The sequence below is a fragment of the Aquimarina mytili genome (genome assembly GCF_016735115.1).
GTDB classification, from domain to species: domain Bacteria; phylum Bacteroidota; class Bacteroidia; order Flavobacteriales; family Flavobacteriaceae; genus Aquimarina; species Aquimarina mytili.
Map to the genome: position 1 here is coordinate 57,672 of NZ_JAERQJ010000009.1, position 54,121 is coordinate 111,792.

41 protein-coding genes (1 of these 41 running past the window's edge) are annotated in these 54,121 nt (G+C 33.2%); 25 read left to right on the forward strand and 16 right to left on the reverse strand.

Annotated features, from left to right (window positions below; all coding sequences use genetic code 11):
* The 3 genes from JJQ60_RS18525 to JJQ60_RS18535 all read left to right on the forward strand — a co-directional run.
* A protein-coding gene (locus JJQ60_RS18525) for a PhoX family protein (RefSeq protein ID WP_201923735.1) crosses the window boundary here: on the forward strand, window positions 1-941 show its 3' portion. It extends 523 nt beyond the left edge of the window; the window shows 941 of its 1,464 coding nt (coding positions 524-1,464); its start codon lies off the left edge, out of view; the stop codon is at window positions 939-941.
* 7 nt (window positions 942-948) lie between these two features.
* Window positions 949-2,751 carry a cytochrome-c peroxidase gene (locus JJQ60_RS18530; RefSeq protein WP_201923737.1) on the forward strand — a complete coding sequence of 601 codons (1,803 nt, stop codon included), beginning with the start codon at window positions 949-951 and terminating at the stop codon, window positions 2,749-2,751.
* A 243-nt stretch (window positions 2,752-2,994) separates the two neighbouring features.
* Complete coding sequence (locus JJQ60_RS18535) at window positions 2,995-4,203, forward strand: sensor histidine kinase (protein ID WP_201923739.1); 1,209 nt, start codon at window positions 2,995-2,997, stop codon at window positions 4,201-4,203.
* Between the two features lie 2 nt (window positions 4,204-4,205).
* Here JJQ60_RS18535 and JJQ60_RS18540 read toward each other — a convergent pair whose 3' ends face one another.
* Window positions 4,206-5,768, reverse strand: a complete 1,563-nt coding sequence (locus JJQ60_RS18540) for an NAD(P)/FAD-dependent oxidoreductase (RefSeq protein WP_201923742.1) — start codon at window positions 5,766-5,768, stop codon at window positions 4,206-4,208.
* A 151-nt stretch (window positions 5,769-5,919) separates the two neighbouring features.
* Between JJQ60_RS18540 and JJQ60_RS18545 the strand changes: the two genes are divergently transcribed.
* The 6 genes from JJQ60_RS18545 to JJQ60_RS18570 all read left to right on the forward strand — a co-directional run bounded on the left by JJQ60_RS18545 (window position 5,920) and on the right by JJQ60_RS18570 (window position 11,989).
* Window positions 5,920-6,453, forward strand: coding sequence for a porin family protein (locus JJQ60_RS18545; protein WP_201923744.1), 534 nt, complete (start codon window positions 5,920-5,922; stop codon window positions 6,451-6,453).
* Between the two features lie 170 nt (window positions 6,454-6,623).
* Window positions 6,624-7,598: a YitT family protein gene (locus JJQ60_RS18550; RefSeq protein ID WP_201923746.1), complete on the forward strand. Its 975-nt coding sequence runs from the start codon at window positions 6,624-6,626 to the stop codon at window positions 7,596-7,598.
* A gap of 98 nt (window positions 7,599-7,696) precedes the next feature.
* A complete protein-coding gene (locus JJQ60_RS18555; protein ID WP_201923748.1) occupies window positions 7,697-9,625 on the forward strand; it encodes a vWA domain-containing protein in 1,929 nt (642 codons plus the stop codon).
* Entirely contained in the window at window positions 9,622-10,875 is a 1,254-nt protein-coding gene (locus tag JJQ60_RS18560) for a dihydroorotase (RefSeq protein WP_201923749.1), read from the forward strand. Before JJQ60_RS18555 ends, JJQ60_RS18560 begins: the two co-directional genes overlap by 4 nt.
* A 94-nt stretch (window positions 10,876-10,969) precedes the next feature.
* A complete protein-coding gene (locus JJQ60_RS18565) occupies window positions 10,970-11,299 on the forward strand; it encodes a DUF4870 domain-containing protein (RefSeq protein ID WP_201923751.1) in 330 nt (109 codons plus the stop codon).
* Window positions 11,300-11,329: 30 nt separating this feature from the next.
* The gene (locus JJQ60_RS18570; protein ID WP_201923754.1) at window positions 11,330-11,989 is read left to right on the forward strand and encodes an alpha/beta hydrolase; all 660 of its coding nucleotides are present in this window, start codon (window positions 11,330-11,332) and stop codon (window positions 11,987-11,989) included.
* Window positions 11,990-11,995: 6 nt separating this feature from the next.
* Here JJQ60_RS18570 and JJQ60_RS18575 read toward each other — a convergent pair whose 3' ends face one another.
* Together JJQ60_RS18575 and JJQ60_RS18580 are read right to left on the reverse strand one after the other, a co-directional pair.
* Window positions 11,996-12,745, reverse strand: coding sequence for a LytR/AlgR family response regulator transcription factor (locus JJQ60_RS18575; protein ID WP_201923758.1), 750 nt, complete (start codon window positions 12,743-12,745; stop codon window positions 11,996-11,998).
* Complete coding sequence (locus JJQ60_RS18580; protein WP_201923760.1) at window positions 12,742-13,797, reverse strand: sensor histidine kinase; 1,056 nt, start codon at window positions 13,795-13,797, stop codon at window positions 12,742-12,744. The genes JJQ60_RS18575 and JJQ60_RS18580 overlap by 4 nt, the downstream gene beginning before the upstream one ends.
* Window positions 13,798-14,045: 248 nt before the next feature.
* Between JJQ60_RS18580 and JJQ60_RS18585 the strand changes: the two genes are divergently transcribed.
* Both JJQ60_RS18585 and JJQ60_RS18590 read left to right on the forward strand, forming a co-directional pair.
* Window positions 14,046-14,624: a hypothetical protein gene (locus tag JJQ60_RS18585; protein ID WP_201923762.1), complete on the forward strand. Its 579-nt coding sequence runs from the start codon at window positions 14,046-14,048 to the stop codon at window positions 14,622-14,624.
* A 234-nt stretch (window positions 14,625-14,858) separates the two neighbouring features.
* On the forward strand, window positions 14,859-15,704 hold the full coding sequence (locus tag JJQ60_RS18590; protein WP_201923764.1) for a M57 family metalloprotease: 846 nt from the start codon (window positions 14,859-14,861) through the stop codon (window positions 15,702-15,704).
* 113 nt (window positions 15,705-15,817) lie between these two features.
* On the opposite strand, the gene JJQ60_RS18595 is transcribed toward JJQ60_RS18590, so the two are convergent.
* The 8 genes from JJQ60_RS18595 to JJQ60_RS18630 form a co-directional block, all read right to left on the reverse strand.
* Window positions 15,818-16,588, reverse strand: coding sequence for a hypothetical protein (locus tag JJQ60_RS18595; protein WP_201923766.1), 771 nt, complete (start codon window positions 16,586-16,588; stop codon window positions 15,818-15,820).
* 548 nt (window positions 16,589-17,136) lie between these two features.
* Window positions 17,137-17,727: a YdeI/OmpD-associated family protein gene (locus JJQ60_RS18600; RefSeq protein ID WP_201923768.1), complete on the reverse strand. Its 591-nt coding sequence runs from the start codon at window positions 17,725-17,727 to the stop codon at window positions 17,137-17,139.
* Window positions 17,728-17,729: 2 nt separating this feature from the next.
* Window positions 17,730-18,245 (reverse strand): GNAT family N-acetyltransferase, encoded by a 516-nt coding sequence (locus JJQ60_RS18605; protein ID WP_201923769.1) that lies wholly within the window; start codon window positions 18,243-18,245, stop codon window positions 17,730-17,732.
* A 51-nt stretch (window positions 18,246-18,296) separates the two neighbouring features.
* A complete protein-coding gene (locus tag JJQ60_RS18610; RefSeq protein ID WP_201923771.1) occupies window positions 18,297-19,079 on the reverse strand; it encodes a hypothetical protein in 783 nt (260 codons plus the stop codon).
* A gap of 50 nt (window positions 19,080-19,129) precedes the next feature.
* On the reverse strand, window positions 19,130-21,529 hold the full coding sequence (locus JJQ60_RS18615; protein WP_201923773.1) for a glycoside hydrolase family 31 protein: 2,400 nt from the start codon (window positions 21,527-21,529) through the stop codon (window positions 19,130-19,132).
* Window positions 21,530-21,765: 236 nt separating this feature from the next.
* Window positions 21,766-22,293 (reverse strand): hypothetical protein, encoded by a 528-nt coding sequence (locus tag JJQ60_RS18620; RefSeq protein WP_201923775.1) that lies wholly within the window; start codon window positions 22,291-22,293, stop codon window positions 21,766-21,768.
* Between the two features lie 15 nt (window positions 22,294-22,308).
* Window positions 22,309-22,818, reverse strand: a complete 510-nt coding sequence (locus JJQ60_RS18625) for a hypothetical protein (protein WP_201923777.1) — start codon at window positions 22,816-22,818, stop codon at window positions 22,309-22,311.
* 3 nt (window positions 22,819-22,821) lie between these two features.
* The gene (locus JJQ60_RS18630; RefSeq protein WP_201923780.1) at window positions 22,822-23,583 is read right to left on the reverse strand and encodes an MBL fold metallo-hydrolase; all 762 of its coding nucleotides are present in this window, start codon (window positions 23,581-23,583) and stop codon (window positions 22,822-22,824) included.
* 165 nt (window positions 23,584-23,748) lie between these two features.
* Here JJQ60_RS18630 and JJQ60_RS18635 point away from each other — a divergent pair, with 165 nt between their 5' ends.
* Window positions 23,749-25,200 carry a TonB-dependent receptor gene (locus tag JJQ60_RS18635; protein ID WP_201923782.1) on the forward strand — a complete coding sequence of 484 codons (1,452 nt, stop codon included), beginning with the start codon at window positions 23,749-23,751 and terminating at the stop codon, window positions 25,198-25,200.
* 107 nt (window positions 25,201-25,307) lie between these two features.
* On the opposite strand, the gene bcp is transcribed toward JJQ60_RS18635, so the two are convergent.
* Window positions 25,308-25,757, reverse strand: a complete 450-nt coding sequence (gene bcp, locus JJQ60_RS18640) for a thioredoxin-dependent thiol peroxidase (protein ID WP_201923783.1) — start codon at window positions 25,755-25,757, stop codon at window positions 25,308-25,310.
* A gap of 139 nt (window positions 25,758-25,896) precedes the next feature.
* On the opposite strand from bcp, the gene JJQ60_RS18645 reads away from it, so the two are divergent.
* Window positions 25,897-26,565 carry an endonuclease III domain-containing protein gene (locus tag JJQ60_RS18645; protein ID WP_201923785.1) on the forward strand — a complete coding sequence of 223 codons (669 nt, stop codon included), beginning with the start codon at window positions 25,897-25,899 and terminating at the stop codon, window positions 26,563-26,565.
* A 238-nt stretch (window positions 26,566-26,803) separates the two neighbouring features.
* On the opposite strand, the gene JJQ60_RS18650 is transcribed toward JJQ60_RS18645, so the two are convergent.
* Window positions 26,804-27,388 (reverse strand): RNA polymerase sigma factor, encoded by a 585-nt coding sequence (locus JJQ60_RS18650; RefSeq protein WP_201923787.1) that lies wholly within the window; start codon window positions 27,386-27,388, stop codon window positions 26,804-26,806.
* A 237-nt stretch (window positions 27,389-27,625) separates the two neighbouring features.
* Here JJQ60_RS18650 and uvrA point away from each other — a divergent pair, with 237 nt between their 5' ends.
* The 5 genes from uvrA to JJQ60_RS18675 all read left to right on the forward strand — a co-directional run bounded on the left by uvrA (window position 27,626) and on the right by JJQ60_RS18675 (window position 33,736).
* A complete protein-coding gene (gene uvrA, locus JJQ60_RS18655) occupies window positions 27,626-30,406 on the forward strand; it encodes an excinuclease ABC subunit UvrA (RefSeq protein WP_201923789.1) in 2,781 nt (926 codons plus the stop codon).
* Between the two features lie 116 nt (window positions 30,407-30,522).
* Complete coding sequence (locus tag JJQ60_RS18660; RefSeq protein ID WP_201923791.1) at window positions 30,523-31,167, forward strand: peroxiredoxin-like family protein; 645 nt, start codon at window positions 30,523-30,525, stop codon at window positions 31,165-31,167.
* Window positions 31,168-31,283: 116 nt separating this feature from the next.
* Window positions 31,284-31,955: a hypothetical protein gene (locus JJQ60_RS18665; RefSeq protein ID WP_201923793.1), complete on the forward strand. Its 672-nt coding sequence runs from the start codon at window positions 31,284-31,286 to the stop codon at window positions 31,953-31,955.
* Window positions 31,956-32,305: 350 nt separating this feature from the next.
* Window positions 32,306-33,400: an amidohydrolase family protein gene (locus tag JJQ60_RS18670; protein WP_201923796.1), complete on the forward strand. Its 1,095-nt coding sequence runs from the start codon at window positions 32,306-32,308 to the stop codon at window positions 33,398-33,400.
* Between the two features lie 162 nt (window positions 33,401-33,562).
* Window positions 33,563-33,736: a hypothetical protein gene (locus JJQ60_RS18675; RefSeq protein ID WP_201923798.1), complete on the forward strand. Its 174-nt coding sequence runs from the start codon at window positions 33,563-33,565 to the stop codon at window positions 33,734-33,736.
* Between the two features lie 76 nt (window positions 33,737-33,812).
* On the opposite strand, the gene JJQ60_RS18680 is transcribed toward JJQ60_RS18675, so the two are convergent.
* From JJQ60_RS18680 to JJQ60_RS18690, 3 genes are read right to left on the reverse strand one after another with little or no spacing between them, the layout of a single operon-like run.
* On the reverse strand, window positions 33,813-36,944 hold the full coding sequence (locus JJQ60_RS18680) for a CHAT domain-containing protein (RefSeq protein ID WP_201923800.1): 3,132 nt from the start codon (window positions 36,942-36,944) through the stop codon (window positions 33,813-33,815).
* Between the two features lie 48 nt (window positions 36,945-36,992).
* Window positions 36,993-37,733: a tetratricopeptide repeat protein gene (locus JJQ60_RS22320; RefSeq protein WP_201923802.1), complete on the reverse strand. Its 741-nt coding sequence runs from the start codon at window positions 37,731-37,733 to the stop codon at window positions 36,993-36,995.
* Window positions 37,730-38,344 (reverse strand): hypothetical protein, encoded by a 615-nt coding sequence (locus JJQ60_RS18690; protein ID WP_201923804.1) that lies wholly within the window; start codon window positions 38,342-38,344, stop codon window positions 37,730-37,732. The genes JJQ60_RS22320 and JJQ60_RS18690 overlap by 4 nt, the downstream gene beginning before the upstream one ends.
* A 231-nt stretch (window positions 38,345-38,575) precedes the next feature.
* Between JJQ60_RS18690 and JJQ60_RS18695 the strand changes: the two genes are divergently transcribed.
* The 7 genes from JJQ60_RS18695 (at window position 38,576) to JJQ60_RS18725 (ending at window position 53,130) form a co-directional block, all read left to right on the forward strand.
* Window positions 38,576-39,253, forward strand: a complete 678-nt coding sequence (locus tag JJQ60_RS18695; protein WP_201923806.1) for a helix-turn-helix domain-containing protein — start codon at window positions 38,576-38,578, stop codon at window positions 39,251-39,253.
* A 119-nt stretch (window positions 39,254-39,372) separates the two neighbouring features.
* Complete coding sequence (locus JJQ60_RS18700) at window positions 39,373-41,103, forward strand: hypothetical protein (protein WP_201923809.1); 1,731 nt, start codon at window positions 39,373-39,375, stop codon at window positions 41,101-41,103.
* Between the two features lie 125 nt (window positions 41,104-41,228).
* Window positions 41,229-41,762, forward strand: a complete 534-nt coding sequence (locus tag JJQ60_RS18705) for an OmpH family outer membrane protein (RefSeq protein ID WP_201923810.1) — start codon at window positions 41,229-41,231, stop codon at window positions 41,760-41,762.
* A gap of 58 nt (window positions 41,763-41,820) precedes the next feature.
* Window positions 41,821-42,450: a hypothetical protein gene (locus JJQ60_RS18710; RefSeq protein ID WP_201923812.1), complete on the forward strand. Its 630-nt coding sequence runs from the start codon at window positions 41,821-41,823 to the stop codon at window positions 42,448-42,450.
* A gap of 160 nt (window positions 42,451-42,610) precedes the next feature.
* Window positions 42,611-48,073, forward strand: a complete 5,463-nt coding sequence (locus JJQ60_RS18715; protein WP_201923814.1) for a hypothetical protein — start codon at window positions 42,611-42,613, stop codon at window positions 48,071-48,073.
* 26 nt (window positions 48,074-48,099) lie between these two features.
* Window positions 48,100-52,614: an RHS repeat domain-containing protein gene (locus JJQ60_RS18720; protein WP_201923815.1), complete on the forward strand. Its 4,515-nt coding sequence runs from the start codon at window positions 48,100-48,102 to the stop codon at window positions 52,612-52,614.
* A gap of 12 nt (window positions 52,615-52,626) precedes the next feature.
* A complete protein-coding gene (locus JJQ60_RS18725; RefSeq protein WP_201923816.1) occupies window positions 52,627-53,130 on the forward strand; it encodes a hypothetical protein in 504 nt (167 codons plus the stop codon).
* Window positions 53,131-54,121: the final 991 nt, after the last annotated feature.

The window sequence follows — 54,121 nt, forward strand, 5'->3', positions numbered from 1 at the left end:
TTCCTAGAATGTTACCCGCCATGGGTCAATGGTCTACAGAAAATGCTGTCGCACTGGGTATACGAGCATATTCAGGAAAAACTGTTGTCTTTATTGGAGATGATAATAGTAACAATGAAATCCCATCTGGACAACTAGGTATGTATGTTGGACGACATGGTGATTTAGAAGGAGGTAAACTATATGGGCTAAAAGTTACTTCACCAGGAGTTACTTATGAAATGGATATGGAAGAAGGAGTCGCATATGATATGGAGTTTGTTGAATTAAAAGAAAGAGAGATTGATTTATTAGATGCCGAAGCTAAAGAAAAACGCATAATGGGGTTCTCTAGATTAGAAGATATCGATTGGAGAAGAGGTGCCCGAAAAAACAATCAGGAAGTTTATTTTGCCGTAACAGGAAGAGATAAACCAGGATTAATCGGAAAAGGTACGCGCTCCGGAAGAATCTATAAAGTAATTCTTAACCCAAAAAACCCTCAAGAACCTGGTAAAATAATTTGTATTCTTGATGGTGATAAAGAAGGTGGTATTGCTGAAGCTTTTCATAGCCCAGACAACATTTTGGTAACCGAAAACTACGCATATATTCAAGAAGACCCTAACGGGATTCAGGACTTTAAACCAGCTGCGGCTCACTACTCTAGATTATATCAATACAACTTAAATACCGGAGAATTAAAAACGGTATTAGAATGTGATCAGCTCAAGGCCGAAGCCCAAGGATACGGTCCCGCAAATAGAATCTGGGAGATCACTGGTATGATTGATATTTCAGAAACTATCGGAGTAGATGAAACTTTTCTTATGATAACTCAAAATCATGGTTGGGAACGAGCGGATGGTACACCATTTACAGATCCAACAGCTAATCCTGATATTGCCAACAGTCGCAAAGAAGGAAGTATGTTGTATGTAATAAAAGGATTAGAAAGGTAAAGCATATATGATCATTTCAATTTCAATCAATACTAAAGAGGTTTATTTCGCGATAAGCCTCTTCATTATATTAAGTTTAATTGCTTCTTGTTCTTCGGATAAAGTAGAAAAAAGTAAAAGAGTTCCATCGAATGCACTAATGAAAGAGCAATTTATCAAGGATATTTCTATGTCTATTGCGTCTTTAGATAGTGCAACGGCTAATATGGATAAAGTTTGTGAGTATTATGTAACATCTCGTAAATATTTCAAAAAAACCGAACCTATTTTATCTTTTCTCGACACCGAAAATTATGGGTTTCTAAATCAACCTAATATTACCAAAATTGAAGAAGAAGATTTTACAGACATTAAAATCAAAAAACCTAGTGGATATCAAGTTTTAGAAGAAGAAATTTTCGCAGAAGAATTAGATTCTTTGAACGTAATAAAACATTTGAATTTGGTGTCTAACCGATTAAAACTAATCAAAGAGAATATTAGTTTTAGTCACCTAAAGTCTTATCATTTCTTATGGTTGTTTAGAAAATCATTTATAAGAATTGCTCTCACAGGAATTACAGGCTTTGATTCTCCTGTTCTGGAAAATTCATTAGAAGAATCTAAAATAGTATACCAAAGTCTAAAAACTTATCTGTCAATTTTCGAAAATAAATTTGAAAACAAAGCACTTTATGAAGATTTGAAAATAGAAATAGATCAATCCATCGAAGACTTAAATGGAGATTTTAATTCTTTTGACCGATATCATTTTATTAAAAACCACACACACAAACAACTAGATTTGTGGAACCAGATTGTTGCCGATTGGAATGTACGTTTTCCGTTCGAGCTGGCTATAAAAAATGATGCAACCTCTCTATTTGAATCCAATACATTTAATTTAACGTATTTTTCAGACAGAAATTCTGGAAAAACTACTCCAGAGAGAATAGAATTAGGGAAAAAACTATTTAATGATGCCCGACTTTCTTCGAGCAAAAAAATAAGTTGTGCTACATGTCATCATTCAAACAAAGCATTTACAGATGGATTGAAAGTAAGCAAGGGAGTAACTCGTAATGCACCCACACTACTCTATGCCGCGCTTCAAAAAGGATTCTTTTATGACAAAAGAGCAGGAAGCCTTGAAGGCCAAATCATTGCTGTAGTAAAAAATAAAAATGAATTTCATTCGGATTTAGAAACTTTAGAAAAAGCTGTACGCAATGATAGCACGTATATACATGACTTTTCTATATCTTATCCCAATAAAGGAATAACAAATGTAGAAATTAGGAATGCCATAGCTAGTTATATTAGAAGCTTAACACCTTTTAACTCAAAGTTTGATCGAAACATTAATAATAAAGAAAGATCACTTACACAAAATGAAATTAATGGCTTCAATTTATTTAATGGTAAAGCCAAATGTGCAACTTGCCATTTTGCTCCTGTATTTAATGGCACTGTACCTCCTGATTATAAAGAATCGGAGATTGAATTAATTGGAGTGCCAGAAGAAAATGATACTATACATGCCAAAATAAGTAGTGATTTAGGAAGATACTACGTGTATAAAACTCCAGAAAGAAAACACTTTTTTAAAACGTCTACGGTACGAAATGCAAATATAACAAGTCCATACATGCATAACGGAGTTTTCAATACCCTGAAAGAGGTTATGAATTTCTATAATCGCGGCGGTGGAGCAGGAATTGGTATTCATCAAAAATTACAAACCTTACCACCTGTTAAACTAAATTTGACCGATCAAGAAATTAACGACATTATTGATTTTATAAAATCTCTTGAAGACAAAGATCTATAATAGATAAGTAATAGTTAAATATAAATGAATAGCCAAAAAAACACCAATACACAGTATTGTATAAGATCATGTCGTTCTTACTTAAAACATATAGCGGCTACTTTTATAATGGTTTTATTTTAAACATATTACGGTTATTCCATAATTCACTATATTAAAGATAATTAGCAATCTGTATTTGATAATTTTTTGTTAATTTTATTAAGAATTGATATAATCCACAAATCAATTCTTTGCAATAGAATGATAACAGCTGCTATACCAACAAACGAAAGATTTAGATTACAAGCCTTAAAATCATTGAATATTTTGGACACAGAATATGAAAAAGAATTTGATGATATTACGAGTTTGGCAACGTTTATATGCGGTACTGAAATCGCTTTAATATCACTTATTGATAAAGATAGGCAATGGTTTAAGTCCAAACAGGGGTTAAAGGTTTCAGAAACTCATAGAGATTTTTCTTTTTGTGCTCATGCGATCCTCGATCCAGAAAACCCTTTAATAGTAAATGATGCCAGAAAAGATGAACGTTTTCGCGATAATCCTTTCACTCAAAAAGATAAGATTGGGATTTTTTATGCAGGTATACCGTTGGTCGATAAAAATGGATTTGCCTTAGGAACCCTATGTGTTATAGATAGTAAGCCCAAAGAACTTTCTGAACGACAACTTGAATCGCTAAAATCCTTGGCCAATCAAGTCACTATTCTTTTTGAACTCAATAAGAAAAATAATGATCTTGAAAAATTTCAACGTAAACTAAAGAGAAGAAATGAATCTTTGAAAGATTTTGCCAGAGTAATATCACATGATCTGAAAATGCCATTAGCAAATATTATTTCTACAACGGATTTATTAAAAATAATCCTTAACGGAAAACTAGATAAAGAAAGTATGGAGTATTTTGATTATATCAAAACTTCTTCATTTTCTATGAGTAATTATATTAGTGATGTTCTGGGCCATTATGAAAGTGAAAGTTTAATTAATAATAAACCGGAAACGTTTTATTTAAATGATTTCTTAAAAGAAATTGTTGCATTATTAAGTATAAAACCTGATTTTACTATACATTATCCAGAAAACAACCCTATATTAGAGTGTAATCGATTAGCTTTAAAACAAATTTTTTTCAATCTAATCGGGAACAGCATCAAGTATAATGACAAAGATCAAATAGTCATTTGTATTGAGGCAAACGAAGATGAAAAGTTCTATTATTTCAAAATTACTGATAATGGAATGGGCATTCCAAAGGATGAAATCGATACCATTTTTGACCTATTTACAACAGCAAACATGGTAGATAGAAACGGTAATAAGGGTAATGGAATTGGATTATCAACCGTAAAAAAACTGGTTGAAAAGCTTAATGGAACTATTAACGTAACCTCTCAAGAAAAGGTACAGACTACATTTGATTTTTGTATTCAGAAGCCAATTTAGTTTTATTTGGTCTTCATTGTTTTTATGCACGCTTCTGCACATTTTTCACCATCAATTGCAGCCGAAATTATTCCTCCAGCATATCCAGCTCCTTCTCCGCAGGGATACAATCCTTTAATTTGAATATGTTCTAATGTTTTCCAATCTCGGGGTATTCGAACTGGCGACGATGTTCGAGATTCTGGTGCATGTACAACTGCTTCATTTGTTAGATAGCCTTTCATGCTCTTATTAAACTCCTTAAAGCCATACTTCAATGTTTTATGAATAAACTCTGGAAATACACTTTTCATATCTGCAGAAGTCAAACCCGGTTTATAGGATGTTAGCGGAAGATTTGTGGATACTTTTTCATCTACCAGATCAACCAATCGTTGTGCTGGAACCTTTTGAGTTTCTCCTCCTATATGCCATGCTTGTTGTTCTATACTTTTTTGAAAATGCATTCCCGATAGCGGACCATACTTTTCAAAAGGTTTAAAATCTTCTAATCGCAGTTCTACAACAATTCCACTATTAGAAGTAGGTTGATCTCTTTTAGAAGGTGACCATCCATTAGTAACTACCTCGCCAGGACTTGTTGCACAAGGTGCAATTACGCCTCCCGGGCACATGCAAAAAGAATATATCCCTCGACCATCTACTTGTTTTACAATACTATATGGTGATGGTGGCAAATATGGGCTCCTGATATCGCATTTATATTGAATCTGGTCTATCAATTGCTGAGAATGCTCTACACGCACTCCCAAAGCAAAAGGTTTTGCTTCAATTTCAATTTTCTTTTGATAAAGGAGTTCAAAAATATCTCTGGCAGAATGGCCTGTAGCCAATATTACTTTATTAGTTGCTATCGTACTCTTATTATGCAATGTTACTCCATTGATCTCAGAATTCTTGATGATCAAATCAATAACACGAGTCTCAAAATGAATTTCTCCACCTGTTTCTATAATTTTTTCGCGAATAGCGGCTATAATTCCTGGCAATTTGTTGGTTCCTATGTGCGGATGCGCTTCTACCAAGATCTGATCTGTAGCCCCAAAACCTACTAAAAGCTCTAAAATACGCTGTACATCTCCCCTCTTCTTTGATCGCGTATATAACTTGCCATCGCTATACGTTCCTGCTCCACCTTCTCCAAAACAATAATTAGAATCTTCATTGACGATATGATCTCTATTAATTGCTTTAAGATCCCGTCGCCGGTTTCTAACATCTTTTCCACGTTCTAAAACGATTGGTTTATATCCAAGTTCTATACAACGCAGCGCGGCAAACAATCCTGCCGGACCTGCTCCAATTATTACAACTTCTGAAGCACTTGAAACATTTGGGTAATCTGGTAGTTTTATAGGTTGATCTGTGAAATCTTCCTGTACAAATACTTTTATCTTTAAGTTTATCTTAATAGCTCGTTGTCTGGCATCTATAGAACGTTTAAGAATCTGTATATGTCTAATTTCATCTATTGGGATACCATTTTTTTTTGCTACACCTATTTTCAATTTTTCTTGATGGGCAGCAACTTCTGGAGGAACTTGTATTGTAAATTCGTATTGCAATTTTGCGTAAGATTTCTAATTATAAGGCGAAGATACGATAATCTTTATTTCAAAAGTGTGTGTTAAAATAACAGAATATAAATAAAGTTTAACCGTTTATTAAGGTAATAGTTTTATATATTTGAATTAAACAAACCTTAAATTTAGAATTATGAAAAAGCTTTTTTTATTGGCTATTGCGGTAATCAGTTTTTCGTTATCTTCTCAGGCACAAAATGTTAAGTTTGGTTTCAAGGGAGGACTTAACCTGGCCGACGTTGATTTTGAAGTTGCTGGAGTTGATCCTGATTCAAGAACGGGATATCATATAGGTGCGGTTCTTCAACTTGGACTTGCCGATACGTTTGCTATACAGCCAGAATTATTATACTCTACGCAGGGTACAGATATTTTTGACGTTGATTACTTAAACATTCCAGTATTGGCTAAGCTCAAATTTGCTAAGATTTTTAGTGTTGAAGCTGGACCACAATTTGGTTTTGTAGTAAATGATGGTGTTAAAAATGCTTTTTTCTCAACTTTAGAGTCAGAAAGCTTTGATATTAGTGGGGCTGTTGGTGCAGGTGTCGAATTTGGGCCAGTATTTGGTCAAATACGCTATAATTTTGGATTAACAGATGTTGTAGATGGTTTTGACGGAAAAAATAAGGCATTCCAAATATCTGTAGGATACTACATATTCTAAAAAGATATATATTTCTTAATAAAAAAAGCGGAAGGTATACCTTCCGCTTTTTTTATAGCCCAAAGGTTTGTTAAAGTTAGTTTTTAGAACAAAAACCTTATGTAGCTTTATCCGTACCAGTATTTCACACATTTATAAATCAATGTACTAGTTGTTATCCCCTATTATCAATGAAACCCACTCGGAAACGTAGAATTATCAATTTTTTAACAACGCTTAATTTAAAAAGTTATAAGAGAAATAATACCCTTACATCATATGATGTATATAAACAAACAACTCAGCTAAGAGTATCAATTTTTTCTCTTATTAAAGATAGTCTTCTTATAGCACTTGGAGTAGTCTCAGCTGCCTTTGGACTTGAAAGTTTTTTATTACCAAATATGTTTATAGATGGTGGAGTTACCGGAATTTCTCTGTTGATTTCAGAAATAACCTCACTCCCACTTTATATTCTTATTTTGCTAATTAATATACCATTTATACTTCTTGGACTTAAAGTGATTGGACAAAGGTTCGCAATTCGGGCTACTATTGCCATTCTTGCACTTGCAATTACCCTTTTTGTTTTTGATTTTCCAGAAGTAACCCAGGATAAACTATTAGTATCTGTTTTTGGAGGTTTTTTTCTTGGGGCAGGTATTGGGCTTTCTGTTCGTGGTGGGGGTGTCCTTGACGGGACTGAAGTCCTTGCTATTTTTATGAGCAGAAAATTAGGAACCACTGTTGGTGATGCTATAACGATTATTAACATTGTTATTTTTTTGGCAGCCGCGTATCTATTGTCGGTTGAAACTGCCTTATATTCTATGTTAACCTATTTATCGGCATCAAAAACCCTTGATTTTGTAATCGAAGGTATAGAAGAATATACAGGAGTAACGATCATTTCTGAACGAAATGATGAAATTATAGAAATGATAACCCATAAAATGAGACGAGGGATAACTATTTACCAAGGTAAACAAGGATATGGAAACCATGGAAAGAGTATGAATCAAATTGATATTATATACACAGTAATAACTCGACTTGAAATTAGTAAACTTAATACCGAAATTGAAAAAATTGACCCTGACGCTTTTGTAATCATGCACAGTATTAATGATACCCGTGGGGGTATGATCAAAAAACGCCCCATATAGTGATAAAAGAAATTGTAGTTTTACACATAAGATTTTTGATTTGAGAATTTGTATTTCGTAATTCATATACCTTATATTTACACAAACATTAAATAGGAATGCAGTTTAAACATCCCGAATTTCTCTACGCACTTTTTGCTCTAATCATTCCTATTCTGGTTCATTTGTTTCAACTACGAAAGTTTCAAAAAGTAGCTTTCACCAATGTTCAATTTTTAAAAGCGGTTACGATACAAACTCGTAAAAGTTCAAAACTCAAGAAATGGCTTACTCTTCTTGCTCGTTTATTGGCATTAGCGGCTATAATCATAGCATTTTCTCAACCCTTTTTAGCTTCAGATGAAATTGTAGGTAAGAAGAGTGAAATTGTTATATATCTTGATAATTCGTTTAGTATGCAAGCCAAAGGTTCTAAAGGACCTCTTTTGAAACGTGCAGTTCAGGAAATTCTTAGTGACATACCCGAAGAAGAAACCATATCACTTTTTACGAATACTGAAACATTTACTAAAATTACCAAAAAGGATATTCAAAATGAGTTGCTACAGTTAGACTATAGTTCTAACCAACTACCTTATAATGCGGCATACTTAAAAGCCAAACAATTGCTTAGCAAATCTCCAGAAACTATTAAGCGTATTATTATGGTTTCTGATTTTCAACAAAAAGAGGATGTATTTGTATTACCAACAGACACAGATACAAAAACCAACCTAGTACAATTACAACCAGTTACTAGGCAAAATATAGCTCTGGATAGCTTGTATTTGCTACGAAACCCCAATAATGACTTAATGCTTCAAGTTATTTTGAGTAATTCTGAAGCTAATCTTGAAAATGTATCTGTGGCATTGTATAATGATGATCAATTAATTGGAAAGACTTCAGTTTCGATTCCTAAGAACAGTAAAACTAATACAGAGTTTCGCCTAGCTGAAAACACAAAAATTAATGGGCGAATTATTATTGAAGATCCGGCAATTACTTTTGATAATTCAAGATACTTTACTATTAATACTCCTGAAAAAATAAAAGTTGTTGCTATAAATGAAGCTAGTGATAATTTTATTAAAAACATCTATACATCAGATGAGTTTTTATTAATTAGTAATTCTATAGAAACACTTAATTATAATGATATTAGTGATGCCAATTTGGTTGTGATTAATGAAGTTAAACAAATACCAATATCATTGATTAATGCTTTAAAACCTTTTATTAATCAGGGTGGAAATGTCTGTTTTATTCCTGCTATACAAGGAGATTTAGTTTCGTACCAACAATTTATCAATAGTTTTTCTAGAACTACCTTACTTGCAGAAAACACTCAGGAAAAAAAGATTACAAGTATAAATTTTTCTCATCCGTTATTTAAAGGGGTGTTTGATAAAAGGGTAGTAAATTTTCAATATCCGAAAGTAAATAGCTACTATCAAGCCAATGCGACAAATGTGATATTGTCTTTTGAAGATAACAGTCCATTTTTATATAAAACTAATGGTATCTATGTATTTACTGCGCCAATCAACAATGAGAATTCTAACTTTAAGAACTCTCCACTAATTGTCCCTACCCTATACAATATTGGAAAACAAAGTTTACAACACACCGATATATCATATACTATAGGCCAAACAAATTCATATGATATACCGATATCATTAGGTCAAGATGGTATTTTATCATTGGTCTCAGATGAGGAAAGCATTATTCCGTTACAACAAAATTATCCCAATAAAGTGCGCATAACTACTGGAGAGGTTCCTACCAAAGCCGGTATATATAAACTACAAGATAAAAAAGGTGCTATAATACAACATATAAGTTATAATTATAATAGTTCTGAAAGTAGTTTACTGTATTATGATCTTACTACAAATGCAGGTTATCAGGTCAACGAATCAATCACAGCACTTTTTGATCAAATAAAAGAAGAGACTAGTGTTAATGAACTTTGGAAATGGTTTGTTATTTTTGCCCTGATATTCCTATTAATCGAAATACTACTATTAAAATATCTGAAATGAACTTCTTACTAAAGGCTGCTACAGTAATAGATCCAAAATCACCTTTTCATAAAAAAACAGTTGATATACAGATCGAAAATGGCATTGTTACAGATATAAATACTTCTATTAAAGCTAAAGATAATAGCAAAGAAATACAATTAGAAAACCTCCATGTCTCTAGAGGATGGTTTGACAGCAGTGTAAGTTTTGGAGAACCTGGATACGAAGAAAGAGAGACCATTGAACATGGCCTTGAGGTAGCCTCCAAAAGTGGTTTTACGGGCATAGCACTAAACCCAAATACCCTTCCTATTACAGACACTAGTGCATCTGTGGGGTTCTTAAAAGGGAAAGCTCAACATAGTGCCGTAAAACTATATCCTATAGGAGCATTAACCGTGAAATCTGAGGGAGTAGATATGGCAGAGCTGTATGATATGAAACAAGCTGGTGCCATTGCTTTTGGGGATTATAAGAAATCAATACAAAACCCTAACTTGTTAAAAATTGCTCTTCTCTACGCTCAAAACTTTAATGGATTAGTCTTATCGTTTCCACAAGAAAATCATATTGCTGGTAAAGGAATGGTAAATGAAGAACAACAAAGTACACTATTAGGTTTAAAAGGAATACCAGCTCTTGCAGAAGAACTACAAGTTGCAAGAGATCTTTTTCTATTAGAGTACACGGGTGGTAAACTACATATTCCAACGATTTCTACAGCAAAATCAGTAGCATTGATAAAAGAAGCCAAAAACAAGGGTTTACAAATAAGCTGTAGTACAAGTATTCACAATCTACTACTTACTGATGCAGAATTGGTAAGATTTGATTCAAATTATAAAGTACTGCCTCCATTAAGAACTAAGACAGATGTTGATGCATTGCAACAAGGAGTAAAAGATGGCATTATTGATATGGTGACCAGCGACCACCAACCTATGGATATTGAACATAAAAATGTAGAGTTTGATAATGCAAAATATGGCACTATTGGTTTAGAAAGTGCATTTGGTACACTTAATACTATCTTTGGAGTTGAAAAAACAGTGTCAATGCTTACCAAAGGACGATCAGTTTTTGAGATCGAAAATGACACTATAGATATAAACAGTACAGCAGATTTATCATTGTTTAATCCAGAAGGAAATTCAACTTTTACTATAGATAATATACTTTCATCATCAAAAAATAGCGCTTTTCTTCAAAAATCAGTGAAAGGTAATGTGTTTGGTATCGTGTCAGATGGGAAAATAATACTCAAGTAAATTTATATACAGGGGCTAAACATGTTTATGCCTTTTTTAATAACAATAACAGAACACTTCGACAAGTCAGTGTTAATAAAATAATACATCAATCATGCAATCAGATTATGCAAAACAAGGAAAAACAGCGGCCATTGTTGCTTACATTACAATTATAGGTACCATTGTTGCTTTTTTTATGAATCAAGATAATAAGAACATGTTCGCCAGTTTTCATATTAGGCAAGCATTAGGAGTAAATATCTCGTTTTACATTTTGGGTGCTTTAGTTAGTATTTTTGATTCATGGGCTATTTCCTCAGCGTTTTACATATTTATTATTGTACTGTGGGTATTTGGTCTAATTACGGCAATACGAGAAGAACAAAAAACAGTTCCCATCCTTGGACCTTTATTTCAAAATTGGTTTAGTTTTATCAAGTAATTCCACCAAAATCATATATTTTTAAAAAGAATGCAAGCAAAATCACTGTCTTTACATCACATTATTAAAGAGCCCTCTATAAAAAAAGAAAATACTCCTGTTCTATTCATGTTTCATGGTTACGGGAGTGACGAAAATGATCTTTTTTCATTTGCCACAGAACTACAAGAAGAGCTATTTATAATTTCTGTTAGAGCTCCTTATCCTATGCAGCCTTATGGCAATGCGTGGTATGCAATTTATTTTGATGCGGCACAAGGAAAATTTAGCGATGATCAACAAGCGATAAAATCTAGGGATAAAATTGCTTATTTTATAGATGAGGCTGTAAAAGCATATGATCTGGATCCCAATAATGTAACATTACTTGGATTTAGTCAAGGAACAATCTTAAGTTATGCCGTAGCACTATCGTATCCGGAAAAAGTAAAGAATGTAATTGCATTAAGTGGATATCTCAATGAAGATATTCTTAAAAATGGATATGATGCTAATGATTTTTCAAAATTGAATATCTATTGCTCACATGGAAGTGTTGATCAGGTAATCCCCATAGATTGGGCACGAAAAGCTCCTGAGCGCCTTGCTGAAATAGGGATTGACACTAGTTTAAATGAATTTCCTGTAGGTCATGGTGTGGCTCCTCAGAACTTTTATCAATTTAAAGATTGGTTGAATAGTTTAATCTAATGTAACTTATTTAATTAACCTTTTGTTTAGTAAATCCCTTGCAATTTCTTTGTAAGACCTTCCAATTGGAAACACCCCACTGTCATTGGTTACACTATTATTATCAAAACGCTTTACCTGTGCAATGTTAATAATATACGAACGATGAATGCGGATAAAATCCTTGGGTGGTAACTTCATCTCAAATTCTGAAACAGACATAAGACTTATATGAGTTTCTTTTGTTGTAACAATTTTTATGTGGTTTTTAATGGCTTCAATTTGCAAAATGGTAGAGAAATCGATTTTTACAAAAGCCCTTTCCGATTTTACGAAAATATGATCTAATACTTCTGGGGTTTCTATAGCTATTTCAGTTTCATTCTTTTTAGTATTAATTTGTTCATCACCTTTATGAATTAACCGTTTTATACGTCCAATTGTTTGAAGAAACCTATTGAGACCAATAGGTTTTAGTAAATAATCAACCACTTCTAACTGAAACCCTTCGATCGCATATTCGCGATGAGCCGTGGTAAGCACAGTTAAGGGTTGTTTTTTTAGCATCTTCAACATAGAGAGCCCTGTCATTTTAGGCATTTGAATATCCAAAAATAGCACATCTACTTCTAAATCATCTATCATTAAAAATGCTTCAACGGCACTATGAAAAATACCGACGATCTTAAAATCAGGTACGTTTTCTAAGTGCTTGGCTATAACTTTCGTAGCCATTTCTTCATCATCAATAATTATACAGTTGATTTTTTGAGTCATACACTTTCAGATAATGTGATTTTCAAATTCACTTCAAACATTTCTCCTCTTTCAATATGTAATTCATGCCTTTCGGGATAAATCAATTTTAATCTCTTAGTAATGTTTTTCAAGCCAATACCCGACTTCAAATTACTATCAATTGACAATTCATTATATGTATTTCTAATCGTAAAATTTAAAGTATCCTCTACTATTTCTATTTTTAAATCTATTATAGATTTCCCTTCTTCTTTTGCGGGGCCATGTTTGAAGGCATTTTCAACAAAAGGTAATAAAATTAAGGGAGAAATATAGACATCAAAAGGGATCACAGACTTTTGATATGTAAAATCTAATTTTCGATCATATCGCAGTCGTTCCAACTCAATAAAATTTTCTAAATTATCAATCTCAGAAGCTATTAAAATCAGTTCAACATCGCTATCATAAAGTAAATATCCCAATATTTCAGAAAGCTTGATAATGGATTCTCCCGCACTTTTATTATTTGACAATACCATCCCATATATATTATTAAGGGTATTAAACAAAAAATGGGGCTGAACTTGGTTTTTTAAGAAGCGTAACTCAGCCTCTATTTTTTCTTGTAATAGGGTTTGATTACGCTGGCGCTCTTGTAAAAAGTTCTGAAAAAACTTTATCCCCAGCACTAAAGAAGTAATATATATTAGTTCTATACCCTTATAAATAAAACTGGCATGATCAGTATAATATCCAGTTTTGCTCAAAATAGTGGGATAAATGATCTCAAAATATAACAATAATAACATCCAACCAAAGATACCAGCCGTTATCGTTGTGGTTATTATAAACTTAAGATACAACTTTTTATACAAGTATTTTGGCATTAAAAAATATGCAATAAAATAAGCACAACCCATTTTAATCGGAAGCACTAATAATTCATGACAAATGCATTGCCAAATTGTTCTATCATAAACTGTAAAATAATTGGTCAGTATATATAAAACACTCCAAAAACTCCAGTATAGGAGATGTCTACCTATACGTTCTCGTGTCCAGGTATTATAAGTTTTCAACCAATTCATACTACTATATTACGACTAATTATGATCTATGACGTTAAAGAGTTCAATTTTCATGACTAAGGTTTAAAAAAAAAGGACGAACGACCCCTTAGCATATAAACATGTATTAAAACCGGAATCTAAGCAGTTTATCCTCAATTACATATCTTTAGAGTTGTCCGAATTCAGATTTATATCACTCGTCCTATTTCTCAAAATGGCATCACCTCTTACCCTACATTTGATGAAAACAATAAAATTTATTCATCATGAAAACGCATTTAACCTTAGTTTTAGTAGTTTTTTTATATACTGTAAGTTTTGCTAACGATAGCTTTAAAAACATAGTATTAGTTTCTTCAGAAAATAAGAATATAACACTTGATTATTTTGGTTTTGAAAGTATAGAAACCTCGCTAATCATCAAAGATCGATCAAACATAGTTTTGTTTAATGAAACTGCAAAAAAACCTGATCTTTTACAACAAAAATTTTCTTTAAATGAATTAAATGGAGATATGTTTATAATACGTATTGAAAATAAATACAAGAGTATAGAGGCAACATATAAATATGATGGAGAAACAGCAATGGCCCAGGGACATCCAAATGAAATTTTTAAGCCTATTTTCATTAAAAAAGAAAAAGAGGTCTTACTATATGTACTAAATTCATTACAAAGAAAGGTGGTTATTGATATTGTTGATGAGTATGGAAATACTTTGGTTTCAAAAATTGTATCATCCAAATCCGTGATCAAAAAATTATTCGATTTTTCATCCTTTACCTCAAAAGCGAAAATACGAGTAAGTAATGGCGAGTATTTTGTTCAAGAATTTAATTTTTAGTGTAGTTTAACTCTGTTTTTAAGAATGAATTTGCCTTTAAACTTCATCTATCATTCTTATATCAGATTAAGAAATAATATTAGAATTTAGAACTAAGCTTATTTATTAATAATTATGATATAGACAACACAAACAAAACTCTTAAAATACTCATAATTAATAACTTGAAATTGAATTTATCTGATTTTTAAATTATATTTAAGAAGTAAAACTTCAACTTAAATATACTATAACATGAAAAAATTCAATGCATTAATTGCACTCATGCTATTATTGAGTGTTTTTTTTGTTGCATGTGAGCAACAAGACACCGAATCAACAATAAATCAAGATGTACCAGATGAGGTACTCAATGCGCTAAAAGCTTCAGGATTTAATGTTACAGATCAACCCCCAATTGAATTTAAAAATGGCTACCTTGTAGAGGGTGACATTTATCTTCCACTTGCAGACATTATGAGTCCGAGTAAAAAAGGTGATGGTATTACCATTTCTCAGAAACAATACAGCACCAATAACCTTGTTGCTACTAATGGAAGTAGGAATATCACTGTATTTGCCAGAGAAGGTGGGCGAGCCGGATTCGATGCTGTTACTTCTACCGCAATAGACATGGCTATTGATCGCTATAACGCTGAGGAACTAGAGATTACTTTTGAAAGAGTAAACAGTGTAAGAAATGCCGATATTGAAATTACAAGATTAAACTTTTTCTTTGAACTTTTTGGCATTTTAGGTTCTGCGGGATTCCCTACGGATGCAGGTGATCCATTTGATGACATTTCGTTAAGTGGAGTGTTAAATGCAAATTTTGGTATCTCTACTGAAGGTATTGCAACAATTGTAGCTCATGAGTTAGGTCATTGTATTGGTTTTAGACATACAGATTTCTTTGACAGAAGTATTTCTTGTGGTGGAGATCCAGTTAACGAAGGTGAAGGTGATGTTGGTGCTAATCTTATACCCGGTACTCCTGAAGGAGCTACTCTTGAAGCTGCATCTTGGATGTTATCTTGTACAGATTTAGGTGATCGACCTTTTAATGAAGATGACATTACTGCACTTAACTTCCTGTATTAATATTAGATATGGAAAATAAGGCAAGGTTTCTTGGATAGAGATCAAGTAAAAAAGAAAAAGCCTTATAAGTTCTTAAAGAACTTATAAGGCTTTTTTATTCTTAATATACATCCTTATCCCGCAGGACTAAATCTTCTTTTAATTTTCTGATCTAGTACTTTGTGTATTAGCTTTTTGATATCGTCATTAGTTTTTCGTCTTACTACAGCTATTAAGTTGATAAAATTTATAGGTATAATCGTAAGTACTCCTCTATTGCATTCTTCATCCTTTATTCTGTCAACAAAATACTTAACATAAGCATTGTTTTTATTCGAATGAGAAAATTTCTTTTTTGTTTCCTCAATTTCAGGTAATGAGAAAGAAATTTCTATAACATCTTTTTTCACCTCGTTTAAATGAAAAAGGTCTATAATTTTGTTTTTTGCATTTATCACGCTATCACTACTTCTACGGGTGGGTTTTGGATATACATATCGCCAATATTTACACGCCGCGACATATACTATTGGATTCATGGTTACGCTTACCATGTACACTTTTTTAGATAAGTTTTTCAACTTAGTTTTAATCATGGTATTCATAATGATACTTTTTGGAAAATATGAACCGCGCTCCTCTCCTATTACTCCGATACCCGGTCTAACGTATAAATTTTTTGGAATGTTTGGGTCCTGACAATACATAAAATAAGCGAGACCTATATCTTTACCATTTTTTTTCATGATATAAACGTCCATCTTTTCCAGTTTAGAAAACATTTTTCTAAAATCTGTAAGAGATACTTCGTCGCTAATTGCATTTTTAAATAGGGTAAAAAGCCTATTTTCAAAAGAAGAATTCTCTTCAATCTTCACAACTTTGTGATGTTCAAGCTTTGTCATTATTTTGGGTTTATTGGGGTGATGTAGACATTCTAAAATATTAGTTAGAAATCGTACAAATATTTTTTACAAATTTAATTGTTTTGTAAGCTTAAAAATGTAGTTTTACGCAATTAAATGACATGTTAACGCCTTGTTAATTTTTAAAATGTAATTCCTTAATAAACAATAGCTTAAACACATAAATAGTATCCAGAATACGGTTTTAACTTACTAATTTTGATGGTATTACATGTTATCTCAAAGTATCATCTTTCATACCTAAAAAATTGAGAATACGTAATTTAATTTGTTAATTATTTACTAAAAATAAAATCTACTGCAGTTCTTTTGAGGATATATTATTGCAAAATTTTTAGAGTTAAAATATTACTTAAAATCAATTAAAAAACAGTAATATACAAGTAAAAATAAGTGCGTAAGTTAGTAGTAAATACCTATGGTATTGTAGCCAATTTTAAATGTGCTCAGCATATTAATTAACTTTTGAAATTTATGGTAAATAGATTTCAAGGGTTTGTTAAATATTAAGAATTATACTATTTTTTTTATCGATACTTATCATTTAATCCTATGCCATTTAAAATCATCGGCATAATTTTTTCAACTCTGGACAAACGGGTAGCTTCACGTTTTGCAGTAGCAATATATTCAATAAATTCTTTTTGTTTAAAGGGTGTAAACTGCTCAAAAGATTGTTTTAATGTATTATTTTCTGTTAAAGCGCTGCTTAATTCCGAAGGTATTTCAAGTGCTTTTGATTTCTCTGGTTTAATCTCTTTGCCTTCTTTTTGATTTTGAATTGCCTCTTCTACATAGCGAAGTACTAAATTTTGATCTATTTCATCTTTCAAAGTAAATCGCCACTGCCTTAAGCCTTTGGTTTTACCTTCTTGTGCATTTATTAATTTCTTGTGATGGTCTTTCAAAAAAACACCTTGATAAAACCAAATCCCTACATAAGATTTAAATGCTCCGATGCCGACTACATTTTTACCATCTACTGTATACACGGGAACACCCCATTTTATAGTTTCTTGCATATCAGTAGATAGCATAATTGACCTTATGACCTCTAATTGCTTTCTCCAATTTCCTTTTTTTGCAATAAATTCATCTACAGATTTATTTTTTTCCATCTCTACTCATTTTTACTTATTTTTTCTTTCCAATCCTTTCTACTTAGCTGATATACCAAACAATCGCTACTATTAAAACTTCTCTTTTCTATAAATGTAAATCCAAAATTCTCATAAAACCTAATTGCATCATGATTAGATTCGAGAGGGTCAATCAAAATAGATACAACTTCAGGGTTTTTGAAGCAGCGATCTACTGCCATTTCCATCATTTTTGAACCATAGCCTTTTCCTAAATCTTCTTTTTCTCCAATCCAAATATCAATTGCACGTAAATTTCTAGGTATGTTTCCCCAATAATGCGACTCTTCTTCTGCAGGATCTATTATTTGTATACAACCAATAGGTCTTCCGTCGAGTTCTGCTATAAGCTGTTCTCTCCATTCAGGAAATTTCAAAAGTTCATTTTCCCAATCCCAATCTTCATCCGGATCCGAATCAATAACATGTTGTTGTTTATCCCAATACTCCAAAAGATCTAAATCATTAATTGTTGCTATGCGTAGCGTGATATCCATTTCATATTAAGCTTCTTTATAAATATATAAATCAGATTAAAGCCATGCATTTTAATTTATATTTATTTTTTTAATCCCTAACAGGTATAATATAACACCAGGACCAGATTTTATCTTTCCTGTTTTCCATTCAAAATTTTCTTTTTGATCTACTTGTTCAATAAGTTCGTTCATTTCTTTTACAGAATATGTTCTTAATGACGATACAATTCCGTCCCAAAGCACAAAGATGGGTACAATGGGTATAAAGTACGTAAAGAGGATACGACCAATGGTAAATGGTTTGATAAAAGGTGTTATAAAAAGTACACTTATAGGAGAAAATATCATAGCCAGAATACTGGGTATACTCCGCTCTTGCGCTTCAAATATTGCTATCGAAGTATTAGAATCGACTGCATTTTGCAATATTTTTTTGGCATCTTCTGGTTTAAAATGATGCAAAGACAAAAATTGCGTTCTTACTCCTTTTAATTCTTCTGGGACATTTCTTGCATCTACGGGTGTTTCTCGATATTCAAAATTTTTGGCTTGTTCTTTTGTATGTTCAAAAGCCTGTATGTTAGGATAATAATCTGTGAGCATTATTTTTAAATCTGGAATATCCTTCTTTAATTCAGTATTTAACCAGATTAATCCACCACCTCCACCAGACCCAAGGTCAATTATTTGATTTGTATTGCTTTTCTGAAGGACATCTTTGATAAGCGGTACAACAGGTTTATACATTTTAGTCTTATTCGACAAAAACTGTAAAAAATCTGTTCCATAATTCCGTAAAAAAGATGGAAACCACTTTTGATCTTCAAATTCGAATACATGGATTCTTTTCATTTTGCATACTTTGCAGTCTACACTATAAATTTAATCCATTTTATTCAAAACTATAACTCAAATACTATCTTCTTCGCGTTGTTAGAGTTCCATTCGAAAGTAATTTCTAAAGTTTTCTTACTTTCATTCCAATCAAAAGACGAAGACTTCTCTCCTATTGCAACAGATTTTGGTGTCGTTTCTACATTATGAACTACCAAAGTAATATTTCTGTTGTTTGAAGTATACTCCTTACCTTTATCCGCAGATAGCTCAATAGAAAGCTTCTCTGGCGTAGTTTTACTCTTAAATTTTAATATTTCGTATTTCCCTTTTTCAAACGCATTAGGTGTTTTACCATCATCTTCATATAACTTTCCTGATCCAGATTCAACAATAGGATCATGGTAATAATGTAACGTCAAATCTTTGGTAGAATACGCATCTGTAGTTTGAACTGGTTCTACCATTGGGATAAAAGATCCTCCTTTTACAAATACCGGAATATAATCCTCAACAACTTCTACTGTTTTATATACGCCGCCTTCATACTTCTTATCTGTAAAGAAATCATACCAATTTGCACCTTTGGGAAAAGGTATATCCATTGAGGCTATTCCTGATTTTACTACAGGTGAAACCAAAAAATTGTCTCCCCATAAATATGCGAAACTAACCTCGTATAATTCTTTATTATTTTTCTCCTCAAAAAACAACGGACGCATTAAAGGTAATCCAGTCTGATTATTATCAAAAGCTATGGTATAGTTATAAGGTAGTAAGCTATATCTAAGCTCTATACTCTTCTTTGCTAATGCTTTGGTCTTTTTATCATGAAAAACAGGCTCTGGTGCGATATGTTCTTGTGCATGTGGCCTAAATATTGGTTGAAACACACCATATTGTAACCAACGTGTGTACAATTCGGGATCAAAAGTTTCTCCGCCAGCAAATCCACCTAAATCAGAGTGCATATACCCCATTCCTTGCATTCCCATTTGTAATGCAATTTCGGTTTGTGGTTGCAATCCTCCCCAACTTCTGCTCACATCACCCGACCAAGGGATCATACCGAATCGTTGAGATCCAGAATATCCTGCTCTCATAAGGATAAATGGTCTTTGATCAGGAAAATCTTTTTGATATCCTTCTTGTACTAACCGTGCCCAATCATGTCCATAAATGTTATGTACTTCATCAGCACTACCGGTGGCATGTTGCAGATCTGAAGGGTGTACTTCGGGTTCTCCAAGATCTCCCCACCATCCTGCAACTCCATAGTCTTTGGTGTATTGTTTATAAATATTCCAAAACCAATCTTTTCCTTTTGGATCATAAATATCTATGATTCCTGTATTTCCAAAATAAAAATCATAGGTAAATGGATTTCCTATAGAATCTTTGCCCAAAACGCCTTTCTTCACAGCATCATCCCACGTTTTTGAGGTTGTAAGTACAAATGGTTCAGTAATCAGTACAGTTTTTACTCCTTTAGCAGTAAAATCATTGATCATTTTCTTGGGTGTTGGAAAAGAATCATTTAAAAACTCAAGGTTACCCATATGACCCTTAATATCTTTGCCAAACCAATATATATCTAAAATAACGGCATCAAGAGGTATGCTATCCTGTATAAATTTGTCTACTGTTGCTCTGGTTTCTTTTTCAGAATGATATCCAAAACGACTGGCAAAATTACCAAAAGCCCAACGTGGTGGTAATGGTTGTTTTCCAGTAAGGTCTGTATATTCATTCATTACATCTTTCCAATCATTTCCAGCAATTACCTGATATGTTTTTCTACCATTAATTGTTTCGTACGCTAATGAGTTATCTTTCTTACTATCGATATCCAAAAATCCAATAGGAGTATTATCAAAATGTACGGCATATATTTTAGAAGAGAGTACCAAAGGCATGGTAAAGTTCATCAATTCAGAGTGGGTTTCATACCCATAATGTGCTCTATTATATAACTGCAGTCTTTTTCCTCTTCTATTCATTCCTACTACTCTAGCTCCTGCTCCATAGATTACTTCATCGCTATCCAGATTAAAGTCTAAAATTTCTGTAGAATCTGTTTTTTGATATCCATTTTTCTCTGAAATTAACTCTTTTCCTTTATAAGAATATGAAATTTTGAACGGTTCCCTGTTGATAGAAACATCAATTCCGTTAGTGTTTATCGTCAACGTGCTGTCATTCTCTAATACAATCATTTTAATTGTATTAGGCTTTTTAACTACGGCATGGGATTCTGAGTTAAATGTTTCTCCTTCGGGAATAAAACTAGTTTCAATGATTTTATCAGAATACGGCTTAATAATATATTTACCATCATCTTTATAAACTTCAACATATGAATCATAGGCCTTATAGCCTTGATATGGACCTTCATAGTTCTTTTTACAAGAAATACTTGTAATTGCAATTGTTATACATAATAAAAAGGGAATAAATCTGATATTCATCTTATGATAAGTTTAGCTTTTGATCGTAAAGAAATCAAATATAACTGAATCCACATAGAATCAAAGTATAGGACCACACAGGCCATTAAAATTATTGAATTTTCAATAAAATCCATTCTATGTCGCAAGAATCACAAAATATCACTATAACGTTATAGTTTGGATATAGGGTACATCTATAGCGCATCTACAAAATGATAAAACACCTAACCCTATCTTAATCACTTTAGTGATTCTTATGATTTATAGAGTTGAAGAATTGCTTTTTTAGCTGTTGAAGAAACCGATTTTCTAGAATCCATACTTATCTTATCTAAATGAGGTTTAATCCACTTCTTTAAATCAGGATCTTTTTTGCTCCAAGAAGCTAATGTCTTTATTGTAGTATTCAAAACGATCCAATCATTATGATTAATAAGGTTTTTCTTCAGAATTGTTTTGGCTTTTCCAATTTGATCTGTAGACATTTGTGCGGTAAGCTCTAAAAACAATTGTGCAATTGTCCATTGCGTAGATGCCTGATCAATTTTTGAAATTTCCTCAAGAAACTTATCAATATAAGGTGTTAACCAAGATTTATCTTCTTTACAAATACGTTTAAAAGCATTTGATGTTCTTAGTCGCACAACTTCATCATTACTGAAGTAGCATTGATACAATTCTTCTAATTTACTCTTATCTTCAAGAATAATATCAACCACTTCAATAGTTTTTCCTAAAGAATTAGGATGTCCCCCAGTTAACATAGTTTCGAAGCTTTCCATAGAAATTTAATTTTCCTAATTCCTGGGATATAAGAATGATTTTTCAACTTCAAAATCTACCACTCCATCTTTCCGTACTTCATAGGTAATAAAAAGTTCTCCCCAATAGACCCCATCAGTAAAATCAGCAATAATCCATTTGTGATTTAGTAGTCTTACTTTATTAATGGCCATATTACCTTCCATCCCAACATAAGGTATTATTGGGTTATCTGCTCCTGGTTTATTCTCTCCTATGATTTTATCACTAATTGTTAAAGCCAATTTGTTTGGATCATATCCCATTTCTTCAAAATAACTTACAGCATCTTCATTACTTTCTAATGTAAAATACGTTAGATCCATATTAGATTCGATAAGAGAATCTATTACATCTTTTTTAGAAGATTCTTGTTCTTTTAGTCTTTTGTTTAAGTTTTCAATTTTAGCATCGTAAGATTCTTGGGCTTTTTTAGCATTCATAAACTGGAAAAGCACAAATAATGCTGTAAAGATAAATAGGTATAAAAAAATCTTACTCTTCATATTTTATATAGTTATTTTTAAATTATCGTATGCTATAAAGACATTAGCAGGTAATTCTTTCTCTACTTCAGCATGAAATCCAAGCATATGACTTATATGCGTCAAAAAGGCTCTTTCTGGCTGTATTTCTTTAATAAATTCTAAGGCTTCTTCTAAATTAAAATGTGAATGATGTGGTTCTATTCTTAATGCATTAACCACCAAAACTTTTACGCCCTTCAATTTTGACTTTTCCTGTTCTTCTATAGTTTTAACATCGGTCAAATACGCAAAATCTTTAAATTTAAATCCAAATACTTGTAACCTATTATGCATCGTGTTTATTGGCATCACATCAAGATTACCTAGGGTAAAGGATTGATTTTTCAATTCATTTTCTATTACGCTAGGGGCTCCAGGATATTTATTTTCAGAAGCAAAAATATAGTCAAACCTTGTTTTTAGAGCCTTTAATACCCTTTCATGTGCATAGATTGGAATATCTCCTTGTCTAAAAAAGAAAGGTCGGATATCATCTAATCCCATAGTATGATCTGCATGTTCATGGGTAAATACGATACCATCGATTCTAGACACATTATTGGATAGCATTTGTTGCCTAAAATCCGGTCCACAATCCACAACATAAGTATACTCATCCCATGATACAAGAACCGATACCCGTAATCGTTTATCTCTAGGGTCATTACTCAAACATACAGGGTGATCACTACCAATAATAGGAATCCCTTGCGATGTACCAGTACCGAGAAATATTACTTCCATAATTGTCAGACTACAGCAAATGTAATTATATTTTTTTGGCAAAAAATATATGAATATGCTAATTATTACAATTGATAGGTATAAAATGCAGAAATTTACGTTCTGATTTTTTTAATAATTATCGTATTAGTACCTTTACAATAAACAAAAAAAGCCCTTTTTACTATGCCTATCACGATAATGGGAGATAAAGAATTTGAATCTGTCCCTTCGATTAAGAGTAAAGCATTACGCATAAATTTGAATCAAAATATCTATGGTACTTTTGCAGAGATTGGTGCTGGCCAGGAAACCGTTCGTAATTTTTTTAGAGCGGGTGGTGCTTCTGGTACTATCGCAAAAGCGATGAGTGCATATGATAAGGATTTTAGTGATGCTATCTACGGAATAGAAAATGATAAACGCTATGTCACTGAAGCTAGGTTAAAAAAAATGCTAAAGCATGAAGTTGGCCTTGTCGAACAAAGAATTTCTAGAGAAAAACATCCTAACAAACTATTTTTTAGTTATGCCAATACTGTAGCAACAATTGATTTTGCTAAAAAATATAAAGGACATGGTTGGGTAGGTATTCGATATCAAACAACGCCTAACGAAGATTATAATGAAATCACATTACATATCCGTTTTCATGAAAATGATGCTAGATTACAACAAATGACCCTTGGGGTTTTAGGTGTAAATCTTATATATGGAGCATACTACAAGTATGACAATCCTAAAAAATTACTACGATATCTATATGACCACCTGGATAAAGATCAGATAGAAATTGATACCATTAATTTTTCTGGACCAAGATTTACCAAAGTTGATAATCGCTTGATGAGTTTACAACTTGTTAAAAACGGAATGACCGAAGCTGTAATGTTTGGTCCTGATGGTAATAATATATTGCCAGCTGCAATTTTGTATAAGAAAAATATATTGGCACTAAGGGGTAGTTTTAGACCTGTAACCAAGGTTAATATAGATATCTATAAGAAGTCACTTAATATATTTCTAAACGAAAACAAGGTCAATAAGGATAAGACTGTGGTAATATTTGAGATTACCTTATCCAATTTAAGAGCCGAAGGTGAAATCGATGAAGCCGACTTTATGGCAAGAGCGAGATTATTATGCTCTCTGGGTCATACGGTAATGATTTCAAACTTTAAAGAGTATTATCGCGTAGTAGAATACTTCTCTAATTATACCAAAGAACGCATGGCATTGGCCATGGGAGTAAATAACTTGGTTGATATTTTTGATGAAAAATACTATCGACATTTAAGCGGAGGAATTCTTGAAGCCTTTGGAAAACTATTCTTTAAAGATCTCAAAGTATATCTTTATCCACTGCATAATCATAAGACCGGGGAGGTTACAAACAGTGATAACCTTAAGGTACATCCACGTATGAAAGAATTATATAAGTTCTTTAAATACAATGGTAAATTAGTAGATATTACGGACTACGATTCTACGATAATGAATATTTTCTCTAGAAAAATACTTCAGAAAATTCAGGATGGAGAATCTGGATGGGAAGAACAACTACCCGATCTTATCCCTGAAATGATAAAGGAAAATAACTTTTTCGGGTATAAAACTCCAGAAGAGGCAGTTAAATAAACACTATAAATTAACGTGAATGTAGTTAAAGGATATCGTATCATAAAAGTGATTATCCTTTAACTACACTCAAGTTGATAATATTTACGGTACCTTTAAGATAAAGATTATAAGATCTGTGCACTATGATCTTTAGTTTTTACCTTTAAAATTATTTCAGAAATAATGCCTTTTTCATCAATTACAAATGTAGTACGATGAATGCCATCATACTCTCTACCCATAAATTTTTTAGGCCCCCAAACACCAAAAGCTTCTATCACTTTTTTGTCCTCATCTGCCAAAAGTGGGTATGGCAATTCGAACTTGTTTTTAAAATTTTGCTGGCGTTTTGCACTATCAGCGCTTACTCCCAAAATTTCATATCCCTGAGCCTGAAAAGTATGATAGTTATCTTTTAAATTACAAGCCTCTGCAGTACAGCCAGGTGTGCTAGCCTTAGGATAGAAAAAAACCACAAGTTTCTTTCCTTTATATTGATCAAGCGTAATTGTATTTCCATCTTGATCCAATGCTGAGAAATTAGGAGCTTTATCCCCTGCTTTTAATGTTGTCATTTTTTATTTTGTTTAATCTTTGGTGTTAAAATTAAAACAAAAACTACAATCTAATTACTTTTTATCAAAATTTTAATGTTTGTTCTTATATATATAGAATTCAATATTTTATACTTTAGCACAAAACAAGCACACAGGCATGACCAAACAGGAAAAGATAGAGTTTACTATAAAAACACTTCAAGAACTATATCCAAAGATACCCATACCATTAGACCACAAAGACCCATACACATTACTTATAGCGGTATTAATGAGTGCTCAGAGCACCGATGTAAGGGTGAATCAAATTACCCCTCTTTTATTTGAAAGAGCAGATAATCCGTATGCCATGATTAGATTATCTGTAGAAGAAATCAGAGAAATCATAAAACCAGTTGGATTAAGTCCAATGAAATCGAAGGGAATACATGGGTTATCAAAAATTTTAATAGAAAAACATAATGGTGAGGTTCCCCAGAGTTTTGAGGCTTTAGAGGAACTACCTGCTGTCGGACACAAAACCGCAAGTGTAGTTATGTCGCAAGCCTTTGGAGTTCCTGCTTTTCCTGTAGATACACATATCCATCGTTTAATGTATCGTTGGGGGTTTAGTAATGGAAAAAATGTAACACAAACAGAAAAAGATGCGAAGCGTTTGTTTCCTAAAGAGTTATGGAATGATCTTCATCTTCAAATCATATGGTACGGAAGAGAGTATTCTCCGGCTCGCGGATGGAATTTGGATAAAGATATTATCACGAAAACGATAGGTAGAAAAACGGTTTTAGAAGAGTACAATAAAACAAAAAAGCCTATTAAAAAATAGGCTTTAGTTTAGTTTTTAGTTTAAAATCGTTTCAAATTTTAAATCGTTATACTCAATAACGTTTAAAGATTTTGAATAATTCAGAAGAAAATCTATTGTTTTTCTTCTAGGTACTAAATTTTGTGTTTCTTCTTTTTCAGAAGGCTTAAAGTAAAATTTTGCCATATTATATAATCTTAAATTAGGGTTATTTAAAATAATAACGGCAAAAATTAAACTTTATTACATAAAACAGTTATTAATTTGTTAAAACTATATTATTTTTTTCTATAACCTTTCTCAAGTTGATTAAAGCATATCTCATTCTTCCTAATGCAGTATTAATACTAACACCAGTTTTATCGGATATTTCTTTGAAACTCATATCCTTATACATACGCATTACCAGTACTTCTTTTTGATCGTCTGGTAATTCTTGTATTAAAGCACGTAAATCTTCTTCTACTTGATCTTTAATGATTCTTCTTTCGGCATTAAGGTTTCCATCGCTGATAACAGAAAAAATACTAAATTCTCCATTATCCTCAAATTTCGGCATACGATTACCTTTTCTAAAGTGATCTATAACCAAATTATGAGCTATACGCATTACCCAAGGAAGAAATTTTCCTTCTTCATTATACTTACCATTTTTAAGCGTACGAATTACTTTAATAAAAGTATCTTGAAAAATATCCTCAGATATATCTCTATCAAATACTTTTGAATAGATAAAACTATAAATACGTTGCTTATGTCTTTCGATTAAAATAGATAAGGCACCTTCGTTACCTTTGATGTAGTCATTAACCAGAACTGCGTCTGTTAGGGTGTAATCCTTCATACGTTTACTTATTTTAGTACCAACAAGCTTGGGGCTCGGGCTATGTTAAACTTAAAAAGTAAAAGTATTCCGTATAGGCAGTTTCTTTAAATTTGGTTTATTAATGGGGCTAAGATAATAACAATCATTTAAAAACAAAGAATTTTCTGTTAATTTTTTTAACTAAACTTTCATTATCAATAGGTTATAATACTTATTTGGTAATCATTATCTTTGCGCTCTTACCGCATATTTACTATGATTCAAGACATTACTAGCATAGATCCTAAGCATAATATAATTATTAAAGGTGCTAAACTTCACAACCTGAAAGATTTAGATGCCATTATACCACGTAACAAACTGGTAGTCATTACCGGACTATCGGGATCCGGAAAATCAAGTTTGGCTTTTGATACCTTGTACGCAGAAGGTCAACGTAGGTATGTTGAGAGTCTATCATCATATGCAAGACAATTTTTGGGACGTTTAAACAAACCGAAGGTAGATTACATAAAAGGTATAGCCCCTGCGATAGCTATAGAACAAAAAGTAAACTCTACTAACCCAAGATCGACGGTAGGCACTACTACAGAAATATATGATTATCTAAAACTACTTTTTGCAAGGATTGGAAAAACATACTCCCCTATTTCTGGTAATCAGGTCAAAAAAGACAGAGTTACCGATGTAATAGAATATGTAAAATCCTTTGATGAAGGAGAAAAACTATTACTTCTTGCTCCTATTCTTATAGAAGAAGGCCGAACTATAGAAGGGAAACTAAAAGTATTACAACAACAGGGATTTGCCAGGGTAAAGGTTAACGATACCATCAATAGAATAGAAGAGGCTGCCGTGAATGAAAAAGATACTATTCATCTAGTGGTTGATCGAATTGTAAAAAAAGACGATGAAGATTTTTATAATCGCTTGGGAGATGCTGTAGATTCTGCTTTTTTTGAGGGTAAAGGTACTTGCATCATAGAAAAACTAAGTGATCAAAGTCAGCGGCAGTTTAGCAACAAATTCGAATTGGATGGATTAACTTTTCTCGAACCCAATGTACACCTATTCAGTTTCAATAACCCATATGGAGCATGTCCAGAATGCGAAGGTTATGGAGATGTTATCGGTATAGATGAAGATCTTGTGATCCCAAATACTGCTTTAAGTGTATTTGAAGGAGCCGTTTTTCCTTGGAAAGGCGATAGCATGAGCTGGTACAAAGATCAATTAATAAACAGTGCATACAAATTCGATTTTCCTATCCATAAACCTTATTTCGAACTATCACAAGAGCAAAAAGAATTGCTTTGGTCGGGTAATGATTTTTTTGAAGGAATAAATGACTTCTTTAAAGAATTAGAAGCCAAAGCCTATAAAATACAAAATCGTGTAATGCTTTCGCGCTATCGCGGAAAAACAAAATGCAATACCTGCAAAGGAAAACGATTACGACAAGAAGCAAATTATGTGAAAGTTGGTGACGCTACCCTTACAGATCTTGTTGAGATGCCTTTAAATGAACTTGCTGATTTTTTTAAAGGACTTACGCTCAATAAATATGATTCTAAAATAGCAAAACGACTTCTCAAAGAAATTAATAGCCGACTAGAGTTTCTACAAAATGTTGGATTAGAATATCTTACACTTAATAGAAGATCAAACACGCTTTCAGGTGGAGAATCACAACGTATCAACCTTGCTACATCATTAGGAAGTAGCCTAGTAGGCTCTATGTATATACTAGACGAGCCAAGTATAGGCCTACATCCCAAAGACACCGAAAAGTTAATCAAAGTACTAGAATCACTAAGAGATCTGGGCAATACTGTAATCGTAGTAGAACATGACGAAGATATCATGAAAGCTGCCGATGAAATTATAGATATTGGACCCGAAGCCGGAACCTATGGAGGTCATGTAGTAGCTACCGGTGATTTTAACGAGATCCTAAGAGCAGAATCACTAACGGCAAAATACCTTAATGGGCAACTTGAGATTGAAGTTCCGGAAAATAGAAGAACGTCAAAATATTATTTAGAAATTATTGGCGCCCGAGAAAATAACCTCAATAATATTGATGTAAAAGTTCCTTTAGGTGTGTTTACTGCTATTACCGGTGTTTCTGGTAGCGGTAAAAGTACGTTAGTTAAGAAAATTATCTACCCTTCTGTACTAAAGCAATTAGGAGGATATGGTGAAAAAGCTGGACAATTTACCGAGCTTAAAGGAAACTATAGCAATATCAAAAATGTAGAATTTATAGATCAAAACCCTATCGGAAGATCATCTCGCTCAAACCCTGTAACGTATATAAAGGCCTATGATGATATTCGTTCACTATTTGCCAACCAGAAATTATCGGGTATACGAAACTATAAATCCAAGCACTTCTCATTTAATGTAGATGGTGGCCGATGTGAAACTTGTAAAGGCGAAGGCGAAGTAACTATCGAAATGCAATTCATGGCGGATGTGCATCTTGAGTGCGAAACTTGTGGTGGAAAACGTTTCAAAAAAGATGTGCTTGAAGTTACTTTTCATGATAAGAACATCCATGACATACTCACCATGACAATCGATAATGCTATCGATTTTTTCACAGAACATAATCAAACCAAAATTCAAAGGAAATTACAACCCTTGCAAGATGTTGGATTGGGATATGTACAATTGGGTCAGAGTTCCTCTACTCTATCTGGTGGTGAAGCTCAACGAATTAAGCTTGCTTCTTTCTTAGTCAAGGGAAATACAAAAGATAAGGCCCTCTTTATTTTTGATGAACCAACCACAGGGTTACATTTTCATGATATCAAAAAATTACTGAAATCATTTAATGAGTTAATAAACAAAGGACATTCAATACTCGTTATCGAACATAATCTTGACTTGGTCAAATGCGCAGATTATATTATCGATCTGGGTCTCGAAGGTGGTAAAAATGGAGGAAACATCATTGCCTATGGCACCCCAGAAGAAGTTATCCAAAATAAAGATTCTTATACCGGGCAATATTTGAAAGAAAAACTTTAAAAACTGCATAGATAGTACTTAGACGAGTTTAAATATTAACACTATTCTAATATTTCAGGATGTAATGTACTACTAATCGTTTCGGCTAAGAACATATAATTTTTAAAACCAAAAAAATGTCTCTTACCACTGATTTAAAAGCCAGAGCTGCACAATCTGCCACAAAATACCCAGAAGCAACTCACAAAATAATGAATGACGGAATACAAGCCGTTCGCAATGCAAAACTTGTTGCTAATGCTCTAAAAACTGGAGATTATATTCCAGAGATAACACTTCCAAATGCGGCAAATAAAAACATATCGGTTCAAGAATTATTGCTGGATAAAAAAGTTGTCCTTTCCTTTTACCGAGGTGGCTGGTGCCCCTATTGCAATTTAGAATTAAAGGCATTGCAAGAGGCACTACCACAGTTCGAAAAACTTGGAGCTACTCTCGTGGCTATAAGTCCCGAAACTCCAGATAACTCTTTAACAACTTCAGAAAAAAATAACCTTAGTTTTGAAGTACTTTCTGATATCGATAATACTATAGCCAAAACATTTAACCTTGCTTTTACTCTGCCCGATGATTTAATTCATATATATCATGGATTTGGAATAGATCTAGAAATAAGCAACGGAAATATAAATCAACAACTTCCTATAGCCGCTACCTATATTATTGATCAAAATGGTAGAATCATTTATGATTTTATCGTAGAAGATTATAAAGAAAGAGCGGATCCTCAGGAAATTATTAACTTTTTGAAAAGCAATTAATTAACCTGAATTTTTCATTACTTAAAAATTTTTGGCACGCCATTTGAAACTGTACTAATCAAATAGCGGAAGCCGAAAAGCTAATGAGTAGGCATAAACCCGAAAACATTTAAGTTATGAAAAAAATGGTACTTTTTATTGCAGCTTTGTTACTCGTAGGAACAACTGCACAGGCAGCCGATCACAAACACTCGGATCACCATGATAGGGTTGCAAAACGCTATCACCACAAACAGCCAATTACCTTTGTAGAGGGTGGTGTAAAATTCTTTGTCTATCCAAATGGGGAAATAGATTTTAAAATTCTTAAAAGAGGAGTTAGATCCAGACATGCCAATTGGAACAACAATCGATACAATACCCCAGGATCGTATGGATATTATAACAGACCATACTATAATAATAGAGGTATTAAATATGATTACTATGGTAGACTCAAGAAGGTAGGACCGAATTATATTAGTTATACCAGATATGATAAAGTGCGAAGAATTGGTGGTGTTTATATGAGATACAATCGAAGAGGTTTACTGTCTCGGGTAGGAGGATTACAGATTTACTATAACAGATATGGCGTTATTAAATATGTAGATGGAAATGTTCATTATGATGGATGTGGATATTGTGGAGTAACCGGTTGTTCTGTAACCCATGATCCTTATTATAATCAAAACTGGAAATCAAAATATAAAAGGCAGGATCATGATGATGATGACCACTATTACAAAAACAGAAAAAGAAAGAAAAAATATTATGATGACGACAATGATGATGACGATGATGATTAAAATATAGATTTAGTTGTTGGTTAGTTGTTTAAGATCCCGTTACCTAAAGTATTTGGTAACGGGATTTTCTATGTTGGGCGTTCGGGCGGGCTATTCATTACAATTCCTCGCATTCTCTCTTCTAGCATCCTTCGACTCCGCTCTGGATACTAGAAGAGAGAATGCTGCGGGATTTACATTGCTATCCCTAACGCAATTTTTATTCGATAATCGAGATTTGAATACTCCTAGAAGCTTATAGCCGTTTTTATTTAAGGGATATAAGATTTTAAAGTCTTGTTAAGCTTTCTTCAAAAAGACAACCTTTATTCTATATTTATTACTTCACAATCAAAATCAAGCATACCAATATGAAATTCTACAGCAGTATTGTTCTACTTTTTGTTTTATCAATCACATCAATAATAGCTCAAAAAATGGAGTTTGAAGATTATGACCCTCCCTCTACTCTAGTAGTTCCTGAAACAGAAGTCAAAAAAGCTAAATTTCCATTTATCGATGTACATAATCACCAATTTAGAATGCCAACTCAAAATCTGCAAGACCTTGTTAACGAGATGGATAAACTTAATATGGCAGTAATGGTAAATCTATCCGGGAGAGGGCGCGGATCTGATGAACATCTTACCAAATCTCTGCAGAATGTAAAAACCAATTATCCGAATCGTTTTATTGTCTTTACAAACATTCGCCTTACTGGTATTGACGAACCCGGCTGGACAGAAAGAACCATTGCACAGATAGAAAAAGATGTAGCATTAGGCGCCAATGGACTCAAAATTTATAAAAGTCAAGGCATGGATAATAAAGACAGTAAGGGTAATCGCATCAAAATAGATGATCCACGTATTGGTCCGGTTTGGGAAAAATGTGGTGAGTTAGGTATCCCGGTACTTATTCATGCCGCAGATCCTAAATCGTTCTGGGATCCTCATGATAATCAAAATGAACGTTGGTTAGAGCTTAAACTAAAATCTCGTAGAAAAAGAGAGGCCAAGGTAACGGGATCCTGGGAAACCATAATACAAGAGCAGCACAATATCTTCAGAAAACATAAAAATACTACGTTTATAAATGCACATCTGGGTTGGTATGGCAATAATCTGGCAAAACTTGCTGAGTTAATGGATCAAATACCCAATATGTATACCGAGATTGGTGCTGTGATTGCAGAGCTGGGTCGACAACCCCGAAATGCCAAAGTCTTTTTAACCAAATATCAAGATCGCGTAATGTTTGGTAAAGACTCTTGGAATCCTCAAGAATATTACACCTATTTTAGAGTTTTAGAATCCAGCGATGAGTATTTTCCATATTATAAGCGCTATCATGCCTTTTGGAAAATGTATGGACTAGACCTTGATGATGAAGTTTTGAAAAAGTTATACTATAAAAATGCTTTAAAAGTAATTCCGAATATAGATAAGAGTTTATTTCCAAAATAGGATATTCTACATAAAACCTTAAAACCAATGACTTACATTTATATTTTCATTTGAAAAATGTATATTTATCATAACTTGTAACCTAAGTGATCAAAGATTACAGACACAATTCCTGAGTGTCTTTAATGTTCAGGTATATTCTTAAAATCTAAAATTCAAAACATGAAAAATCAGAAAAAAGATCTGAAATTAGTTTTATCTAAACAAACGATTTCTAAGCTTAATTCAATGTCCTTAATAAAAGGAGGAGGAGGAAATACCGCTAGTCAAAATTGTGGTACTAGTGTACAAGGAAAAGGTTGTCAAGCGGACAACACTAATTATTGTGATCATTAAAATCAAGAAAGATCTTGATTTGATTCAAAAATTAAATAAAAACCGATTTTCAAGTAAAAATCATAAAAAGCCAGGATTATAAATTCTGGCTTTTTTTTCTATAATAAATAAAAACCAAAGTAAGAAGGATTAAAACACCGCCCAGAATACCCCAAAACATATTGATAGACAAAGGTTGATTTATATCTATAGGATCTGCATTACCTAGAAGATAAAAACTACCCCAATAAAAAGGAGCTAACTGATCAAAATCAGTGGTCTTTAAAAAGTCCAATTTAGCTTTTTGTAATGCTTTGGCTTTGTTCATCCCTTCTGCTAAATTAGTATAGAAGTTTTCAATAAGTATTGGAGCACTTTTATCAGATACCTCCCAACTACTTAACAGCAAACTCTTAGTGCCTGCATATTGAAAAGCGTTACCCATACTCATAATCCCCTCTCCCTGGGCAATTGCACCCGTTCCAGTATTACAAGCACTTAACACCGCCAACTCGGCAGGGATATTTAATGCAAAAAGTTCGTGACTATATAATAAATTATCTTCTATGGTGTCTTTACTCTTTGTAAAATACAACTTAGAATTTTGTGGATTTTTATGATCTACATCTCCATGTAATGCCAAATGAAGAATACTATATTGATTTGCATTTTGCTTAAAATTAGATTCTATAGCTTCTGTTCCATAATAGTATTGCCCGTTGATAATATTAGAAATAGCTTTAATTTCTTTTCGGGTTCCAGGAAGATCATCTCCAGCATCTCTAAGCGTTGCCAAACTCATAGTTTTTGAATTGGCGAGTTGAGTGCTATCAGAAAATGAGAAAGCAAGACATTCATTACGAACTTCTAATGATTTTGATATTTTTTGTTCTGGGCCAAACAATAGATTTGCAGAATTGGCATATGAAATCGCATAATCGCGTAACAGATATGGCATATTTCTTTCCTCTTTTTCATTACTTTGAGTAAGTAATAATTCAAAATTAAGATGCCATAAAGAACCATCAGGAATGATGATCAGCTCCTCTCCTATTAATTTATCTTTTATAGGAGCAATAAGTTCATTGTATAAGGTATATGAAAACTGCTTATAACCACCAATATCTTTCAAAATTATTGATTCATGAAGATCACTTACTTTTTTAAATAAGTTGGAAGTAGTAAGTTCTTTAACAGCAATGCCATTTCTGGATATAGTAAAAGCATAAGTAGTACTATTGTTGGTAAAGAACTCAAGTAGTGTAGTATTATCGTCTAACTTTTCTTGAATATCAGCAATTGAAACTACATCTGTTTTGTATTTGAGCTTATGATATTTTGGATACTGCTTCTCTAGGATTTTTGTTAATGAGTCTTGTTTTCTATTGACGTCGAATAACTTGTTTTCGTACTTGGCAATCTTTACAGTATCAATCAGGCTATTTAATTGTTCTTCATTAATCCGGGAGATATATGAAGCCCGATTTGTTTTTAACATTTTTTCTGTTTCTAACAATTCACTGGGTAGACCTGCATAGGTTTTGGCATAAGACTCGTTTAAAAGCTCTTTCAACACATTGGCTTTACTTTTCTCTATATTATAAAAAACTTTGAATAACGAAGACTGGTCTTTTGTGTACTCGTACTTTAATAAATGGACTCCTATTGTGCTTGCATACATCTCTTTGGCCTTTCTCGAAAAAGTTACCTTGTCTTGATAATTTTGAAAGGATTGGCGAATAACATTGACTATAACATCTGCTTTTTGGTATAGAATAATACTTTGCTCCAGGTTCTTTTGATTTTTATCTTGTTTAAATTGTGATTGCAAAGTCTTGGCTTTTCCTTGAAGAGTTTCTAACAGTAATGGTAAATCGTAAAATCGATTAGAATCAAAATTAATTTGAGTAATTACTGTATCATTATTCTTTGCATTTGCCAGTATAGCTTTGTTAAAATAGGAAATTGCTTTTGCATACTCCTTTTGTTTGTCATAAGTTATCGCCATACCATTATAAAAACCTGATGTAAGAAGATGATATTCTCCATATACATTTTGCAAAACCCTTAATCCCCTATTGTAATACGATAATGCATTACTATTCATATTTTGTTTAAAATATAATTTTGCTATTCTTATATAAAAATCTGAGGTTTTCGGGCTATTCTCTCCAAAAATGCTCGTTACAATACCTAAAGCCTTTTCATGATACGTAAGTGCAGTTTTGAACTCATTTTTAAGAATATAAATATCCGCGATATTATGATATATATCGGCTACCCCGTAATTATTTTCACCAAATGCGGTTTTAAAAATTTGTAATGCTTTACGATAATAATATAGTGCCTTGTCATGATCATCTTTAAATTCAAAAATAAGACCTAGATTATTGTAAATTCGTCCACAAGTAGGATGGTCTTCTCCATATATTCTAAGTTTTAAATCTAAACTTTTTTTATAATATAGTAATGACTTATCATATTCTTCATTCGCAAAGAAAGAGCCTCCCATATTTATGTATAGGACACTTAACACATATTCATTTTTTTCCTTAATACAAATAGGTAATGCTTTTTGATAATAATTTAATGCAATATCATCTTGATTGAGCCCACGAAAAATTGTGCCGATATTGATATAACCATAAGCAACTCGAATATGATTCTTACCTAATTTTTTAATCGAAAACTCTATATACTTTTTAAAATATTCTAATGCTTTACTATGCTCGCCAAGGTCTTCATAAGCACTTCCAATATTATTATACACCACTTCAATTTGGGCATCTTTGGGTAATATTTTTTGTCGAATAACTAATGATCTTTTAAAGTATTTTAATGCATCATTATATTTTGAATTATTTTGATAATAGCTACCAAAGTTATCGTAAGCATTTGCCTCTTGTATATGATCTTTAGAGAGGTATTTTGAACATATTTCAATAGCTTTTTTCGAGGATTGTATTGATTCGTCCAGAGCTAAACCACGCCATTGATTTTCAGAAATCTTGTTATAACAACTCGCTACTTTTTCCCAAGTTTGAGCTTTCTGATAAAGAAGTAACGCTTTTTTAAAAAGTGCTATAGATTCTTCATGTTTTCTCACTGTTAAAAGTGAATCTGCCTTTTTATAATATTGTAATGCTAAAGTATCTTTGGATGCTTGCGAAAAAACTGAAACTACCAAAAATGACAGGATTACCGATAGCAATGTTATTTTTTTGGTCATAGTGGTTTTAATAAAAGTGATAGCAGTAATAACTAAATATATAACAAGCTACTCTCTAAGCTTTATTTCTTCGTTTTTATCACTGGGTAACAACAAGAACTTTTTGGCTGCTTTTTTATCACCAAGATCTAAATAGATCAACCCTTGATACCATAATGCTGATTTGGCTTTTTTGCCAGAAGGATATTCAGAAAGTGTTTCTAAGGTTTGTAAAGCTGTAGTAACGTTTCCAGCTTTATATTGAGATAACCCTTTTATTAACATCGCATCTTCATAATATAACGTATTTGATATGAATCCCTCTAAGATAGAGATTGCCTTATCATATTTTTGCGCTTCATAGGCATCAAAAGCAGTTACAATTACTTGTTGTAATGAGTCTCGATTTGTAGTTCTCATCATGCGATAATCGAGTCCTATTTTTTTATCCCAGGATTCTTGAATAATATTGGCCAAATCCTGCTGATTCATATTTTTATTGTATTGCCAGCCATAAAAAATCAACACCAAACTAGCGGCTATTCCCCCTATCCATTTCCATGGTAATCCAATTACTCTAGAATTGTTTTTAGCATCAATAAGTTTTTGCCAATCCTTTATACGATCTTTATCTGTACTTGAAGCATACTTTTGCGCTACCAAATCGACACTTTCTTTATAGGCATCCAGTTTCCTGGCAAATTCTGGTTCGACATCTATTCTTGCCTCAAATACTGATAATTCATCATCAGAAAGCTCAAGGTTAAAAAACCTTTCAATAAATTCAATATCTTTATCTATATCACTCACATCGTTGTCTTTTGATTTTCTTGTTGCTTGCTTATGATTTCATAGACCTTCCGTACCAATCTCTTTTTACAATTATACTTAGCTTGTACTAATGCCTGGTAATTGTTATACCCAAACTCTTCTTGTAAATCCTTCAATTGTTGATTACTATCCAACTCATTTTCGATAAGCGACTTACATTTTAAAGACAAAGAATTAAGAGCTTCCACTAATGCTCTGTGCTTCATTAGTTTGTGATCTTCATTAACAATAGTACTATCACTCCCACTAGACTTCATGGCCGATTGCATTGCGTTTTCATCTACATAAATATCTTCTATTGAGACCATAGTATTGGCTTTGTTTCTTTTTTGCATTAACCAAGCGTTCTTACACATCATAAAAATATATCCTATACTATTATGAGGGGGTTCTTCCTGATTAATAACAAAACGATCCCAAAATTTTTGCATCGATATAATAAAAACCTCCTGAGAATCATCTACAGACTTAGTAAGTGAAAGCAATTTAGATTTTAATTTTTGAAAAGTATGATCAAAAAAAGTAGTAAACGGAAGCTCGTCTCCTTTTTGTGCACACTCAATAATATATGTTATATCGGTACTATCCACTCGTAAAAATACAAAAAGAGATCGCTCTTTTCTGGGGTTTAATAATGAAAAGCCAAAATACAACAAAAAGTTAAAAACGGACTTAGGATCTTAAAATTTTGACAAGCATATACGTTCTTTTCGAAATTTTATAATTGGGAGTATTGGATAACGATGATGAAAAAAGTTGTTATGTATTTTTTGTATTGCATCAATTAATAAACAAACCATTAATAAATCAATACTCCAACGATGAAAAAATATGTATTTATTCCTTTGGCAATACTAACAATATCCACCACTATTTATAATTACATATTTCCAAGTTTTAGAATACTACATAATCAAAATACTAAATCAAATAGCTCTAAAAGCAATTCTAAACCTACATCAAAAACACCTATCACATTAATTCTTTCTCTTGCAATAGCATGTATAGTTATAGGGATTTTGACCACCATTAACGAGCCTATTTATATTTTCCCGGTATTAATAATATTGTCTATAGCCACTCATTGGTTTATCCATTATTCACCTTCAAGAAAATACTCCCAAAAATCAGAAAAGAATATAATAACATCAAAAAAAGCGGGAGAAACTACATTTACCAAAATAAGAGAATACATTATTACTGAAGAAAAATATTTATCACCAGATATTAACCTAAATAGTATTGCCGTTTTTTTTAATATGAGTAAAGGTTACATCTCTCAACTCATTAATGTTCATGCAAAAAAAAGTTTTAACGACTATATTAATGAGTTAAGAGTAGAAGCTTCACAAAAAATGCTTTTAGACCAGCAGTATGACAATTACACTATAGAATCTATAGGTTTAGAATGTGGATTTACCTCCAAATCTAATTTCTACACAGCTTTCAAAAAAGTTGTAGGTCAAACGCCAAATCAATATAAAAAGTTAAAAAAATAAGTTCTGGATCTTCAACAATATGAAGATCCAGAACTTTTGTTTTGAGTATTGATACTATACTTGCCAAGTTCAAAAGAAAACAATCAAATTTTAATAATACAGATCAAACATCCAACCAAATGAAAAACAAATTCAATTATAGTTTAGGGATATATTTGTTATTTACTTCCTTCATATTTGCACAAACTACCACTTTTGGGGACAATGCTGGTACCCAAGGAGCGCAAAGTAGCTTTTTTGGATATGAATCAGGAACAGTAAATACTGCAAGTGATAATACTTTTATCGGTACATTTTCCGGAAAAAGTAATACAACAGGTTTTAAAAATGTTTTTGTAGGTACCTCCTCAGGGAAAACAAACACAACAGGACAAGACAATGTTTTTGTAGGAAGAAGTTCTGGATTTTCTAATCAAACCGGTAGAAGAAATGTATTTCTGGGCCGTAGTACAGGGTATTCAAATTTTTCTGCCTCTAATAATGTTTTTATAGGCTACTCTACTGGATTAGGTAATACAGTAGGGACCGAAAACACATTTGTTGGAACTGAATCTGGAGTTAAAAATAGAAATGGAAATTGGAATGTATTTTTAGGATCTCAAGCAGGACGTAATAGTAGTACTGGATCTCACAATGTATTTCTGGGTGTACAGTCTGGGGTTAGCAATACTACAGGATCCAATAATGTATTTGTGGGTAGAGATGCTGGTTTCTACCATGAAACTGGTGGCCTAAACACTTTTTTAGGAAATGGATCTGGTAAAAACACTAAAACCGGTAGCGGTAATGTATACTTAGGGGCAAATGCTGGTCTTAATAATGTAAGTGGTAGAAGTAATGTATTTATTGGATCTCATGCTGGGTACAATGAACTAGGAAACAATAAACTATATATCGCAAATACACCAACGGACACCCCATTACTTTATGGAGATTTTTCTAGTAAACAAATAGGAATCAACACAAAGAATATCCCAACCGGTATATCGTTGGCTGTGAATGGAAACTCAACAATTGAAGGAACAATAAATGCGTTAAAAGGTGCTTTCGATTCTAGTAGTTTGGGAAGTAATGGATGGATTCCTGTTTCGATAGGTCGTGAGTATCAAACGGACAGAAGAACTTTTGAGTTTGTTGTTGATCCTACCAATACCGGCTCAGGATATACTGCATTTGCAATCACAGATCAATCGAAAAACTTAAGACATGATTTTGTTTCTAACAATAAAGATACCTGGATAGATTTAGATGATCACAAAGGAACTCATTTCTTTAAATTAAATAGATCAGAAACAGAGCCTGGCAAATTTAACACCTATATCCATATGCCTACATCTGATGCTAGGATGGTTATAGGACAATATGGGTTATATCTTCAAGATAAAGGATATAAGCTAGTTGTAAATAATGGTGGGGCATTTGTAAATGGTGATTTAATAGCTAATGGTAACGTTGGTATCGGAACCTCTACTCCAGATGCCAAGCTTGCAGTAAACGGTGATATCCATGCACAAGAAGTAACTGTTGACCTTATAGGATGGCCTGATTATGTATTTGAAGACACTTATACCCTACCTTCACTAAGCCAAGTAGAAAAACATATCAAAGAAAAAGGCCATTTGGTGAACATCCCGTCGGCAAAAGAAGTTGAAGAGCAAGGGATCCAATTAGGTGAAATGAATAAAAAGCTTCTTGAAAAAATAGAAGAGCTTACCCTCTACACTATTGCTCAGGAAAAGAAACTATCAAAGCAATCGGAAGAGATTCAAAAATTAATGAGAATTAAAACCCAAAATAATGAGTTTGAAAACAGGTTAGCAAAACTCGAAGCGCTATTATTAAAAAAGTAAAGAATTAAACGACCTCGAATTTGTTCCTTCTCCCTTGAGGGAGAAGGTTAGGATGAGGGTGAACATAAAAATAAATTTCGGATACCAGACCTTGGTCATTTAACCCCGAACAAGAGAATTAAACAATGAACAAATTAGCATTACCCATCGCCATATTAGCACTAGTGGCATCAGTAGGATCATTTTTCTTTTTACAATCGTCATCAGACTTGGTGTATGTAGATGTAAACAAACTATTAGAAGGTTATAAAAGAACGGCAATTGTCAAAGCAGAATTTGATGAAAAAGCCAAAACCATGAAGTCTAATGTCGATAGTCTTGTGGCGAACTGGCAAGATGAGCTTAAGACCTATGAAAAAGAACGTAGCTCAATGTCAAAAAAGGAACTAGAGTTAAAGCAAGAATTGTTGGCAAATAAACAACAACAGATCAATAATTATCAACAAGCGGTACAAAAACAATTGGTTGAAGAGGATAAAAAAATCACTCAAACAGTAATTAATGATATCAATGATTTTGTAAAAGAATATGGTAAGAAAAAAGGATACAAAGTAATCTTTGGTGCTACCGGTAATGGTACCATCATGTATGGCGAAGCATCCTCAGACCTCACCGAACAAGTATTAGAAGAGCTTAATGCAGAATTCGAAGGGAAATAGTTCATTAATCTGTCATTCCAGCGTAGGCTGGAATCCAAAACCAAAACGCTAATTCTAAATGAATAAGGCAGAAATATATCAAATATTAAAGGCTACTTTAATCATTATTGTGGTACTTATAATCCAATCCTGCTCCACCAAAACCTTTGATACCTCAGAGGAGTTGATGAGTTATATCCAACAACCAGAGCATGGATATCTACATACTAAAATAGTCAATGGAGTAAATTTTTCAGTTTTGTATAAACCTACCGATTTGTTAGTCGATCAAGAATTAACAGATCAAGAAGAGGTGTCTACAGTAGACAGTTTACGAGAGCAATATGGCAAGTATTTGTATTTCACCTTATCGATGTCAAAAAACAACCAGGAATTATTGAGTAATGTAGCGGGCAACAAACAACAATTTGGTGCTATGGTTAATGAGTTGGCTTTTGGTATGGAACAGAAAGTACACCTGTATACTCCACAAAAAGATACTATTGCGATGGCAGATTATATCTATCCCAGAATGTATGGGATTAGTGGGGCAACTACCATGCTGTTTGTGTACCCAAGAGAGCAGAATATAAAAAATGAAGAGTATCTCAATATTACCATAGAGGATTTGGGATTTTATACCGGAGAGGTAAAATTTAAGATCCCAACAGATATGATAAACAACGAACCAAAACTGAAATTTAAGTAAAAAGAAACGTCAGTTCGAGTGATCCGATGCTTCGACAAGCTCAGCACGGGCTGGAGGATTGTATCGAGAACAAATATAATTTAAAACCATCGTCACACTAAGATGTCACACTGAGCTTGTCGAAGTGTTGTCGAAGTACTTATAAAAACAAACATGTTTCATGAAAACCAAAACCAAACCATCGCATCGCATTATTGCAATGTTTTTTATGCTCACATTTTTACAAACATTAATCCCTTATAACCAGTTATGGGCCAATAATAATGGTCCTATGGCTCCTGAAGCCGCTTCCTTTGAACCGGTAGATGCTACAGATATGGTGAATTTACTTACTGGGGATCTGTCTTATGTACTACCCTTGCTTAATGTACCGTCCCCAGAAGGAGGATATCCTCTTGCACTATCGTACCATGGTGGAATAGCTATGGACCAAGAAGCATCTTGGGTTGGATTAGGTTGGAATCTAAACCCAGGAGCGATAAACAGAAGTGTCACAAAATCACCTGATGATTGGTATAATGCAAAAACCTATAGTGTTATTACTTCGGGTGTGAATACTAGCTATGGGGGAAGTTTAAGCATAGGGATTGGTGATTATGCATCAATTGGAGTTTATATGGGATATTCTGAAAATAGAGCTTTTAATGGAGAAACTGAATACAAAAACAATTTCGGAATACAAGGATCTGTTGGCCTAGGCGAGGATTCTCCTTTTTCAATCAATGGAAGTATTGGCACTAATGGAGCAAGTATTGGTCTTGGTTTTTCGGGAGGTCTTAAAAATGGAATAGGCTTTAATGCAGGTATTGGAGTTTCACAATCCTTTGAAAATGGAAATACTTATGTTTCAGGAAGTGCAGGTGTAGGAATATCTAAGTCAGGACAAAGACGTATGGGGCAAATGAGTACAGGTATTTCTCTTAGCACAAATCAAGGTTTAGGAGTAAAAGTGTCAGGAGCAACAATTGGGTTAAATAATTCTATTGGTGGAGAGGTGACTGCTAACGTTTTTTCCAGAAGAATCGGAATACACATGTATTGGTTTAATCTAACATACTCTATGCGAAGATCATGGGTGTTTGAAGCCGATTATACAATAAATCAAGGTGCTCTTTATGCAGGAAATATGGATAAGGTTTTGGAAGATTCCATAATCGAGTGGAAAGTAGATTTTGATAGTTATGAATCGTATAATCAATTAAAACATGGATACCAGTTGGCTAGAGGAAACTATTCATTTGTTGGTTATGATAATTATAGTGTCTCTGGTCAAGGAATTGCCGGATTAATGAAACCCGCAATTATAGAGCCAGGATATTTATACAATAGGGAAACTACAATAAGCCCTACATCTGGTGATAGATCATTTAATAGAAATATCTATCCCTCTTCATCTAAAAAGTTCAAAAAGAGTATTGATAACACGTTTAATGATATTCATTTCTATTTTCAAAATGAGTACTCATCGTATTTAAGTTTAGATACCGGAAATTGGAACACTAATTTATTAAACTATCCAAGTGAAATTTTCAACTACGAAACAACAAACAACAACATTCTTTCAGAGCTAAACGGAAAGAACATGTATAACTCTGGTAATGGGCGATTAAAAAAAGGAAAACATATAGAGACGTTTACAAATGAACAAATAATTAATAATCCTAATATAATTATCTCTAATTCAAACCTTAACCGAAATGATCCTAAAATGACACCATCAAAAGGTATTGGAGCATTTAAAATAACCGCTATAGACGGAAAAACCTATCATTATACCATTCCGGTTTATCAAAGAGAACAAGTAACAAGAAAGTCAGATATACTGTATAACATTGATCTTAATTATACAGAAAATCAGCAATTTGAACCTTATGCTACCCACTGGCTTTTAACAGCAATCACCGGTCCAGATTACATAGACACTAATTTTGATAATAAAGTAAATAAATCAGATTATGGATATTGGGTTGCATTTGATTATGGAAAGTGGAGTGATGGTTATAGTTGGAGAAACCCAAGAACAGGTGAAACAGCATTTGAAAAGACAAAATCTTATTCATGGGGTGTAAAAGATATCTATTATTTAGATAAGGTACAAACACGTACACACACCGCATTGTTCATAAAAGAAGATAGAAGTGATGATAAATCTTCGATAATCAATATCCCGAGAAATTCTAATAATTTAGACTGGAAAGAAGATATTCATCACGGCCTTTTTTTAGAAGGTAACGATGGTAGAGATTATCTTTCTGGTATTTATAGCCTTTATCACCATAACACACGTATTGATTATGGAACTTCCTTTCATGGTTATAAATTTAAAACTAAAAAACATAAGTCTCTAAGACTAAATAAAATTGTAGTATTAAATAATAAAGATCTACCAAGTTCAGGGATCTCAAAAACAAATACTGGTGAATCATCTCCGAAAAACATGGGAGAGATTGAGGTTAAAGAGAGGTTTGATGGATATGAATTGGCATCAGGAAGAAAAATCCTGGAAAAAACCGTACCCGTTCATTATAGAAACTGGGAGGGTGAATTTTACTCAAATGTATTAGATGTCAAAGATATAGATGCATTAAGTTTTGATTTAATAGAAAAAGCCACAGAAATTATTGATTTTAATTATGATGAATCCTACCCTTTAGCAAGAGGATCTCATAATTCTGATGCATCCAATGGCAAAGGAAGGCTTACATTAAAATCTTTAGCTTTTGGGGGGCATAAAGGAACAAACCTAGTACCTCCTTACAAATTTCAATATCAAAAACCCCATATAACCTTTGACAAGGATCAGATTGATCCATGGGGATTTCACAAGAGTCATCCAGATGCATGGAGCTTAAAAAGCATAGAAACTCCTATTGGAAGTAATATCAATATCAAATACGAGCCTGATAGTTATCATAAGGAAATTGTGAATGGAGATCGAGTGTTTAATAACTTCTTGCAATTTGCATTCGTTAATGATGCAACTGGTAATAAATTTGTTTTTCTCCGCAATGATCCAATTGTCGTAGATAAAGTAGATTTTCGGGAGTATTTTGAAGCCGGTAAAGAAGCTTTCATAGATGTTCAATACTGGAGACACCCTCCTGGTAATACATCACATAGAATTGGTGATGTTGCTAAATATAGCGAAGTATCTTCCGTTGCAAGTAACCTAGTCGTTTTTAAAATTCCTAGAATTCATCATAGTCCTTATGTAAGAAGAGGTGCAAATTGTAATGCTATCAACTGGGTTCATTATACAAAAGTTGAAGAACTCAATGGTCAATGGTTTGGTAAAATTGACTCTCAAAATTGTGGCGACCCACGAGGAACAAGTAACGGTACACGTTCTAAATATACTTTTTTCTCAAATAGAAAACCTAATACACCCAATACCAATGGAGGTTTAAGAGTTAGTGAATTAACTATAACAGATGGAGTCAAAAAGTACAAATCAACGTATAATTATGATGATCCATCTACAGGAGAGAGTTCTGGGATAACCATTTATGCTCCAGAAGATTATACTAAAAATATAGATTTTATAACAGAATTACCTTCTCCTCAGGTGATGTATCAGAATGTTAGAGTATCTAATTATGCGAATAATGAATCCATAATAGGTCATACAGATTATAAATTTAATGTATTTAAAGACATAAGTTATACTCCAGAAGGTTTTGAGCTAGATGATTTCTTATCGTTGAATAAACAACAAGACTACTCGAAAGAAAATGTATACATCAATTCTGCATTTGTAGACATTAATTTTTCTAAACATAAACTTATCGATAACACATCTAAGTTGGGTACTTTAATATCTACCACTCGTTACAATTCCAAGAATCAAGTTATGTCAAAAATCATAAATGAATATGGAACGGTTGATGACAAACAAGGAGTTTTTGAAGAGTCGTTTAAAATTATAAAGACCAACGTGTCAAATGATATTAAGAAAAGGTATTTCCTAAATACATCTACCAAAAAAACCAAGCTTACCGTACTAAAAAAGACAACGAATCACAGTCAAGGATTTTCCAATTATACAGAGTTCAAGGAGTTTGATGACCTGACCGGAAAAAGTACTTTGGTAGAGAACCAACAAAGTGATGGAAAGCTATTTAGAAGTAAAGAAATATTGGCTAAAGACATTCCACAATATAATCCAAGTTCTGGATACGGAATGGGTTCAAAAGCAAATAATACTTCTAATAAAAACATGCTCACTCAAAGTGCTGCTACACTTACCCAAATTAAAAAGGATAATACCTGGAAAACTATCGCGGCTAACATTATGACATGGAATAATGATTGGAAGTATATTAAGTTTGATGGTGATATAGAACCATCATCTACAGGAAATTCTAAAATCTGGCGTAAACATAAAACATTTGCATGGAAAGGTGATCTGGATACAGATGGAACTTATGTTGGTTACATTGGAAACGACGATGAATTTGATTGGACTCCCGGTACCTCTCAAACCAATACCAAATGGATTAATACATCAACAACCACATTATATGACCACTATTCTAAACCATTAGAAGCAATGGATATCAATAAAAACAGAGCATCCACAAAAATGGGAGATAATGCTAGTAAAGTAATTGCAACTGCCAATGCCAAGTATACCGATATGTACTATAGCGGTGCAGAATATATTGCAAATGATAATGGAAATAATGGTGTATACTTAGACGGAGAAGTAAAAACCTATGGAAATGTAATTACTGTACCAGATGCTCACACAGGCAATAATGTAATCAGAATAAATAGTGGAACTGCATTCGAAGCAAAACTTCCTGCAGATACAGAACGAACCGATGAAAACTCAAAATTCAAAGTTTCGGTATGGGTACGCAAAGGACAAGAAAGTAATGTGAGCATAATGGTACAAAATGGCACGAGCTTTCCTTTTGTAACCGATTTCAAAAGTTCTGAAACTATCATTGCGGGTGATTGGGTCCTATTAAATGGATATATCAATATTTTAACAAATGAAGCAATCGTTAGTATAACCTCTGATCGAGCTACAGATTTAGATGATTTCAGACTGCTCCCATTATCCTCTAGCATGACCAGCTATGTGTATAACCAATGGGACGAATTATCTCATGTCATCGGCGATAATAACCTGGCTACAAAATATGAATATGATCAGGCAGGAAGATTGGTAAGAACATATCTTGAAGTTATTACAGCTCCAGGAGTACCAGGAGGATTCAAAAAATCAAAAGAAATTAACTACAATTATAAAAAAGTAGCCCAAATAGATACGAATGGTGACGGAATAATTGACCCCGTAGAATCCTATCCTCCCTTACAATTGGGATTATACTTTGATAATTATGATTACTATAGTGCCAAAGCTATTGCCAATGGATATGGTGGTAGTGGAAAATATCAATACCGTTGGGCTGTAAGTGATAGTCCATTAGCAATAGAAACCGCTTCATTTGGAGCTTGGGGGAGTAACAATGAGAAGACAGTATATACAGATTGTGATAAAACAGTCTATGTAAAATGTCAAGTAAAAGATATAGAGACCGAGGCAGATGTAAAAAGACAAAAAAATCGATTAAGAACCTGCTCGGACAATCCCATAGATATTGTTCCTCAATAATTAATTTCCATCAAAAAATAGAATAAATGAAAAATTACATTATATATATATTTTTATTTGGCTTTATGACCATTTCATTTGGTCAGATCATTACACCAATTGACGACTGTGGGGCTAATCCTGTATATGAACGCTATTATCAAGATAGTGATAGGGATTTTTATGGTAATCCTAATGTCTTTATGGATCGTTGTGGACCAGCACCAGGTTGGACATTTAATAATACTGATTGTGATGATACCGATCCTGATATTAAAGGACCTAAAAGATGGTATGCTGATACCGATAACGATGGTTTAGGAGATCCCAATGGGTTATCAACACTTGACTGCACTCGACCCATAGGTTTTGTAGATAATAATAATGACTGTGATGATACCGATAGTACTATTGGCAACAAAACCGCTTATTATATTGATAATGATAAAGATGGACAAGCTAGTATCACTTCTGTAGCAGAGTATCATTGTACCAATCCATCTACTGCTACAACACATTATGTCACCGTTGCTAATCGAACAGATTGTGATGATAATGATAGTAGCGTGCTAGAAATCACTTGGTATATCGATACCGATGGGGATGGTTTTGGTGAAAACAGTAACATACTCATGCGATGTACAAAACCTTCTTCCCAATATGTAAGAAATAATGATGATTTATGCCCAGGTATAAATGGTTCAAATAACGGATGCCCTCCTGCTGGATCAAATACAGCAGAATACTGGAATACGATAAAAGTGACCACTTACGATGTGACGGAAACCGATATTGCTAAAAACAAATCGTACTTTGACGATTATGGAAAATCAGTGCAAACTCAAACTAAAGACTATAAAACAGGTAAGACCTGGGCAACACAAACTTTATATGACAATCAAGGAAGACCAGCATTGCAAACCCTAAATGCACCGACCAACCAAGACATCCCCACTGATTTTTTGTATCGAAAAGATTTTATAAAAAAATCTAACGGAAGTACATTCACTGAAACTGATTTTGAAACAGACCCAGAGAATCCTTCGATAGTAGGTACTCAACCAAACTCACTGGGTTGGTATTATAGCGAAAATAATACCACAGAAAATGGTGGCGAAACCTACCAGGATATCACCTCTTACCCCTACTCCCGTACTATTTATAGTGAACTAAATCCTGGAGTCCCTTTAAAAACCATAGGCGGCAATAAAATGGATAACGAATGGAAAAACGGTTATGTATTCTCTATGCCTGCAGGACGAGAACTCTCTCAATCTGTCGCTTTTGGAGATACAAAATATGACAACTATAAGGTGTTCAAAACAATAACCAGAGACGTTCATGGTATAGAAACCGTAATTTTTACGGATACAGATGGTAAAGTTTTAGCTTCTGCCCGCAGTGGTAATGAAGAAGGTAATACAAGTACTAGAATTTCTGTAGTCCGCATTGGTAAACAAAGATATGTAGATATACATATCCCTGTAGGTACAAAAGGAATTGATGTTAGAGATTTTCAAGGGTGGATTCTAAATAATGATAGTAGATTTGATGTATATGATTTAATAACAGAGGAGTTAATAACAATTCCTTTTAAGAGCCTTGAAAGTGGTTTTTATAGAATCGCTATTGTAGATGGTAGTACAAGTAATTATACCATAAATTACCCAGAAAATTACTACGATTATAGTCTTAATGAATACGATGAAGCTGGGCGTTTAATATCATCATACCAACCCTTAAACAAACTAAAAAGCGAGTTTAGATACAATGCATTAGGGCAATTAACTTATACCAAAAGTCCTGATGAAGGTGAAGCCTGGTTTAAATATCGCAAGGATGGACAAATACGATACTCACAAAATAGTAAACAACGTGCTACCAATCAAATGTCATATACTAACTATGATCAAAAAGGAAGGCCTGTTGAAAGCGGTGTCTATACAGGGTTTAAACCTATAAACTTTGAAACACTAGATCCAGATGGTTTAGGATTTCCAGGTTCATTATCCGAACAGCAATTCACTGCCTATGATGCAGTAACACAAGATGATATCAATGCATTGCCAGCGAACTATAAAGATCCATCTTTCTTAGCAGGTAATGTAGCCAAAACCTCCAATGATCATACCACTAGCTATTATAGTTATGATAACTATGGCCGAGTACAATGGGTTGTACAAGACATTGCCGAACTAGGCTTCAAAACTATTGATTATGAATATGATCCGATAACGAGCCAGGTAACCCAGGTGATTTATCAAAAATACCAGGCGGCTGATCGGTTTATCCATAGATACACCTATTACCTTAAAGATTATAGTTTGATCAAAGTAGAAACGGCTATCGATAGTGATATGCCCTTTACCGAGCATGCTACTTATAAGTACTACGAAACCGGTGGGTTAAAACAGTTAAATCTGGCAGAAGGATTACAAAAAATAGACTACGTGTACAACCTAAACGGAGCCCTAAAAAGTATCAATCACCCTAATCTTAACGCTGCAAATGATCCCGGAGGAAATAATAATGACTTATTTGGGATGAACCTTCACTATTATAATGGAGATTACAACAGGAGCAATACACCAAAACCTATTCCGAATACCAGCCCAGGAATAAACAATTATAACGGTAATATCAAAGCTATGACTTGGAATACCAAAGGTCAAAACAATAGTAAACCAGATACCTATTATTATACATATGATAAAAACAACTGGTTAACGGGAGCGAGCTTTAACCAAACGGTAAATGAGGTAGATCCTAACATACCTCTTACCCTTGTTAAAAGTGAAACAATCACAGCTGCAGAAACTGCTGAAGCTACCCAATCCATAAAGATGCAACCAGGATTTAAAGTTACGGCAACCAGTAGTTTAACCTTTACTACCAGCATTGCAAAAGATGGTACCGTACAAGGGGATGGCGATTATAATGTATCGGGTATCACCTATGATGCCAACGGGAATATTCAATCCTTAACCCGTAATAAGCAAACCGAAAACGGTAGTAATGCCATGGATAAGCTATCGTATAATTATGATGCTACAAAACCCAACCAGTTAAAACAAGTGACCGATGATGCAGGAGATGTTGATGGCGCAGATGATATTGATACTCAAATCAATCCTGATAATTATGTGTATAATGAGATAGGACAACTTGTAAAAAATAAAGAAGAAAATATTGATTACTTTTACAATGCCAGTGGATTGGTGACCGAGGTGCATAAAGATAATACACCTTTGGTGAAGTTCTTTTACAACGACAAAAACCATAGAGTTAGAAAGGAAAGCTTTAATCCTACCAATAGTTCTATAACAACCACGTTCTATGTACGAGATGCTGCAGGTATGGCAATGGCTGTATATAATAAATTTGATGCTAATGTTTCTGGTGGGGGAAGTGCATCTCCTAGTATTACCGAGCATACCATTTATGGTGCACAAAGATTAGGAGTTTATAAAAGATATAAAAATAGTGGTGGCCATAGTTTATATCAATTAACAGACCACTTAGGTAATGTACGTGCTGTCGTAGGAAGAATGACAAGTGGACAGGAACTGGCAATTACATCAGCTACCGACTACTATCCTTTTGGTATGCCAATGCCAGGAAGAACCCTGAGCGGAGCTGAAGGGTATCGTTATGCCTACCAAGGACAAGAAAAAGATACCGAAACTGGAAAGGAAGCTTTTCAATTAAGATTATGGGATAGTAGAATTGGACGATGGTTGACCACTGATCCTTATGGTCAGTATAGCTCTCCTTATCTAGGAATGGGGAATGACCCTATTAATGGAATTGATTCTGATGGAGGATGGAAATCTTGGTGGGGTGCGGCATGGGCATATCTTAAAGGTGGTTTTGGTGGAAAAATTCAAAGAAATACTGATAGTGAATTCGTTGCAGCAAATCCCGATAAAGAATATTACATTACTCAAGATATCGGTGGTGATGAGGCAGGATTTAAATTTTCTTATGATTATGATGGATATACTCTTAATAATTTAGATGATTACGATCAAGAAATTATATCACGATATGGAGGTATAGATAATTTACCTGGAAGAGATAGAAGTCTTAAAAGTAGACTTGTTAGTGTAAAAATATCTGACATGAAAAGAGGCAATGCCGAAATCATGAGAGAAAGGGTCGGGTCAGTTTATAGAGCAGGTGCAGAATATGGTTTAGTTGGTTCAGGAATTGCCGGTGGAATAAGATTACCTATAAGACATTCTGGTAATTTTAATATTGGTAAATTTACTTTTTCAATTTGGTCTAGAGCGAATGCAGGTGGTATGACTGGAAGAAGAGTTATAGGTTTTAATCATAAGCCATTTAATCTATTCGGGAAAAAATTCAATAGATTTCAAGCTGCACTTGATTATCATAATTGGCCATTAAGACCAAATGGCGCTACTCCTATAAATCAAAAATTTTGGCATTATCATTTTGGAGGCTCTAGCGCTGGGAAACATCATAGACAATTATTTACTGGTAATCCAATTACCAATCCTTCCCAGCTTAAAAAAAATAGAATTTTTGGTTGGTTTTGATATATTAAGTTAATGAGAAAGATTCAAAAAATATTTGAAAGTGCGATTAGATTTAGTTTAATTGAACTCAAGATTGATGACGAAATTATTAATCCTTTTTTTGAATACAACAAAGTATTATTTGCTGAAAAAATAGAATTATTTTTTGCAAATGGCGACAAAATTATTTTACAAACTGAAGAGTTACCGCACGTATTTGGTGAAGCAGATATAGAAATTTGTAAAATCAAAAAAGAATTAATTTCAGACTCGAAAAATGAAACTTACTTTATAAAAAAGATAAAGACCTATTATTGGAAAGCCTCTGGATTTAATTTATTTGGACTCACAAAGTTCTTAAACCAAATAGAAATATTTTTTAGTAATAATTATAGTGTATCAATCGGTTTTTTCTATTTAAAAAAAGAAAAGGCAGAATATTTAGCAACAGGTCAATTATCAATAAGTTTTAATCAAAATGTTTTTAAATCATTTAATAATGATAATTTATTAGAGTATGAGATATTATTTCCTTAATTGGCCCAGCTCTGCGAAGTTTATAACCTCGTAGCCGTAATTTGTCAAATAAATTAATACCTAAAAACAGTAATGTTGTAAAAGATATGCTGTTTTTTTTATAGTGCATTCAACGAAGTTGCAAACTTCGAAGAGTAAGGTGGTGGATCCCGGATCAGGTCCGGGATGACAAAACTCATTTTTATATAGCCAATACCACTAAAAAAAAATCAACTTCAAAACTCCCAGCTAGCGCTCGAATCCTTTCGGGTGCCGTCAAAGATTGTCGGATAAGAGTAAGAATATAAAAATAGATAAATCCACAGCATTACTGCTGTGGATTTTTTTATTGTGCTAGTTTTTGAGTAAGGTCTGCTTTAAGTACCCAAACTAGCCCCTCGCTGGCGCTAGTCTATGACGGGTGCCCCACTCGAGTGTAGTATGTCGCTAGTGCTAGTTTGCAACTAGTACCGTATATGAGTAAAAAATAGTACAAAACAGTAAAAACAGTCATATTAGTAAAAGATGTGACTGTTTTTTTGTGATTAATTTAGATTTCAGTACATCCGTATTATACTATTCTGGATCCCGGATCAAGTCCGGGATGACAAAAAACGCTACAAAACCCCTAATTACGGGAAACCATATTCTCAGAAAAACAAATTTTATGATTACAAAAACATCCCATACCAGCTAACCACTTCATTTTCAATTTAAAACCTCACTCCACATCACTCAAATCTAATCCCTATTCAGAAATTTCCCCTTCTCAAAAAGGGATATAATCCCCATACCGTAGCATTGTATTTAGCTTTAGGTTTGCCATTCAAAATTATTAATCAAACTTGTTGTGCATTTAAGAAATATATTACAAAAAAGCGTCAATTCGATTTCTATGACAAATTCAAGCGGTTTTGATAAAAAGTTTGATTTTTAATCAAAGCAAAAATGATGTGTATAATTTTGTTTCTTACAGCATTTAGTACACTCATTTTATTTTTACCTTCTTCTA

Excerpts from the sequence above, each read along its gene's own strand:
- JJQ60_RS18620 (WP_201923775.1), bottom strand. The coding sequence starts at position 22,293 with ATGGAAAGCTTCGAAACTATGTTAACTGGGGGACATCCTAATTCTTTA.
- JJQ60_RS18530 (WP_201923737.1), top strand. The coding sequence starts at position 949 with ATGATCATTTCAATTTCAATCAATACTAAAGAGGTTTATTTCGCGATA.
- JJQ60_RS18710 (WP_201923812.1), top strand. The coding sequence starts at position 41,821 with ATGAATAAGGCAGAAATATATCAAATATTAAAGGCTACTTTAATCATT.
- JJQ60_RS18610 (WP_201923771.1), bottom strand. The coding sequence starts at position 19,079 with ATGAAAAGAATCCATGTATTCGAATTTGAAGATCAAAAGTGGTTTCCA.
- JJQ60_RS18720 (WP_201923815.1), top strand. The coding sequence starts at position 48,100 with ATGAAAAATTACATTATATATATATTTTTATTTGGCTTTATGACCATT.
- JJQ60_RS18660 (WP_201923791.1), top strand. The coding sequence starts at position 30,523 with ATGTCTCTTACCACTGATTTAAAAGCCAGAGCTGCACAATCTGCCACA.
- JJQ60_RS18575 (WP_201923758.1), bottom strand. The coding sequence starts at position 12,745 with ATGACTCAAAAAATCAACTGTATAATTATTGATGATGAAGAAATGGCT.
- JJQ60_RS18590 (WP_201923764.1), top strand. The coding sequence starts at position 14,859 with ATGAAAAAATTCAATGCATTAATTGCACTCATGCTATTATTGAGTGTT.
- JJQ60_RS18695 (WP_201923806.1), top strand. The coding sequence starts at position 38,576 with ATGAAAAAATATGTATTTATTCCTTTGGCAATACTAACAATATCCACC.
- JJQ60_RS18665 (WP_201923793.1), top strand. The coding sequence starts at position 31,284 with ATGAAAAAAATGGTACTTTTTATTGCAGCTTTGTTACTCGTAGGAACA.
- JJQ60_RS18645 (WP_201923785.1), top strand. The coding sequence starts at position 25,897 with ATGACCAAACAGGAAAAGATAGAGTTTACTATAAAAACACTTCAAGAA.
- JJQ60_RS18605 (WP_201923769.1), bottom strand. The coding sequence starts at position 18,245 with ATGGATATCACGCTACGCATAGCAACAATTAATGATTTAGATCTTTTG.
- JJQ60_RS18615 (WP_201923773.1), bottom strand. The coding sequence starts at position 21,529 with ATGAATATCAGATTTATTCCCTTTTTATTATGTATAACAATTGCAATT.
- JJQ60_RS18570 (WP_201923754.1), top strand. The coding sequence starts at position 11,330 with ATGCAAGCAAAATCACTGTCTTTACATCACATTATTAAAGAGCCCTCT.
- JJQ60_RS18585 (WP_201923762.1), top strand. The coding sequence starts at position 14,046 with ATGAAAACGCATTTAACCTTAGTTTTAGTAGTTTTTTTATATACTGTA.
- JJQ60_RS18545 (WP_201923744.1), top strand. The coding sequence starts at position 5,920 with ATGAAAAAGCTTTTTTTATTGGCTATTGCGGTAATCAGTTTTTCGTTA.
- JJQ60_RS18715 (WP_201923814.1), top strand. The coding sequence starts at position 42,611 with ATGAAAACCAAAACCAAACCATCGCATCGCATTATTGCAATGTTTTTT.
- JJQ60_RS18565 (WP_201923751.1), top strand. The coding sequence starts at position 10,970 with ATGCAATCAGATTATGCAAAACAAGGAAAAACAGCGGCCATTGTTGCT.
- JJQ60_RS18680 (WP_201923800.1), bottom strand. The coding sequence starts at position 36,944 with ATGACCAAAAAAATAACATTGCTATCGGTAATCCTGTCATTTTTGGTA.
- JJQ60_RS18635 (WP_201923782.1), top strand. The coding sequence starts at position 23,749 with ATGCCTATCACGATAATGGGAGATAAAGAATTTGAATCTGTCCCTTCG.
- JJQ60_RS18600 (WP_201923768.1), bottom strand. The coding sequence starts at position 17,727 with ATGGAAAAAAATAAATCTGTAGATGAATTTATTGCAAAAAAAGGAAAT.
- JJQ60_RS18625 (WP_201923777.1), bottom strand. The coding sequence starts at position 22,818 with ATGAAGAGTAAGATTTTTTTATACCTATTTATCTTTACAGCATTATTT.
- bcp (WP_201923783.1), bottom strand. The coding sequence starts at position 25,757 with ATGACAACATTAAAAGCAGGGGATAAAGCTCCTAATTTCTCAGCATTG.
- JJQ60_RS18560 (WP_201923749.1), top strand. The coding sequence starts at position 9,622 with ATGAACTTCTTACTAAAGGCTGCTACAGTAATAGATCCAAAATCACCT.
- JJQ60_RS18700 (WP_201923809.1), top strand. The coding sequence starts at position 39,373 with ATGAAAAACAAATTCAATTATAGTTTAGGGATATATTTGTTATTTACT.
- JJQ60_RS18705 (WP_201923810.1), top strand. The coding sequence starts at position 41,229 with ATGAACAAATTAGCATTACCCATCGCCATATTAGCACTAGTGGCATCA.
- JJQ60_RS18630 (WP_201923780.1), bottom strand. The coding sequence starts at position 23,583 with ATGGAAGTAATATTTCTCGGTACTGGTACATCGCAAGGGATTCCTATT.
- JJQ60_RS18550 (WP_201923746.1), top strand. The coding sequence starts at position 6,624 with ATGAAACCCACTCGGAAACGTAGAATTATCAATTTTTTAACAACGCTT.
- JJQ60_RS18675 (WP_201923798.1), top strand. The coding sequence starts at position 33,563 with ATGAAAAATCAGAAAAAAGATCTGAAATTAGTTTTATCTAAACAAACG.
- uvrA (WP_201923789.1), top strand. The coding sequence starts at position 27,626 with ATGATTCAAGACATTACTAGCATAGATCCTAAGCATAATATAATTATT.
- JJQ60_RS18580 (WP_201923760.1), bottom strand. The coding sequence starts at position 13,797 with ATGAATTGGTTGAAAACTTATAATACCTGGACACGAGAACGTATAGGT.
- JJQ60_RS18555 (WP_201923748.1), top strand. The coding sequence starts at position 7,697 with ATGCAGTTTAAACATCCCGAATTTCTCTACGCACTTTTTGCTCTAATC.
- JJQ60_RS18670 (WP_201923796.1), top strand. The coding sequence starts at position 32,306 with ATGAAATTCTACAGCAGTATTGTTCTACTTTTTGTTTTATCAATCACA.
- JJQ60_RS18725 (WP_201923816.1), top strand. The coding sequence starts at position 52,627 with ATGAGAAAGATTCAAAAAATATTTGAAAGTGCGATTAGATTTAGTTTA.
- JJQ60_RS18650 (WP_201923787.1), bottom strand. The coding sequence starts at position 27,388 with ATGAAGGATTACACCCTAACAGACGCAGTTCTGGTTAATGACTACATC.
- JJQ60_RS18535 (WP_201923739.1), top strand. The coding sequence starts at position 2,995 with ATGATAACAGCTGCTATACCAACAAACGAAAGATTTAGATTACAAGCC.
- JJQ60_RS18595 (WP_201923766.1), bottom strand. The coding sequence starts at position 16,588 with ATGACAAAGCTTGAACATCACAAAGTTGTGAAGATTGAAGAGAATTCT.